The 57,671-nt window shown below is 69.5% G+C and carries 42 protein-coding genes and 1 pseudogene (2 of these 43 running past the window's edge); 20 read left to right on the top strand and 23 right to left on the bottom strand.

Annotation, left to right across the window (positions count from 1 at the left end; genetic code table 11):
- Both QSK05_RS28075 and QSK05_RS28070 read right to left on the bottom strand, forming a co-directional pair.
- Positions 1-4,464 carry the 5' portion of a non-ribosomal peptide synthetase gene (locus QSK05_RS28075; RefSeq protein ID WP_285600364.1) on the bottom strand. 2,100 nt of this gene lie to the left of the window's left edge, so 4,464 of the gene's 6,564 nt are visible here — the first part of the coding sequence; its start codon is at positions 4,462-4,464; its stop codon lies beyond the left edge, outside the window.
- A 17-nt stretch (positions 4,465-4,481) separates the two neighbouring features.
- A complete protein-coding gene (locus tag QSK05_RS28070; protein WP_352302895.1) occupies positions 4,482-6,161 on the bottom strand; it encodes a (2,3-dihydroxybenzoyl)adenylate synthase in 1,680 nt (559 codons plus the stop codon).
- A gap of 147 nt (positions 6,162-6,308) precedes the next feature.
- Between QSK05_RS28070 and QSK05_RS36690 the strand changes: the two are divergent.
- The 8 genes and pseudogenes from QSK05_RS36690 to QSK05_RS28035 all read left to right on the top strand — a co-directional run.
- Positions 6,309-6,410, top strand: a pseudogene (locus tag QSK05_RS36690) (TubC N-terminal docking domain-related protein); the annotation flags it as partial.
- Between the two features lie 18 nt (positions 6,411-6,428).
- Positions 6,429-11,816, top strand: a complete 5,388-nt coding sequence (locus QSK05_RS28065; protein WP_285600362.1) for a non-ribosomal peptide synthetase — start codon at positions 6,429-6,431, stop codon at positions 11,814-11,816.
- Positions 11,813-13,072: an NAD(P)H-binding protein gene (locus QSK05_RS28060; protein ID WP_285600361.1), complete on the top strand. Its 1,260-nt coding sequence runs from the start codon at positions 11,813-11,815 to the stop codon at positions 13,070-13,072. Before QSK05_RS28065 ends, QSK05_RS28060 begins: the two co-directional genes overlap by 4 nt.
- On the top strand, positions 13,069-15,021 hold the full coding sequence (locus QSK05_RS28055) for a Gfo/Idh/MocA family oxidoreductase (RefSeq protein ID WP_285600360.1): 1,953 nt from the start codon (positions 13,069-13,071) through the stop codon (positions 15,019-15,021). Before QSK05_RS28060 ends, QSK05_RS28055 begins: the two co-directional genes overlap by 4 nt.
- A 27-nt stretch (positions 15,022-15,048) precedes the next feature.
- Complete coding sequence (locus tag QSK05_RS28050) at positions 15,049-16,311, top strand: cytochrome P450 (protein ID WP_285600359.1); 1,263 nt, start codon at positions 15,049-15,051, stop codon at positions 16,309-16,311.
- Entirely contained in the window at positions 16,308-17,087 is a 780-nt protein-coding gene (locus QSK05_RS28045) for a thioesterase II family protein (RefSeq protein WP_285600358.1), read from the top strand. The genes QSK05_RS28050 and QSK05_RS28045 overlap by 4 nt, the downstream gene beginning before the upstream one ends.
- Positions 17,084-17,848 carry a class I SAM-dependent methyltransferase gene (locus QSK05_RS28040; protein WP_285600357.1) on the top strand — a complete coding sequence of 255 codons (765 nt, stop codon included), beginning with the start codon at positions 17,084-17,086 and terminating at the stop codon, positions 17,846-17,848. The genes QSK05_RS28045 and QSK05_RS28040 overlap by 4 nt, the downstream gene beginning before the upstream one ends.
- Positions 17,841-19,103, top strand: a complete 1,263-nt coding sequence (locus QSK05_RS28035; protein WP_285600356.1) for a salicylate synthase — start codon at positions 17,841-17,843, stop codon at positions 19,101-19,103. Before QSK05_RS28040 ends, QSK05_RS28035 begins: the two co-directional genes overlap by 8 nt.
- Here the strand turns inward: QSK05_RS28035 and QSK05_RS28030 are convergent.
- Complete coding sequence (locus QSK05_RS28030) at positions 19,069-19,704, bottom strand: TetR/AcrR family transcriptional regulator C-terminal domain-containing protein (protein ID WP_285600355.1); 636 nt, start codon at positions 19,702-19,704, stop codon at positions 19,069-19,071. The genes QSK05_RS28035 and QSK05_RS28030 overlap by 35 nt on opposite strands.
- A 109-nt stretch (positions 19,705-19,813) precedes the next feature.
- Between QSK05_RS28030 and QSK05_RS28025 the strand changes: the two genes are divergently transcribed.
- The 7 genes from QSK05_RS28025 (at position 19,814) to QSK05_RS27995 (ending at position 29,432) form a co-directional block, all read left to right on the top strand.
- Positions 19,814-21,343 (top strand): ABC transporter substrate-binding protein, encoded by a 1,530-nt coding sequence (locus QSK05_RS28025; RefSeq protein ID WP_502879828.1) that lies wholly within the window; start codon positions 19,814-19,816, stop codon positions 21,341-21,343.
- Complete coding sequence (locus tag QSK05_RS28020; RefSeq protein ID WP_285600353.1) at positions 21,340-22,287, top strand: ABC transporter permease; 948 nt, start codon at positions 21,340-21,342, stop codon at positions 22,285-22,287. The genes QSK05_RS28025 and QSK05_RS28020 overlap by 4 nt, the downstream gene beginning before the upstream one ends.
- Positions 22,284-23,105 carry an ABC transporter permease gene (locus QSK05_RS28015; RefSeq protein WP_285600352.1) on the top strand — a complete coding sequence of 274 codons (822 nt, stop codon included), beginning with the start codon at positions 22,284-22,286 and terminating at the stop codon, positions 23,103-23,105. The genes QSK05_RS28020 and QSK05_RS28015 overlap by 4 nt, the downstream gene beginning before the upstream one ends.
- Positions 23,102-24,517 carry an ABC transporter ATP-binding protein gene (locus QSK05_RS28010; RefSeq protein WP_285600351.1) on the top strand — a complete coding sequence of 472 codons (1,416 nt, stop codon included), beginning with the start codon at positions 23,102-23,104 and terminating at the stop codon, positions 24,515-24,517. Before QSK05_RS28015 ends, QSK05_RS28010 begins: the two co-directional genes overlap by 4 nt.
- The gene (locus tag QSK05_RS28005; protein ID WP_285600350.1) at positions 24,517-26,220 is read left to right on the top strand and encodes an ABC transporter ATP-binding protein; all 1,704 of its coding nucleotides are present in this window, start codon (positions 24,517-24,519) and stop codon (positions 26,218-26,220) included. The genes QSK05_RS28010 and QSK05_RS28005 overlap by 1 nt, the downstream gene beginning before the upstream one ends.
- Complete coding sequence (locus QSK05_RS28000; protein WP_285600349.1) at positions 26,220-27,932, top strand: ABC transporter ATP-binding protein; 1,713 nt, start codon at positions 26,220-26,222, stop codon at positions 27,930-27,932. The genes QSK05_RS28005 and QSK05_RS28000 overlap by 1 nt, the downstream gene beginning before the upstream one ends.
- An 84-nt stretch (positions 27,933-28,016) precedes the next feature.
- A complete protein-coding gene (locus QSK05_RS27995; protein ID WP_285600348.1) occupies positions 28,017-29,432 on the top strand; it encodes an ATP-binding protein in 1,416 nt (471 codons plus the stop codon).
- A 997-nt stretch (positions 29,433-30,429) separates the two neighbouring features.
- Here QSK05_RS27995 and QSK05_RS27990 read toward each other — a convergent pair.
- Positions 30,430-32,517 (bottom strand): MMPL family transporter, encoded by a 2,088-nt coding sequence (locus QSK05_RS27990; RefSeq protein ID WP_285600347.1) that lies wholly within the window; start codon positions 32,515-32,517, stop codon positions 30,430-30,432.
- A gap of 79 nt (positions 32,518-32,596) precedes the next feature.
- Between QSK05_RS27990 and QSK05_RS27985 the strand changes: the two genes are divergently transcribed.
- Positions 32,597-33,043 carry a MarR family winged helix-turn-helix transcriptional regulator gene (locus tag QSK05_RS27985; RefSeq protein ID WP_285600346.1) on the top strand — a complete coding sequence of 149 codons (447 nt, stop codon included), beginning with the start codon at positions 32,597-32,599 and terminating at the stop codon, positions 33,041-33,043.
- A 77-nt stretch (positions 33,044-33,120) separates the two neighbouring features.
- Positions 33,121-33,984 carry a DUF4253 domain-containing protein gene (locus tag QSK05_RS27980; protein ID WP_285600345.1) on the top strand — a complete coding sequence of 288 codons (864 nt, stop codon included), beginning with the start codon at positions 33,121-33,123 and terminating at the stop codon, positions 33,982-33,984.
- 207 nt (positions 33,985-34,191) lie between these two features.
- Here QSK05_RS27980 and QSK05_RS27975 read toward each other — a convergent pair whose 3' ends face one another.
- Positions 34,192-35,112, bottom strand: coding sequence for an NADP-dependent oxidoreductase (locus QSK05_RS27975; protein WP_352302858.1), 921 nt, complete (start codon positions 35,110-35,112; stop codon positions 34,192-34,194).
- Between the two features lie 143 nt (positions 35,113-35,255).
- Here QSK05_RS27975 and QSK05_RS27970 point away from each other — a divergent pair, with 143 nt between their 5' ends.
- The gene (locus QSK05_RS27970; RefSeq protein ID WP_285600343.1) at positions 35,256-36,125 is read left to right on the top strand and encodes a helix-turn-helix transcriptional regulator; all 870 of its coding nucleotides are present in this window, start codon (positions 35,256-35,258) and stop codon (positions 36,123-36,125) included.
- Positions 36,126-36,130: 5 nt separating this feature from the next.
- Here QSK05_RS27970 and QSK05_RS27965 read toward each other — a convergent pair whose 3' ends face one another.
- The 14 genes from QSK05_RS27965 to QSK05_RS27900 all read right to left on the bottom strand — a co-directional run bounded on the left by QSK05_RS27965 (position 36,131) and on the right by QSK05_RS27900 (position 50,980).
- On the bottom strand, positions 36,131-37,348 hold the full coding sequence (locus tag QSK05_RS27965; protein ID WP_502879827.1) for an IS701 family transposase: 1,218 nt from the start codon (positions 37,346-37,348) through the stop codon (positions 36,131-36,133).
- Between the two features lie 56 nt (positions 37,349-37,404).
- Positions 37,405-38,817 (bottom strand): aldehyde dehydrogenase family protein, encoded by a 1,413-nt coding sequence (locus QSK05_RS27960; RefSeq protein WP_285600341.1) that lies wholly within the window; start codon positions 38,815-38,817, stop codon positions 37,405-37,407.
- A complete protein-coding gene (locus QSK05_RS27955; RefSeq protein ID WP_285600340.1) occupies positions 38,817-39,914 on the bottom strand; it encodes an acyl-CoA synthetase family protein in 1,098 nt (365 codons plus the stop codon). Before QSK05_RS27955 ends, QSK05_RS27960 begins: the two co-directional genes overlap by 1 nt.
- Positions 39,911-40,327: a YybH family protein gene (locus QSK05_RS27950; RefSeq protein WP_285600339.1), complete on the bottom strand. Its 417-nt coding sequence runs from the start codon at positions 40,325-40,327 to the stop codon at positions 39,911-39,913. Before QSK05_RS27950 ends, QSK05_RS27955 begins: the two co-directional genes overlap by 4 nt.
- The gene (locus tag QSK05_RS27945; RefSeq protein WP_285600338.1) at positions 40,324-41,133 is read right to left on the bottom strand and encodes an arylamine N-acetyltransferase family protein; all 810 of its coding nucleotides are present in this window, start codon (positions 41,131-41,133) and stop codon (positions 40,324-40,326) included. The genes QSK05_RS27950 and QSK05_RS27945 overlap by 4 nt, the downstream gene beginning before the upstream one ends.
- Positions 41,134-41,164: 31 nt before the next feature.
- Positions 41,165-42,178: a 3-oxoacyl-ACP synthase III family protein gene (locus QSK05_RS27940; RefSeq protein WP_285600337.1), complete on the bottom strand. Its 1,014-nt coding sequence runs from the start codon at positions 42,176-42,178 to the stop codon at positions 41,165-41,167.
- Positions 42,175-44,043: an anthranilate synthase family protein gene (locus tag QSK05_RS27935; protein ID WP_285600336.1), complete on the bottom strand. Its 1,869-nt coding sequence runs from the start codon at positions 44,041-44,043 to the stop codon at positions 42,175-42,177. The genes QSK05_RS27940 and QSK05_RS27935 overlap by 4 nt, the downstream gene beginning before the upstream one ends.
- The gene (locus QSK05_RS27930) at positions 44,040-44,663 is read right to left on the bottom strand and encodes an isochorismatase family protein (RefSeq protein WP_285600335.1); all 624 of its coding nucleotides are present in this window, start codon (positions 44,661-44,663) and stop codon (positions 44,040-44,042) included. The genes QSK05_RS27935 and QSK05_RS27930 overlap by 4 nt, the downstream gene beginning before the upstream one ends.
- Positions 44,664-44,687: 24 nt before the next feature.
- Positions 44,688-45,482, bottom strand: a complete 795-nt coding sequence (locus QSK05_RS27925) for a 2,3-dihydro-2,3-dihydroxybenzoate dehydrogenase (RefSeq protein WP_285600334.1) — start codon at positions 45,480-45,482, stop codon at positions 44,688-44,690.
- On the bottom strand, positions 45,482-46,810 hold the full coding sequence (locus QSK05_RS27920) for a 3-deoxy-7-phosphoheptulonate synthase (RefSeq protein ID WP_285600333.1): 1,329 nt from the start codon (positions 46,808-46,810) through the stop codon (positions 45,482-45,484). Before QSK05_RS27920 ends, QSK05_RS27925 begins: the two co-directional genes overlap by 1 nt.
- A 99-nt stretch (positions 46,811-46,909) precedes the next feature.
- Entirely contained in the window at positions 46,910-47,536 is a 627-nt protein-coding gene (locus QSK05_RS27915; RefSeq protein WP_285600332.1) for a flavodoxin family protein, read from the bottom strand.
- A 98-nt stretch (positions 47,537-47,634) separates the two neighbouring features.
- Positions 47,635-48,876 (bottom strand): FAD-dependent monooxygenase, encoded by a 1,242-nt coding sequence (locus QSK05_RS27910; protein WP_352302889.1) that lies wholly within the window; start codon positions 48,874-48,876, stop codon positions 47,635-47,637.
- Positions 48,873-50,438, bottom strand: a complete 1,566-nt coding sequence (locus tag QSK05_RS27905; RefSeq protein WP_352302850.1) for a class I adenylate-forming enzyme family protein — start codon at positions 50,436-50,438, stop codon at positions 48,873-48,875. Before QSK05_RS27905 ends, QSK05_RS27910 begins: the two co-directional genes overlap by 4 nt.
- The gene (locus tag QSK05_RS27900) at positions 50,435-50,980 is read right to left on the bottom strand and encodes an SRPBCC family protein (RefSeq protein WP_285600329.1); all 546 of its coding nucleotides are present in this window, start codon (positions 50,978-50,980) and stop codon (positions 50,435-50,437) included. Before QSK05_RS27900 ends, QSK05_RS27905 begins: the two co-directional genes overlap by 4 nt.
- Positions 50,981-51,126: 146 nt before the next feature.
- Between QSK05_RS27900 and QSK05_RS27895 the strand changes: the two genes are divergently transcribed.
- Positions 51,127-52,140, top strand: coding sequence for an NADPH:quinone reductase (locus tag QSK05_RS27895; RefSeq protein ID WP_285600328.1), 1,014 nt, complete (start codon positions 51,127-51,129; stop codon positions 52,138-52,140).
- Here the strand turns inward: QSK05_RS27895 and QSK05_RS27890 are convergent.
- Positions 52,057-53,613 carry an MFS transporter gene (locus tag QSK05_RS27890; protein WP_285600327.1) on the bottom strand — a complete coding sequence of 519 codons (1,557 nt, stop codon included), beginning with the start codon at positions 53,611-53,613 and terminating at the stop codon, positions 52,057-52,059. The two genes, QSK05_RS27895 and QSK05_RS27890, sit on opposite strands and share 84 nt — an antisense overlap.
- A 31-nt stretch (positions 53,614-53,644) precedes the next feature.
- Positions 53,645-54,427 carry an alpha/beta fold hydrolase gene (locus QSK05_RS27885; protein ID WP_285600326.1) on the bottom strand — a complete coding sequence of 261 codons (783 nt, stop codon included), beginning with the start codon at positions 54,425-54,427 and terminating at the stop codon, positions 53,645-53,647.
- Positions 54,428-54,652: 225 nt separating this feature from the next.
- Here QSK05_RS27885 and QSK05_RS27880 point away from each other — a divergent pair, with 225 nt between their 5' ends.
- Entirely contained in the window at positions 54,653-55,606 is a 954-nt protein-coding gene (locus QSK05_RS27880; protein WP_285600325.1) for an isopenicillin N synthase family dioxygenase, read from the top strand.
- 79 nt (positions 55,607-55,685) lie between these two features.
- On the opposite strand, the gene QSK05_RS27875 is transcribed toward QSK05_RS27880, so the two are convergent.
- Both QSK05_RS27875 and QSK05_RS27870 read right to left on the bottom strand, forming a co-directional pair.
- Positions 55,686-56,552 carry an NAD(P)H-binding protein gene (locus QSK05_RS27875; protein ID WP_285600324.1) on the bottom strand — a complete coding sequence of 289 codons (867 nt, stop codon included), beginning with the start codon at positions 56,550-56,552 and terminating at the stop codon, positions 55,686-55,688.
- Positions 56,549-57,671: the 3' portion of an acyltransferase family protein gene (locus QSK05_RS27870; RefSeq protein WP_285600323.1), read on the bottom strand. The gene runs 101 nt beyond the window's last position; the window shows 1,123 of its 1,224 coding nt (coding positions 102-1,224); the start codon falls outside the window, past its right edge — the gene reads right to left on this strand; the stop codon is at positions 56,549-56,551. The genes QSK05_RS27875 and QSK05_RS27870 overlap by 4 nt, the downstream gene beginning before the upstream one ends.

Below are 57,671 nucleotides of genomic sequence, written 5' to 3'. Positions count from 1 at the left end.
GCCGCTGGCGGTGGCCAGCCGTCGCAGCAGCCAGGAGGCCGGCACGTCGCTGTGGTCGAGGTCTTCTCCGGTGCGGCGGTGAACCGCGCGCACCGCCTCGGTGAACGTGGTCATCGCCGCACGCTCGTAACCGGCCGGGGCCAGGGACGTGAAGTCTCCGACAGCGAGGTCGATCTGCGGATGAACCGGACGACGCTCGAAACGGGTCAGCGTGACGGTCACACCACTGCTCCCGCTCCAATGGGCCAGGACTTCACCGTAGGCGGCGAACAGGACCGAGGGCACCGTGACTCGTATGGTTCGGGCCCGCTCTTGCAGTGCCTGCCAGGTATCGGGCGCCAGCAGGTGCTGGCGGCGCTCGAACGTGGGCGCGGAGATTTCGGCCGGAGTGGCGATCAGCGGCAGAGCCGGTGCGGGCGGCAGGTGCGCCAGCCGGTTCTCCCAGTGCTGGACATGCTCCGGGTTGGGGTCATGACCGTGGTGCGCCAGGACGTAGTCCCGAAAGGAAGGCCCCACCGGGGGCAGTTCCGTCTCAGGGTTGGTATAGAGCAGGTCCAGTTCGGTCAGGACGCGCATGATCGACAGGGCGTCGAGCACGATGTAGTCGTAACCGATGCCCATCCGGGTGCGGACCCGACCATCCTGCCGGTACCGGACCACGCCGATCTCCACCAGAGGGCCCTCGGCGAGATCGACGACGCGGTGGGACATCGTGGCCCGCAGGTGCTCCAGTGCGGGGGTCGGGTCGGTCCCGGCCGGAACGTCATGAACGGCGATCTTCACCTCGGCCGGGTACTCGGGGATGACTTGGTGCCCGCCGCGGATCACGGCGCGCAGCATGTCGTGACGCGCCCAAACGGTGTCCCAGGCGCTCTGCAGCCGCTCCAGATCGACATCGACGCCGTCGAACTCGTTGTACTGCCAGGTGCCCACGCCTCCCAACGGGAGCTCGGGGTTGCGTCCAATGAGGTAGGCGCGTTGGACGTCGGTGAGCGGGAAGGGGGCGTGGCGCTGTGCGGGGGCGCTGGTGAGCAACTCCGGAGGCTGAGCGGTAGCGGCGCTGCCCAGGCTCAGACCGGCGCACAAACCGGCGAGCGTGGGATGGGCGAAGACGGCGCCGAGGGTGGCGCCGCGCACGCCGGCTTGGTTGAGCGCGACGAGCAGGCGGGTGGCCAGCAGGGAGTCGCCTCCCAGGGCGAAGAAGTCGTCTTCGCGGGAGACCTGCGCAACGCCCAAGAGCTTCTGCCAGGTAACGGCGACCGCCTGCTCAACCGCTGTGCGTGGTGGCTCGCCGTCGGAAGCATGAGAAGTGTTGCCGGGAGGGGCTTTCAGCAGGCGGTTCCGGACGGCGGTGCGGTCGATCTTTCCGTTGCCGGTCAGCGGGATGGACGCTGCGGCCACGAACCAGGAGCAGCGCATGTGGGCAGGCAACTGATCGGTGAGCCAAGCAGCCAGATCGGGAAGGTGCTCGTCCGGCTCGCGAAGCACCACCAACCCGGCTAGCTGGACCCCAGCCCCGGTACCGACTGTCTGGACGGCCTGAACGCAGGCGTCCTGCACCCGCGGATGGGCCGTAAGCGCGGCCTCGATCTCACCCAGCTCGATCCGGTGCCCACTGATCTTCACCTGGTGATCGGCCCGGCCCGCGAACTCCAGACCGCCGCCGGGCCGGACCACGGCCAAGTCGCCGGTCCGGTACCACCGGCGCAGCCCGTCCTGAACGAAGCGTTCGGCCGTGCGGCCGAGGTCGCCCCGGTACCCACGGGCCAGCCCCGCGCCGCCCATCCACAACTCGCCGACCACGTCATCGGGCCGGTCTCTCCCGTCCCCGTCCACCACCCGGCAGGCCATCCCGTCCAACGGCAGGCCCCAGGGGAGGCTGGGATCGGCAGGGTCGACGGCATCGCCGGCTCGCACCTCGAAGACGGTGGAGTGGATGGCCGCCTCCGTCATACCACCCAGAGCGGCGAAGCGCGCCTGTGGGGCCAGCGCGTGTAAGCGGCCGGGCAGGTCACCGCTCACGCGATCTCCACCGAGTAGGACACTGCGCAGCGGCAATCCCGGCTTCGCGGTGGCCTCGGCGGTGCGCAGCAACAGGTCGAAGATGGGGGGCACGGTGTTCCAGACCGTCACCCCGTGGCGCAGCACCGCTGCGTGCCAGGCGAGGGGGTCGGCCCGGTGCTCCTGCGGCACGACTACCAGGGTGCCACCGGCCGACAGAATTCCGAACACGTCGTACACCGACAGGTCGAACTCCAGGGCCGAAACCGTCAGCACACGGTCGTCCGGGCCGATGCCGAAGCGCTCGTTGAGGGCGTCGATCGTGTTGGCGGCCGCGGCGTGCGAGATCTCCACGCCCTTGGGTTCCCCGGTGGAGCCGGAGGTGAACAGGACGTACGCAATGTCCTCCGGGCGCGGGTCAGGCAGACCCACCGGCTGCCCGGCGTGCGCCTGCGCGAAGACCAGCAGCCCCTGTGCACCGGCCCCTTCGACGGCTGCCTGGTGCTCCAGGTCGGTCAGTGCCAGCTTGGCTCCGGAAGCCTGGTGGATCCGGTGACGCCGGGCGGCGGGCTGATCAATACCCACCGGCACGTAGGTGCACCCGGCCAGCAGCACACCGATGGCAGCGACCACCTGCTCAGGCCCCTTGGGGAGAGTGATGACGACGCTGTCGCCGGGAGCGGCCCCGGCCTGAAGGAGCACGTGAGCAGTGTTCCGGGCCAAGTCGAACAGCCCGGTATAACTGAGCACCTGCTGGCCGAACACGACTGCGGGCCAATGCGGATCGCGTCGGACCTGCTCCAGGAATCCGGCCTGCAGCAGGCGCGGCGGGTGACGGCGGTCGGTCGCGTCCAGTTCTCTCCGGGCCTGCACCTGTACCTGCGGCAGCGCGGGCCTGCCCGGCCGCTGCCAGGCGCCGGGATCTTCGGCCAGCGCCGTCACCAGATTCCGGTAGGCGTCGAAGGCCGCCCGTGCCGCAGGTTCACGCAGGACGTCAAGGCGCACGTCCCAGTTCAGCAGCAGCCCACCCTCATGCTCGGTGACCTGTGCGTCCAGCCACACCTGAGGACCCTGCGAGACCGTCCACACCGGAGAGCCGAAACACTCCCGCACGCCAGGGCCGTAAATCTCACCCATGCCCACCGCGCTGGTGTAGACCACCGGCGCCAATACCGTGCCACCGCGTATCCGGGCCAGGTCCCGCAAGACCTCCACACCGCCGTAACTGCCGTGGGCAATGGCGGCATGCAGATCGACCCGCACCCGCGAGGCCCGCTCGGCGAAATTGACCCGTCCCGAGACATCCACCGGTAGCAGCACGGAGGAGGAGAAGTCACCCAGCAGGCTCTCCACGTCGGGCACGATCGGCCGCCGGTTGAACAGCGGAAGGTTCAGCAGGAACTGTGGCTGCTCGCACCAGGCGCCGATGCTTTCGGCGAAAGCCGTGGCCAGAGTGGCGGCCACGGTGACGCCGTGGGCGGCGGCAGCCCGACCCAGTGCCGCGGTGGTGGACGGTGAGGCCCAGTGATGCAGACGAGCACTGCGGGCCGCTTTTCCAGGGGCGCCGGCATCAGGCAGCAATGGAAGCTGCGGAGCTGCGGGCAGATCGGCAGCTCGTTCGGACCACCAGAGGCGGTCCGTTCCCCGTCGCTCGTCCTCCGGCGCCAAAAGGTAAGATCGATAGCTTGATTCCGGTTCGGGTTCATTCCAGCCGGGGTCGGCGTAGGCGCGCGCCAGGTCGGCCACCAGCACCCGCAGGCTCAGGGCGTCGGCGGCGATCATGTCCAGATCGATGTGCAACCGGGTGGCGCCGTGAGGCAGCAGACTCAGCTGCAGGTCCAGAACCTGCCCGCTGTCCACATCCATCCGCCGATGGGTCAGGTGCTCACGGGCCTGCTCCAGTGTGAGCCGCAGCTGGTGCGGTTGCTGGGCCCGCAGATCGTGCACGGTGATGTCGGCCTGATCGGCGGTCGCGTCCGGGGCGGTCCACTGCCGGCCCTCCGGGGTGATGCGCAGCCGCAACATGGCGTGGCGGGAGACGATACGCCGTAGTGCACCACGCAGCCGGTCCGGATCCACTCCATGGCCGTCCAGCTCGACGTAGAAGTGTGCGGCCACTCCACCGAATGGCTGTCCGTCCTGGCGGCCGACCCAGTAGGCGTGTTGCAACGTGGCCAGTTCTACCGGTGTTTCGTCGCTCGGTGCGGGCGCGGACAGGGCCTGCGTCAACGTGGAGGCAGCATCCAGGGCTCGACGCCAGCCGGCCGGGGTCGGGTCCTCGACCAGTTCGGCGAAACCGACGTCCAGGCCGGCCTTGCGCCATTGCCCGGTGAGCCGGATCACGGTGAGCGAGTCCAGTCCGAGCTCGAACAGGTCACTCTCCTCGTCCAGTCCGGCCAGTTCGGCCAAGCCGAGGCCGAGCGCACGGGCCAGGTCGAGGAGCGGGTCGGGCAGGGGGGTCACGGGTTTCCCTTCGGTTCTCATCGGCTCAGCAGTGCCCGCAGCGCCTGTTTGTCGACCTTGCCGACAGGCGTCAGAGGAAGGTGCTCAAGGCTGTGGACCTGTTGCGGCGCCTTGAAGGCGGCCAGTCCGCGCTGTCGTAGGTGGATGGCCACCGCCCGGGCGGTGGGGGCCGGCCCGTCATGCACCAGCACCGCCACCGCGGCTTCTCCCCAGTCCGGATCGGATATCGCAACGATTGCCGCGGCTCTCACCCCGGGCAGGTCCAGCAGATGCTCCTCGACCTCGGCCGCGGCGTACTTCTCACCACCCCGGTTGATCTGGTCCTTCACCCGCCCGACGACGACGAGATGGCCGGAGGGCAAGCGGCGCACCTCATCACCGGTGCGGTAGAAACCGTCGCTGGTGAAAGAGAAATCAGTGCCGGGCGCGTTGTAGTAGGCGCGCAGGGTGTAGGGACCACGCACCAAGAGTTCTCCGACGGCAGCCGGTTCGATGGTTCCGGGCCGCACGATCAGAAGTTCGTCGTCCTCACAGCCCGGTCGGCCTTGGGTGGTGGCGATCAGCTTCGGATCGTCGTCCAGTCCCGTGTAACAGATCAGCCCCTCGGCCATGCCGTACACCTGCTGCACGATGACCCCCAAGGCCGGCCCCAACGTCCGGGCCAGTTCGTCCGGCAGTCGCGCCCCACCCACCTGAACCACTCGCAGGCTTTCCAGCGCTTGCGGCCGGCCGGCGGCTTCGTCCAGCCAATGGGGGACGAGGGCGGGCGTCAGTGCTGTGTGAGTTACCTTCTCGCTGGCGATCAGGTCAAAAGCGGTGGCCGGGCTGGGGTCCGGGGCCAGCACGACAGTGCCGCCGACCGACAAGGTTCCCAGCACTCCCGGGCAGGCCAGGGTGAAGTTGAAGCCCACCGGGAGAACGGCCAGATAGACCGAACGGGAGTCCAGCCCGGCGGCGCGAACGCCGAGGCGGGCATTGAGGTCGTAGTCGGTGTGGCTGCGGGGGATGAGCTTGGGGCGCCCCGTTGTGCCGCCGGAGATGAGTAGGAGAGCAAGGTCACCCGGTGCGGGGCCGTCCGGATCGTCGGGGTCGGCGTCGGTCACGGGAAGCAGACGCGCGCTTGCCGGTTTTCCAAGGTGCCCTTCAGCAGAAGAATTGGCGCTGCCGGGCGCTGACCCGGTCAGCTCTGCGAACCCGAACCGGTGCTCTTGCCCGGGGTCGCCCACCACCACGACCTGCGGCATCGGCAATCCCTTGGCCTCCACTTCGGTGCATACCTCGTCGGCCATCGTGCGTAGGTCGAACCGCCCTTGGCGGTCGGCCACCACCAGGGCAACTGCCTGCGAAGTGACTGCCAAATGGGTCATCTCGTCACGCCGATGAGCTGGCATGGCGTGCACCGGCACGGCGCCCAATCGCTGCAGCCCGAACCAGACCTCGAGGAACTCGACCCGGTTGGGCAACTGCACCACGACCCGGTCGCCCCTCTTCGTGCCGAGCCGGGCAAAGCCCGCAGCGACCCGGTCGGCGGCCTGGTCGAGGTCCCGGTAGGTCAGCCTTCGATCCGGGTCCACCACGGCCACGGCGTCGGGCCGAAGCCGGGCCCAGCGTCTCAGGAGACCACCGAAAGTAACTCTTTGCCAATGTTTTACATAGGGCGACTCGGATGTCAAGGCGACATCTGCGACCGCGTTCACTTTCGGTCCCCTCTGGCGCGATCGTGCTCGTCTGTGCTTGCATGAGGTTGCCTGAATGTGAAAATCATTCTCAATTAGTAGACAGTCCGAGGCGCCCGGCGCAACCCCCGGCCGAGGCGGACGCGGTGCGAAAGGACGAACATCTCCGTGGAGCTTGACGATCTTCTGCGAAGCCTTGAGAAGGCCGGGGTGCGACTGTGGACAGACAGCGGTGAACTGCGCTTTCGCGCCCCCCGAGGGGTCTTTGGGCAGGACCTTCGTGACCAGGTGAAGGCGCAGCGAGAAGCTCTTGTCCAGCACCTGGGCCAGGGCGCCGCCTCCGACGGGTTGCCCCAGGCGCTGCCGGACCCGCAGGCGGCACACCAGCCGTTCCCTCTCACCGAGGTGCAGACCGCCTATCTCACCGGGCGTAGCAGCGCCTACGAGTACGGCGGTGTCGCCTGCCACGCATATGTCGAGGTCACGTACCCCGACCTGGAGCCGGAGACGGTGCGGCAGGCTTGGACGACATTGGTCCACCGTCACGGCGCGTTGCGAACACTGGTGCATCCGGACGGAACTCAGCACGTGCTGGAGCACGTCCCCGATCTGCCGGTGGGCTACGAGGATGTTCGGGGCCAGGCCGTGGTGGCCTTCGAGCAGGCGCTGATCCGCACCCGGGAGCGCCTGGAGAACCGCGATGCCCCGCCCGACCGCTGGCCCCTGATCGATCTGCACGTCACTCGCTCCGACCAGGGCGCGGTGCTGCACCTGGGCATCGAGTTGCTGGCCGCCGACTACGCCGGTGTCCAGCAGTTGCTGGCCGAGTCGGACGCACTGCTGAGCGATCCGCAGGCGCCTTCGGCGCAGGCCGTGGACATCACCTTCCGCGATTACCTCACCGCCCGCCGGGCCATCAGCGAGACCGCCGCCTACCAGCGCGATCGGGCCTACTGGCGCAAGCGCGCCGAGACCCTGCCCGGGCCACCTGAACTGCCCTTGAACACGGCGAAATCGGCATCGACGGGCAAGGTCGTCAGTTTCGTCCGCCACGAGCGGGCACTGTCAGCCGAAACCGTCGGCAGGCTGGAGCGACAGGCCCGCCAGCGTGACCTCAGTGTTTCCTCGGTGCTGCTGGCGGCGTATGCGCAGACCATTGCCCGATGGAGCCGTAACCGTGCCTTCACGCTCACCGTGCCCACCTTCGGGCGCTTGCCCCTGCACCCGGACGTGGAGCGTCTGGTGGGCGACTTCACCACCATCGAGCTCCTCGAGGTCGACCTCACCCGGCCGCGCACGTTCACCGAACAGGCTCGTCGTCTGGCCGCCCGTCTGATGGAGGACCTCGACCACGCCCTCTTCCCCGGAACCGAGGTCGCGGCTGAGGTGGCTCGGCTGAGCGGTCAGAGGCCCTTGCTTCCGGTGGTGTTCACCAGCACTCTGGATCTTCCGGCCAGTTCGGTTCCGGTCCCCGGGCAGGCCGGTGCCGTGTCCTACGTCTCCACCCGCACCCCCCAGGTCTGGATCGACTGCCAAAGTGTGCGGCGCGAAGATGCTCTCGTCCTGTCCTGGGACGTGCGTGAGGGAGTCCTGGCCGACGGCGTGGCCCACGACGCCTTCGGGGCCTTCGCCGATCTGGTGACCAGCCTGGCGCAGGAGGATTCGGCCTGGGAGCAGCATCTCCCGGGCCTACCGGCGTCGCAGACGGCTCGCCGGACCCAGGCCAACGCCACCAAGGCGCCGCTGCCGCAGGGCCTCCTGCAGGACGGGTTCCTCGCTCAGGCTGATCGTACCCCCGACGCCACCGCGATCGACGGTCCCGGCGGCGCCCTCACGTATACCCAATTGAGGACGCGGGCCCGCGCGGTCGCTGCCGTCCTCACCGAAGTGGCGGCCGGCGAACCGGTCGCGGTCTACCTGGACAAGAGTCCCGACCAGGTCGTCGGGGTCCTGGGCGTCCTGCTGGCCGGTGCCGCCTACCTGCCGATTGAGACCAGCCAGCCGGCGGCCCGGCGGGCCGTCGTTCTGGACAGCGCCGCGGTTTCCATCATCGTGACCTCTTCGGCGCTGGCCGCTCACGCCGATCCCGGCGGCACCCGCCGTATCGTGGTGGTGGACGAAGTGGACGCCGGTGAACCGGCTCCGCTCAAGGTGGGTCCGCTTGACCTGGCGTACGTCATCTACACCTCCGGTTCCACCGGCGTGCCCAAGGGTGTGATGATCAGCCATCAGGCCGCGCTGAACACGCTGCATGACGTGGCTGACCGCATCCACCTGGGCCCGCAGGACGCCGTTCTGGGCCTGGCCGGACTGGGATTCGACCTGTCGGTGTTCGACGTCTTCGCCACCCTTGCCCGGGGCGCCACCCTGGTCCTGCCCGAACCGCAGCGCCGGGGTGACCCCTCGCACTGGGCCGAACTAGCTGATACGTATGGTGTTTCGGTTTGGAACTCGGTGCCCGGCCAGTTGCAGATGCTGACCGACTACCTGCGCACCGATCCGCAGTGTGCCCCGGCCGGGCTGCGGGTGGCGCTGCTGAGCGGTGACTGGATCCCCGTCACCCTGCCCGACGCGACCCGCGCGCTCATGCCCGGCCTGCAGGTGATCAGCATGGGCGGCGCGACCGAGGCTGCCGTCTGGTCGATCTGGCACGCCATCGATCAGGTCGATCCCGAGCGGCCGAGCATCCCGTACGGAAAGCCGCTGGCCAACCAGACCTTCCATGTGCTGAATACCGACCTGGAGCCGGTGCCGGACTGGTGCCCGGGCGAATTGTTCATCGGTGGCGTCGGGGTGGCCCTGGGATACCTGGGCGATGCCGAGAAGACGGCTGAGCGATTCATCACTCACCCGGTCACCGGTGAACGGCTCTATCGCACCGGCGATCTGGGCCGCTACCGCCCTGACGGCGAGATCGAGTTCCTGGGTCGCGAGGACAACCAGGTCAAGATCCGCGGTTACCGCATCGAACTGGCCGAGGTCGAGGCCGCGATGCTGGCCAACCCCGCGGTCGGGGCCGCTGCCGCAGTCGTGGACACCGAGCCCTCGGGAGCCCGCACCATCGTGGGCGTCGTCGAGCCCGCGATCCTGGAGACCACGGCGGCGGACCCGTGGCTGGAGGAGTCGCAGAACACCCTCGAGAACGCCCGTTTCGCCTCGCAGGTTGCCCAAAAGGGTTTTGATGAGCAGGCCTTCGCCGCTTTCCGCGCCGCCCTGGCCGATGCTGCCATCACCGCCATGACGGCGTTGCTGGCCGAACGGACGGCGGTCGCCGCCGCAGGAAGCACGGCCGAGGAGATCTGCTCGGCACTGGGAGCCTCGGTGGCGTCGGCGCCGGTAGTGCGCCGCTGGCTGCCTGCGTTGCACCACGCAGGCATCCTCGGGCGCGACCCGAACGGCACCTGGCACCAGTCGGCCGGCATCGCGCCGGCTAGCTCCTCCGTACCAGAGGCGCTTTCACGCCTTCAGCAGGCCGCTTCCGAGCAGGGCGCCGACCTGGCCCGGATCGTCACCCTATGCATCGAGAACCTGGGTGGTCTGGTCGACGGTTCCACCGACGTCCGTGAGCTGCTCTTCCCCGGGGCCAACCCCGACCTGATGCTGGGCGCCTACCGCGACAATCTGGCGGTGGCCCACCTGCACGAGGCCCTGGGCGCTGCGGTGAACGAGGTGGCCCTTCGCCGCTCCGGCACCCTGCGGGTGCTGGAGGTCGGCGGGGGTGTCGCCGGCACCACGACCAAGCTGGTTCCCGCGCTGGCGGCCAGTCGCCCCGACTACTTGTTCACCGACCCGGCCGCCTTCTTCGTCGCCGAGAGCGCCGACCGCTTCCCCGAGCACCCCTGGCTCCGCACCGCCCGCCTGGACCTGCGCGAAAACCCGGCAGCCCAGGGTGTTGCGGCCAACAGCGTGGACGTCGTGGTGGCCGGTAACCACCTGCACGCCCTGCCCGACGTGGACGCCGCACTGCGTAACATCCACACGATCCTGGCCCCGGGCGGCTGGATCGCCGTGATTGAGCAGACCCACGACGAGGATCCGGCGCTGCTTGTTTCCACCGAGTTCCTGGAGGCCGCGGCCGGACCGGTGCACGACGTACGGGCCATCGACGGACGCGCGTTCCTGAGCGCAGAGCAGTGGCACCAGGCTCTGCGGGGCGCCGGGTTCTTCGTGCGGGGCGACCTGCCGGGCCAGGACGAACCGTTGTCCGCCACCGGGCAGCGGCTCATCCTGGCTCAGGCCAAGACCAATCGGGCCGTGGCCGAACCGCAGGAACTCAGCCGCCGGGTGTCGGAACTGCTGCCCGCCTACATGGTGCCCGGCCGCTGGGTCGTGATCGATCAGATGCCGCTGACCCGCAACGGCAAGGTCGACCGCACGTCGCTGGCAGCGACGGTCGCATTGACCTCGGGCGCGGCCGTTCAGGCCAGCGCCGGAGGCAGTCCTCAGGGAGCGCTGGAAGAGCAACTGGCCCAGCTGTGGGCCGAACTGCTGGGAGTGGAGAAGGTCGGGCGCGAAGACGACTTCTTCGCCCTGGGTGGAGATTCGCTGCTGGTCGCCCGCTTGGTGGCCCTGCTGCGCGAGCGGGTGCCAGGAGTCGTCACCGCCGAATGGGAAGTAGTGCTGCGCGAAATGCTGCGCCGCCCGACGGTGGCCGCGCTGGCCGCCTACCTGCGCGGGCTCTCGGGAGGCACCACCGCTGTCGAGGAGACGCAGGCCAAGCGGACCAACGCGGTGGTCCCGCTGCACGGCGACCCGGGTGGAGACGGCCCGCTGACGGTGCTGGTGCACGCCGGCACCGGAACGGTCATGCCCTACCGGGCGCTGATCACCGAGATCCGCCGACGCTCGGCCGGGACCGGACACGTGGTCGGTGTCGAGGTCCCGCACCTGCCGGACTTCCTGCAGGCCGATCCGGAAGGGCTGATCGAGCAGGTCTCGGCCCGCTATGTCAGGGAACTGCTACCTCTGGCGCAGACGCCGAAGCGCCCGGTGCACGTGGTCGGCTACTGCCTGGGTGGTCTGATCGCCACCGAGATCGCCCGCGGACTGTCCGAGGCTGGGGTGGACGTGGCTACGTTCACCGCGATCAGCAGTCACAGCCCTCGTTTCCGCCTGGACGACGAACTGCTGAGTGAGTACTCCTTCGCGATCATGATGGGCATCGACCCGCAGGCTCTGGGCTTTCCGGCCGACGAACTACGGGTGGCCGCCGCGGCGGACGCCGCCCTGCAGGCGGGTGGCGGCGTGATCGAGAGCGGGGCGTTCACCCGCCTGGGGGAGGACTTCGCCGACGTCCGTGAGCGGTTCACGCAACTGGCCGCCCTGCCCCGGGCCCGCCGGGTGGAGCGGCTGTGCGAGCTAGTCCCGGCCACCGCCGGGATGTACGAGCCCGAGCACATGGACCGGCTGCGGGAAACATTCCGGCAGAGCGTTTTTGCGATTACCCGCTACCAACCCGAGCCCTACGCCGGGGACATCACGTTCCTGCGGCACAGCGGCGCCTACCCCTTCCCGGGGAGCCGCGACGCGGTGACTCAGCACTGGTCGCAGTTGTGTCTGGGCGACCTTGACATCGTGGATGTGCCGGGGGACCACTTCACCTGCATCGACGTGGAACATGCCGCCGGACTGCTGGACACCCTGGTGGACATCACCGATGGGGCGGTGCTGCGATGAGCCCGATCGGAGTGCTGGGCGCCTCGGGTGCGGTGGGCGCGGCCGCAATCTCCGCGCTGCAGCAGCTCGGCCTGGGGCCGCTACGGCTGGGAGCGCGCCACCTCGAGCGTCTGCGTGCTGTGAAGGCCAACTCGGCTGAGCTGGTAGCCGTCGATGTGACGGACGCGGCCGCGGTGCGGGCGTTCGTGCGCGGCTGTGCCGTGGTCCTGGACTGCACCGGACCCAGCTACGAGCTGGGCGAGGCGGTACCGGTGGCCGCGCTGGCCGAGAAGGTGCCGTGTGTGCTGGTGACCGGGGAGCAGCCGGTCTACGAAGCCCTCACCGCCCTGGGCGATGCCGCGAGCCCGGTCGTGTTGTCGGCGGGCACGATGCCCGGGCTCTCCGGGCTCCTGCCACGGCTTCTGGTTCAGCGAGAGCACGACAGCCATGGACGTGCGGCGGCGCCGGCGCGCGTTGTTGTGGCCCCGAACGGGACCGCTGCGGCTCACGCCCTCGGGCCGGGCGAGAGCCCTTGGGGGTTTGGGCCGGATGGGAGGCCTGCGGCCGTTGGGCCCGCCGGGAGCCACGCAGGAGGGGGAGCGAGCCTGGTCGTCCATACCGGCGGCCTGGAGCGGGCCACCCGCACCGTCGCCGCCGATCTGGTGTTGTCCCTGGGAGTCTCCGCCGGTGCCGCCAACCTCTTCGGTGAGGCTGGGGCAGCCTGGCACGAGGGGGCCAAACGATCGCGAGCTCTGGCCCCGGCCGACGACGTGGAGGTCGCCGGCTTCCCCGGCGCCGTCAGCGCGCAGCCCTTCTTGAGCCTGGAGTCCGAACGGGTCGCCCGCGACCTGGGTCTGCACAGCCTGCGGGCGTGGCACGTGCACCCGGGTCCGGCCGTGCGTTCGGTACTGGCCACCCTGCCCGCCGCCCGACATGGGAACACCCCCATGGACGAACTCATCGCCCGCATCCTGCGAGCCGCAGACGTGGACCTGACCGGCCGGGCGCCCTACTACCGGATGGTCTTCACCCTTACTCAGCCCGACGGTGAGCAGACTTCAGCGCTGGTGACCAGCCCGGACAGTTACCGGCTCACCGCAGCGGTGGGGGCGTGCGCGGTGCAACAGATCCTGGATGGGCAGGTGCCATCCGGCGTGCAGTTCGCCGACCGCGCTCTCGATCCGGCCAAGGTCCTCAACGACCTGGGTACGGCCGATCCGCAGACCCGCATCGACCTGGTCGTGGGCGGCGCCGAGGATGAGGAAGGCGCACTGTGACGGCGCGGGTGGTCGTGGTCGGAGGGGGCTTCGGGCGAATTCACGCCCAGGCCGTCACCGCCAATCCCGATCGCTTCGAACTCGCCGGGGTGGCCGGGCAGGGCGGGGTCGCCTCCCGTGAGCTGGCCCTGGCCCACGGCGTCCGGTACTTCGATCTTTCCAAGGACCTGGACGACGTGGCGTCGGCGGCCGACATTGCCTGCGTGGCGGTGGGTTCGGCGATCTCCGGCGGTTCCGGAACCGAGCTGGCGCAGCAGCTCCTCGCCCTCGGAATGCACGTCCTGCAAGAGCATCCGCTGCATCCGGACGAGATTCTGGCCTGCGCGCGGACCGCCCGCAAGCATGGTGTGCAGCACCGGGTGAACCTGCACTACCGGCAGGTGCGGCCGGTGCAGGCCTTTATCGAGGCGGCCCAGCGACTCACCGCCCAGAGCCAACCGCTGTTCGTGGACGCAGCCGCTCCTGTTCACGTGCTACATCCGCTGATCGACGTGCTGGCCGCTGCCCTGGGCGGGGTGCGGCCCTGGAGATGGGACGAGGTGACAGGGGAGGGACCGCTGCACTCGATCACCGGCACCATCGCCGGGGTGCCGATCACCTTGAGGGTGCAGAACCAGCTCGACCCTCTGGACCGTGACAATCACGCACTGCTCTGGCACCGCATCGCGCTGGGAACCTCTGCGGGCGTGCTTACCCTCGCCGACACCCACGGCCCCGTGCTGTGGAGCCCGCGCTGGCACGCCGACCGGGACCAGCATGACCGGCTCGTCCTGCAGGGCAGAGGTGCCGAAGGGCTGGAGCAGCCCAGCACCACCGTGCTGCCCGGCACCGAGCCGATGTCGATGACCGGGGCCATGGCGCAATGGTGGCCCGAAGCGGTGGCGTCGGCGCTCGATGCTGTGGTGCAGGCGGTCGCGACAGGCGCTGACCCGCTCAAGCAGGCGCAGCTGGATCTGAGCACCGCGCGGATCTGGAACGACCTGACCGGCCGGCTGGGCCCGGCGGAGAGGATCACCGCTTCGGCCCCGAGCGTCATTTCCGTTCGCGAGCTCACCGGCCAGAACGCCGGCCAAAGCGCCGATCGAACCAGCGACCGAAGCGTCGACGGAACCACCGACCGAGCCATTGACCGAGCCACCCACCGCGCTGCTGACCGAGCTGGTGACCGAGGCGCCGACCGAGCTAAGGGCGAAGCGGCCGACGAGTGGCCGCCTTCGGCCACGCCAGGCCCGTACTCGCTGGAGGCGGAGTTCTACGACCTGATCGCCGCTCAGCGCACCAACGCGGTCGAGGAGGTGGTGAAGGCTCTGGCCGGGTGCAGGGCCGGGGACGGACCGGTCGTGGAGATCGGCGCCGGGACCGGACTGCTCACCGTCGCCGTGGCCAAGGCGCTGCCCGAGCTGAAGATTGTTGCAGCGGAGCCCGATCCAATCATGCGTGCCGTGCTGACTTCCAAGGTGGTCCGCGATCCGGAGCTTCGTGACCGGGTGACGGTAACCGACGGGGCGGCCCCGGATCTGCAGCTGCCTGAGCGGATCGGTGCGGCTCTGGTCTGCGGTGTGGCCGGCCATCTCACCCCCGAGGCCCGGCGCGTGCTCTGGCAGCGGCTGTCCGAGCGGCTGACGCCCGGCGCCCCCCTGATCGTCGAACTCCTGGCCCTGACTCCCGACGCGCGTTTCGGGCCGCTGCAGCTGGGCCAGGCGCGCATCGGTGAGGACGACATCCAGTGGCGGCTCTCTGTCCTGCCGCACCCCGAGGGCAGCCAGATGACCAGCACCTGGGATGTTTCGAGGGCCGGGAAGGTCCACCGCTCAGCCGTCGCCCAGCACCTCTGGCGCTCGGTGACCCTGCAGGACGTGGCCTCGGAGTCGGGCCTTGGCCTCGAGGTCCGGATCGCTGGCGGAGCCGACGGCGCCGTCCCTCTGGGCGTCCTGCGCCTCAAGAACTGATCACTCCCACACCAGTACCGAGGAGCCATGACCACCACGCCCGAACCCACCACCGCCCCCGCTGCCGAAGAGAACGCTGCCCGCTGCCCGTTCTCCGGGGCGGACCTGAAAGATTTCCCGTTCGCCCGGGAGCAGCCCTTCGCGCCGCCGGCGCACTACCGCCAGATGCGCGAGGACGACCCGCTGCCGCAGGTACGCATTCCCACCGGCAAGACTCCGCACCTGGTGACTCGTTACGCCGATGTTCGGGCGGCCCTGGCCAACCCGGCGGTCAGCTCGGACATACGTATCCCTGCCTTCCCCGCGATGGGCGCCGGGGAGCAGGAGGCAGCCGCGAGGGCCCGCCCGTTCATCAGGACCGACCCGCCCGAGCACACCAAGATCCGCCGGATGCTGGTGGCCGAGTTCACCATGCGCCGCACCGAGGCTCTGCGCCCGAGGATCCGGGCCACGGCCGAACGCCAGCTGGACCGGATGCTGCAGACCGGCGCCCCCGCCGACCTGGTGCGCGACTACGCCAACGTGCTGTCCACCACCACCGTCCTGGAACTGTTCGGCGCCCCCGCCGAGGATGTGGAGTTCTTCCGCGACGTCACCCGCGTCTCGGGCGGTCGCGACAGCACCGCCGAGGAAGTGAACGCCGCGCTGGGACGGTTGTTCGGCGTCCTCAACGCCATGGTGAACGAGCGGATCGAAAAGCCCGGTGAGGATCTGCTCTCGGCGCTGGTGCAGCGGTACCTGATGCCCGAGCTCATCACCCGCCAGGAACTGCTGTCCACCGTCGGCATCACCATCGTCGCCGGCCGCGAGACCACCACCAGCATGATCACGCTGGGCGCCCTGTATCTGACCCGCAACCCCGAGCTGCGCGACCGGGTCCTAGCCGACCCCCGGCTGTGGGCAACGGTGATCGAGGAGCTGCTGCGGGTGCTCTCGGTGGCCGACACCATCCCCCTGCGGGTGGCCAAGTCGGCCGTCGACCTGCCCAGCGGAACCATCCCCGAGGGCGAGGGAATCATCGCCCTGCTGGCTGCCGCCAACCACGACCCGAACGAGTTCCCCGACCCCGAGCGGGTGGACCCCGAGCGCCCCCAGAAGCACCACCTGGCCTTCGGGCACGGCATCCACCAGTGCCTGGGCCAAAACCTGGCCCGAGTCGAGCTGCACGAGGCCCTCGCGGCCTTGTTCGGCCGCATGCCCGCACTGCGCGAGGCCCACCCGCAGGCACCGCTGGACGTCAAGCCCGACTCCGCCACCTACGGCCTGGACTCGCTGCGGGTGACCTGGTGAGCCCTTGGCTGCGCTCCTTCAACCCCAGACCGGGCACGTCGGTGCGGCTGGTCTGCTTCCCCCACGCCGGTGGCGGGCCGTCGTCGTTCCGGCCCTGGGACGCGCTGCTGCCGGACTCGGTGGAGCTGCTGGCGGCCTGCTACCCGGGCCGCGAGGACAGGTTCGCCGAACCGGCGGCCCCCGGCCTCGCGGAGATGGGCCAAGACCTGGCCGAGGCGCTGCTTCCGCTGCTGGACCGGCCGTGGATCGCCTTCGGCCACAGCATGGGAACCATCGTGGCCTACGAAACCGTGCGTCAGTTGCAGCATCTGGGCGCCCCAGTGCCGCTGTCTCTGCACGTGTCGGGACGTCGCTCGCCTGATCGTGGACTGGGGGGCACGGTACACAGCGCCGGCGAGGAGGGCCTGAAGGCCGAACTGGAACGCCTCGGTGGCACCCCGAAGGAGGTCCTGGAGGACGAGATGCTGCGCTCGGCCATCCTGGGCACGGTGCGCGAGGACTACCGGCTGGTGGAGACGTACCGTCCGGTGGCCGATGCGCGGGTCGGCTGCCCGGTGCGGGTTCTGGGCGGTCGCCAGGACCCGGAGCTGAACGGCCCCAGCGAGGACGGCGCCTTTGGCTGGTCCCGCTTCACCACGGCAGCTGTGACCACCCGGATGCTGCCGGGCGATCACTTCTACCTCGTCCCGCACCGCCGTGAGGTCGTGGCGGATGTGCTCTCCGTGCTGGACCCTGCCCTGGTCGGAGCCAGCCGTACCTGGCCGGACACGCCATGACCTCTCTGAACGAAGACGTCTCGGCCTACGGGGACATGGCCGAGTTCTACGAGCTCGTGGCCGAGCAGCAGGCCCAGCGCAGTGGCCCCCTGCTGCGAGAAGCCCTGGCCGGCCTCACCGCAGAAGGCGGAACGGCGGTGGAGATCGGTTCCGGCACCGGCCGGATCACCGAGATCATCGCCGAAACTGTGACTGACGCAGACATCCTGGCGGTCGAACCGGCACCGGGGATGAGGGCCGTACTCACCTCCCGCCTGGCCGGGCCCCTGGGTTCACGCGTCACAGTCTCCACCGATGCCGCACCCGATCTGGCCCTGCCCGAGCAGATCCGGGCAGCCGTGGTTTTCGGCGTGGCCGGGCACCTGGACGCTTCGGGGCGAACCCGCCTGTGGAGCCGGTTGCGTGAGCGGCTGATGCCCGGTGGGGTCGTCGTGGTGGAGCTGATGGGCGTGCGCAGTACCCGGCCGCTATCTGAAGCCTGCCAACTGCGTTCGCGCGTGGGCGATCTGGCCTACGAGTGGTGGGTCGGCGGCACACCGATGGACGAAGGAACGATGCGGTTCAGTTCCCGCTGGATTGTCCGGGACGACAGAGGCCGGGTCACCCGCGAGGTGCGCGGCGGCTACGTCTGGCACGCCGTAGGGGTTGAGGAACTGGTCCGCGAGTCCGGCATGCATGTGGAAACGCTCGGCGCTCGCACCGGCTCGGGAATGCCCGAGGTGGCGGTGCTGCATCATCCCAGGAAGGACGTTCATGTCTAACACTCTGACCGCGCCGTCGCTCGGCCACACCCCGGCGGACGAGGTGCTCGACGCTGCGGTGGAATTAGCCGACGGGGGGCCGCTGGTGGTCTACCAGCACGGCCAGGTCACCCGACACGCCGTCGGTATTCGTGCCGAGCTGAGCTTTTCGGCCGAGCTTCTCACCTCGTCGTGGTCGGCCCCGGTCATCCGGCCGCAAATGTCCGATCTGGCCAGGGTGCTGCGGGCGTGCCCTTACCCGGGGTGGCGAGTGTTCGGCTGGGCCCGGTTCGAGCTGGCGTTGCACCGGGCCGGGGTTGCGACCGGAGTGAGTGGCGAGGAACCGCTGCTGTATCTCGTGGTTCCGCAGACCGAACTCGTAGCCGAGGGAGCGGGCGGGGGCGGTCAGGCGGACACGGCCGCAGATTCGCCGGATCTGCTCGCGGGCGCAGCCGCATATCGTGCGGCGGTGGCGCGGGCCGTCCAAGACATCCAGGACACGGATCTGGACAAAGTGATCCTCTCGCGAGAGGTCGTGCTGCGGGAGAACCCCGACCTGGTGGCTACCTTCCGCCACGGTCGTGCCGCCGTCCCCGCGGCCCGCTCGTTCCATCTGAACCTGGGAGGTTGGCAGGCCACCGGTTTCAGCCCCGAGACGGTGGTCGAGGTCGCGGCCGAGGGCAGCGTCAGCACCCAGCCTCTGGCCGGCACCCGGGCCCTGGGGCTGGGGCAGGCGAGGGACGCGGCCAACCGGGCTGAACTGCTCTCGGACCTGAAGGAGATCGCCGAGCACGCCACCAGCGTCCGCCTGGCCGTGCAGGAGGCCGAGACGATCTGCCAGGAAGGCAGCGTCCACGTCAGCGAGTTCATGCAGGTGCTGCCCCGCGGCGCGGTGCAGCACCTGGCTTCGCGCGTGAAGGGCAGACTCCGGCCGGGGCTGGGCGCCTGGGACGCGTTCGGGGCCTTCTTCCCCGCGGTCACCGCCTCGGGCATACCCAAGGCTCAGGCCTTCGAGGCCATCAACCGCCTGGAGAGGACACCTCGCGGCCTGTACTCAGGTGCCGTGGTCGTGGCCGACCACACCGGAGCGCTGGATGCGGCACTGGTCCTGCGCAGCGTGTTCACGCACGGAGGCAGGTCGTGGTTGCGGGCGGGGGCGGGCGTGGTGGCTGCTTCCCGGCCCGAACGGGAACTGGAGGAGACGTGCGAGAAGCTGGGCGCCGTCGTCCCCCATCTGGTTCTCAGCCGGACGCCTCGGCCGCGAGGCCGGCGATGATCCAGTCCAGCCCGGTCTCGAAGACCACCTCGCCGGAGAGGGCGAAGAACTCCGGGCCGATCCTGGTAGCGATCGGGTGGGTGGAGGCGTCCACCGCATGCAGCCCTTCGACGAATGCCTGTGAGCGGCGGGGGCGCCGGGCCGCCAGCTCGGCGCCGTCCTCGATGCTGATCCGGCTGAACGTCCAGCTCATCACCAGGGCCGTGCCCCGGGCGATCCGCGCGTCGCTCAGGCCCGCGTCGGCCAAGGCGCAGGCCAGGTATTCCAGCAGCCGGTAGGCGTGCGGGCCGGAAGGGCCGTTCTCGATCAGCCAGGCGGCGGTGCCGGGGTGTGCACGCAGGACCGAGCGCTGGGCCAGGGCCCAGGCGCGCACCCGTGCCTCCCAGGCAGCCGTAGCGGGGGCGTCCGGCTGCACGAGGGTGCCGATGCTGTCGGCCACCAGGCGGGCCAGGGTGGGGCGGTCGGTGATGTGCCGGTAGAGCGCCATGGGGGTGACCCCGAAGTGGGCGCCGACCGCTCGCATGGTCACGGCAGGCAGGCCCTGGGTACGGCTGATGTCCAGCGCTGCCTGCACGATCGCGTCCTGGGTGAGGGTTGCCACCCGCCTGATCGTAACGCCTGGAACACTTGATAATCGTTCTCATTACCGTGGTATACATAGTAAACGCCCGGCGGTCGCTGGGCTGGAAGTGATGAACCGAAAGGGTCGGATGATGGCCACGAGAAGCCGCAGACTAGGCGCCGGCGTTGCTGCGGCACTGACCGTTGCGCTGGTTGCGGGGTGCGGAGGTGGGTCCGAGGCGGACAGCGCGGACAACGCCGGCAGCGGTGAGAAGGCGGCTGCTACTGGTGGCACGCTGCGAGCGGCGTTCGCCGGTGGGGCGTCCGAGACGCTGAACTACCTGCAGGGGCCCACGGCGCTGGACTACGTGCGCGCCAAGCTGGTGCACGCGCCCTTGTGCGAGCTGGACCCGCAGGCCGAGGACGGCGTCTCCTACCGCGTTCTGGAGTCGATCGACGTCTCCGACGATCTCGGCGAGTACACGCTGAAGGTGCGCAGCGGCGTGAAGTTCAGCGACGGCTCCGACCTCACCAGCAAGGACGTGCTGTACTCCCTGCAGGCGCCGACCCTGTTACAGGGACTGCCGTTCACTCAGCTGGTCTCGCGCGGATTCGACCTGAAAAAGGCGAGCGCACCAGACGCGTCCACCGTGGTGCTGCCGACCCTCGCGCCGATCGCCGACGGGCGTGATCTGATCTGCCAGAGCATGCTGGCGATCAAGGACGGCACGAAGGAGTTCACGCCCGAGACCCCGTCTTCCGGCCCGTTCCGGATCACCGGCTTCGAGGCCGGGCGGTCCACCACCCTGGCCCGCAGCGACTCCTACTACGGTCAGGCCCCCACCCTGGACGCGATCGAGCTGGTCTCTATCGCCGACCCCACGGCCCGGGTGAATGCCCTGCAACAGGGCCAGGTCGACTACATCAGCGGCATCGCTCCCGCCCAGGCGCAGACCCTCGAGGGTGCCGACGGGGTGAGTGTCACCAGCAGTGAGCTGCCTTACGCCTCCTACCTGCAGTTCGGCATGAACCCCCAGACCAAGCCGTTCGACGACGAGCGGGTCCGGGAAGCGTTCAAGCTGGCGGTCGACCGCGACCGGATCGTCAAGAACGTCTACTTCGGGCGGGCCTTCGTGGGCAACGACGTCCCCGGGATGGGCTTTCCCACCTACGATACCGAGCTGGAGCAGCGCGCCCACGACCCGCGGAAGGCCCAGCAGCTGCTGGCCGAAGCCGGGGCTGAGGGCATGGAAGTCGAACTGACCGCCGGGCCGGAGATGCCCGGCATGCTGGAGACCGCCACCCTGATCGTGGAGGATCTCAAGGCCATCGGCGTCAAGGCCACGCTGAACGAACTGCCGGCCGGCCAGCTCTTCACCGACTACCCCGCCTACCAGAAACTGCCCTTCAAGGCCGGTTACAACCCGCCGGCCACGTTCGAGCCCAACTACACCCCCGGCACTTTCCCGGAGGTGGACGCCCTGGTCGCCACCGCGCGCAGCGCACCCTCCAAAGAGGACCGGCTGACGGCCTCTCACGAGGCTCAGAAGCTGCTGTGGAAGGAAGGCAGCCAGATCGGCGCGGTTTTCGTGCCCAGCATCAGTGCCGCCCGTGAAGGCGTCAGCGGTGTGCGTGAACTGCAGTTCCCCGACCTGGCCCAGGCAACCGTCTCCGAATGAGGCTGCTGCCCTGGATCGCGGTGAGGGTCGCCATGCTCGCGGTGAGCCTCACCGTGCTTTCCGTCCTGGTCTTCTGGGCCACCGAGGTGTTGCCCGGTGACGCGGTGGGCGCGGTTTCGGGCCCAGAAGCCACCGACGCGGAACGGGCGGCGGTGCGGGTGTCCCTGGGACTCGACCGCCCTGCTCCGGAACGGTTCCTGAAGTGGGCCGGAGCCGTCCTGCGGGGCGACCTCGGCACGTCGATGGTCTCCAACCGGGACGTCGGTGAAATCCTGACCGAGCGGGCGGGTGCGAGCCTGGCCGTGGTGATTCCCGCCGCCGTGCTGATCCTGCTGTTCGCCGGTGGGCTGGGCATCTGGGCTGGTCTTCGCGCCGGAAGCCGCTTGGACCGGTGGCTCACAGGCTCCACGCTCGCGCTCGTCGGCACACCGGACTTCCTCATCGCCACGGCTCTACTGCTGGTGTTCACCCTGTGGTGGCCGGTGCTGCCGGCGGTGGCGATCGTCCCCCTGGGGCAGTCGCTGTGGCAGCACCCGGACCTGATCGCCCTGCCCGCCCTGGCCCTGGCCCTCGGGGGCTTCGGCTCGACCATGCGCCTGCTGCGTGCATCGGTCACCCAGACCACCAGTACGCCCTACGCCGAGTTCGCCCGCCTCAACGGCGTTCGCGGTGCGCGCTACGTGCGGACCATCGTCACCAATGCCGCAGGCCCGGCCGTGCACGCCTTCACCATCATGACCGCCGGGCTGCTGGGCGGCGGCATCGTCGTGGAAACCCTGTTCAACGTGCCCGGCCTGGGTTACGAACTCGCCCGGGCCGTCGCGACCCGGGACGTCCCGGCGGTGCAGGGACTGAGCCTGACCCTGGGCGCCGCCACCCTGCTCATCCTGCTGGCCGGTGACCTCGCCGTCCGGCTCCTCAACCGTGGGAAAGAGGCCTCGTGAGCGGGCGGCGCCGGATCGTGGCCGGTACCTCGACCCTGGCTGTCCTGCTCCTGGCCCTGATCGGCCCCTGGCTGGTGAGAGGCAGCATCTCCACCCCGGTCGCTGTCCCGTACCTGAGTGCCGGCGGCGAAAACCTACTGGGTACCGATGTTCTGGGCCGCGACGTCCTGGCCCGGGTCCTGACCGGGGGCCGCTCCCTCGTGCTGCAGGCAATCACCGCGACCCTGCTGGGCAGCGTCTTCGGCCTGATGCTCGGCATCGCCACCGCCGTGACCCGGCACCGCCGCACCGGGCAGGCCCTGCTGCGCGTGGTGGATGCCTTCGCCGCCATCCCCGCCCTGCTGCTGTTGCTCCTGCTGGCCTCCGGCGTCACCGGCAGCGACGCCGCCGTGGCCCTGGCTATCGCCCTGGTCAGCATCCCGTTCTCGGTGCGCGTCATCCATGAGCGCACCGCAGCACTGGCGGCCACCGATTACGTGCGCGACGCCCTGGCCCGGGGCGAAAGCCTGCCCGCACGCATCCACTACGACATCCTGCCCGGCCTGGCGCCCGTCGCCCTAGCCGAGACCGGCATCCGCTTCGTCGCCGCGACGCAACTGGCAGCCACCGCGGGCTTCCTCGGGTTGGGCGCCGGTGCTCCGGCGGCCAACTGGGGGCGCATGGTCCGCGAGAACAGCACCGGCCTGACGATGAACCCGCTACCCGTCATCGTTCCCGCCGCTCTCCTGATCGTGCTCGCCGTCGGAGTGACCCTCGTGCTGGACCGGGCGGCGGGACGCCGTGCCGGAGGGATGGAAGAGGCCGGAGCACTCACATGACCCTGACCACCGCCCGAATCAGCACCGCGACCATCACCGGCCTGACGGTGACCGCCCCCGATGGCACCCGCGTTCTGGACGGCATCGACCTAGACCTGCGCCCGGGATCCGTCACTGCCCTGGTCGGGGGATCCGGCGTCGGCAAGTCCACCCTGGCCCTCGCCCTGCTCGGGCACCTCGGCTCCGGACTGATGCGTTCGGGCGGGACCATCGACGTGCGTGGGTACGATCCGTTCACCGACGCCGGACGTAAAGCCCTACGCGGCAGATTGATCGGCTACCTGCCGCAGGATCCCTCCAGTGCCCTGGACCCTCGTCGGCGGATCGGGGCACAGCTGCACACCGCCGCGCGCATCGCCCGCCCGGCGCAGGGCCGCCGTGAGCGCGAGGAGCACCTACGCGCCGCGACCCACGCGGCCACCCTCGAGCCGCACCTGCTCAGGCGTCACCCCGCCGCACTGTCCGGAGGTCAGGCTCAAAGGGCTCTTCTGGCCTGGACCTTCGTCACCCGGCCGGACCTACTGATTCTGGACGAGCCGACCAGCGGCCTGGACCCCGCCACCGCGGCCCGGGTCCACCAGGCGTTCACCGCCCTGCCCTGGGCACCGGCCGTCCTGGTGATCACCCACGACCAGGACCTGGTCGCCGACGCCGCCGATCGCGTCCTGCACCTGCGGTCCGGTCGCTGGCAAGCTGCGGCACCGCAACGTCCCACCCTTCCAGTCGCCAAACCGACGGACGCCAGCACTGTCCCGATGCTGAAGGCCCGCAAGGTCAGCATCGAGCGCGGTGGCCGGCGGGTGCTGCATGAGATCGATCTCGACGTCGAGAGCGGCCAGATTCTGGCCATCCGAGGGATCTCCGGCAGCGGCAAGACCTCGCTGGCCCGCGCCCTCAGCGGTCTGGCCCCACCCACCTCCGGCACCCTGACCGTCAACGAAGGCCCGCTCGACTGGGACGCCGCCACCCGCGTCCGCAAACGACAGCCCTTCATCGCCTACGTCGGCCAGGACGCCCGCGCGGCGCTCAACCCGCACGAGACGGTTCGCCGCACCCTGCACCGAGCCCTCACCTCCGCCCAGCGGGCCGGGCGCCCGGCAAGCACCGACATCGGGCAACTCATGAACGGCTTCGGTCTGAGCGCCGACCTTCTGGATCGCGCCCCGGACCGGCTGAGTGGTGGCCAGCGCCACCGCCTGGCCCTGGCCCGCGCCGTTGCAGCCGCCCCGCACGTCCTCATCTGCGACGAAACCACCTCTGCGCTCGATGAGGCCACCACCGAACAGGTCCTGGACGCCCTGGCCGAACAGTGCCGCCAACAGGGCACCCCGATCGTCCTCATCACCCATACCGACCGCGTCGCCGTCCGCGCCGGGCGGGTACTCACCATCAACGAAGGCCGACTGGAATGATGACTTCCCTCAATCTGCTGCGGCCGGTGCGTGCTGCGCTCGTGGTTGCGGTACTCCTGCAGGCCCTGGCCGCCGTCCTGGTGCTGGTGCCACTCCTGGTCCTGATTCGGTTCACCGAGTCATCCCTCAGCGAAGACCCATTGCCGGGAACGGTTCTGGTGGTCGCCGCGGTCGCCGGTACCCTCGGAGCGGCGCTACTGTCCTCGGCGGCCACCTGGATCACCCACCGCGCCGACGCCGACCTGACGTGGCAACTGCAGACGCGCCTGGCCGAAACCGTCCGCAGAGTGCCTCTGCCTCTGGTGACCGGCAGCGGAGCAGCGCGGATCAAGAAGGCGGTCCAGGACGACACCGGAGCCCTTCATTATCTGGTCGGGCACACCCTTCTTGATGTCACCGGTCTGATCATCACCCCCCTGGCCGGACTCGTGGCCCTGGCGGTGATCGAGTGGAAACTGGCGCTGGCCGCGTTGATCCCGCTGGCACTCGGACTGACCTGGTATCTGCGGGCGCTGAACGCCTCTGGCGGAGGTTTCGCCGAGATGGGCCGTACACAGCAGGTGCTGGGCACGGCCGTGGTCGATTACGTGCACGGACTGCCCACGGCCAAGGTCTACGGCGGCGTCGGGGGAGCGCACACCCGCTACCTGTCGGCCGTCCACGGGTTCCACGACTTCTTCTACGGGTGGGTGCGAAAAACGTCCACGAACACCACGGCGTCTGGACTGGTGGTTGCCTCAGGCCTGACTGCCGCCGCTTTCGCGCTACTGGGCTGGGGCGGCCTGGAACTGGGTTGGGTGGACAGCGGCGGCCTGGTGGCCGGGGTCCTGCTCGGCCCGACGATTGGTGCGCCCGTGGCCGTCGTGGGCCCCCGGCTGCAGGCCGTGCGGTCCGGGCTGGCGGCGGTCGCATCCATCAACGCGTTCCTTGGCCAGGAGCACCTGGCGTGGGGTGATCGCCCGGCAACTGGAAGCGTTCGCCTGGAGCATGTCACCCACCACTACGACAATTCGTCGACCGCCCTCGACGACGTCAGTTTGGAGCTTCCCGGCCGGGGCCTAGTGGCGCTGGTCGGAGCCTCGGGCAGCGGAAAGAGCACCATTGCATCGCTTCTGGCCCGATTCACCGATCCGAGCGAAGGACGCGTGACGCTGGGCGGGATCCCGCTACGCGAGGTGCCGGAGGACCATCTGTACGAGCAGGTCGGCTTCGTCTTCCAGGACACCTCCCTGCGCCGCGCCTCCCTCCTGGAGAACCTGACCGGTGGCCGGGACATCCCCTTCGAGGACGTGGTCGCGGCCGCGCGCGAGGCCCTGATTCACGAGGAGATCTCGGCGGCCCCCCGAGGCTACGAGACGGTCGTGGGGCAGGACACGGACTTCTCTGGTGGTCAGCGTCAGCGCATCTGCCTGGCCCGGGCGTTCCTGCGCAGGCCCGGACTGCTGGTGCTGGACGAGTCATTGTCCGCCGTCGATGCCCACAGCCGTAGGCGGCTCATCCAGACCCTGCAGGTGCAGGCCCGCGAGCGCACGGTGCTGCTAATCACCCACCAGTTACCTCTGGTCCGTGAGGCCGATCTGATCTTGGTGCTGGAGAACGGGCGCCTGGCCGGACAGGGCACGCACGAGCACCTGGTGTCCACCAGTTCCGCCTACCGGGCCCTGCTGCAGGACCAGACCACGATCACGGAGAGCCGAATCTGATGCTGCGTCAACTTCTTCGCGTCCTGCCTCCGGCCGAGCGCCGTGATCTCACCACGCTGACCGCCTGGTTGTCCGCCGGGGCCGCCCTGCACGGCGTGGTTCTGGGACTGACCGGCCTGCTGGTTGCGGCGCTGCTGGATCCCGGCCGTGCCGCCCTCGTTCCTGCCGTTGCCCTGAGCGTGGCCTTGCTGGCGTTCCTGGTGGTCCAGTGGATCGCCCAGATGACGGCGTTCCGGGTCGGCAGCCAGAGCGCGCGTGCCCTGCATGTGCAGCTGGGCGATCAGTTAGGGCACCTTCCGCTGGGTTGGTTCACCCCCACCCGCCAGGCCGAGGCGGTCACAACAGCCACCTCGGGCGTCACCGGGTTGATGTCCTACCCGGCGCTGCTGCTACGCCCGGCCCTTACCGCCGTTGTGACCCCAGTCGCGGCAGCCCTGACGCTGATCGTGCTGGACTGGCGCTACACCCTGGCCGTGCTGATCGCCGGCGTGATCAGCTGGCTGGTCAGTGGCTACAGCAGCCGACTGGCCGTTCAGGTGGACGCACGTCGGCACGAGGCCAGCACCGAGGCCACGAGCCGCCTGCAGGAGTACGCCACCCGTCAGCACCTGATCCGCACCGACGGCAGCTCCGGCGACTCCCGCGACCTACGCCTGGCCCTGAAGGAGGTGCACGACAGATCTCGGCGTTCGGCCGGCACCGTGATCCCCGGGCTGCTGCTCTTCAGCGTCACCCTCAACGCCCTGTTGGCTGCCCTCATCGGGCTCGGGGTGGCCTGGATGTCCGGGGGGTCCATGATCGTGACGACCTTCGTAGGTGTTGTGGTGGTCCTGGTCCGCGTCAGCACCATCGCGGCCACCGGCGCCGAACTCGTCTCCGGGCTTCGGATGCAACAGGGCGCGTTGAACCGCCTGAGCCAGATCATGACCACGGCGCCCCTGCCCGTCCGGGAGGCTGCGCCTACTGATCACCGTGGTCTAGTCGCGGTGGATCGGGTGTCCTTCTCCTATGACGACACTCGGGTGCTCGACGGGATCTCCTTCGAACTGCCCACGGTCGGGCTGACCGCGCTGGTCGGGCCCTCCGGCGCCGGCAAGACCACCCTGATCCGGATGCTGGCGCGGTTCTGGGACCCCACCGCGGGCTCAGTGACTCTGAACGGCACAGACCTACGTTCAATGTCGCCGGAGGAGTTGTACGCCCAGATCGCCACGGTCCTGCAGGACGACTATCTGCTCGATACCAGCATCGGTGAGAACATCCGTGCCGGGCGGCCCGAGGCGAGCCCTCAGGAGGTTGCCGAAGCCGTCTCGGCGGCCGGGCTGACCCAGATGATCGATGAACTACCTGAGGGCCTGGACACCTCGGCCGGTCCTGGTGGGAGCCGACTGTCCGGCGGCCAGCGGCAACGGATCTGCATAGCCCGGGCGCTGTTGAAGATCGCCCCGCTCACGCTGATGGACGAGGCAACGTCGGCGCTGGATCCCGAGAACCGTCGGCTCGTGACCGAAGCCGCCTTCCGGTTGGCTCGTACCGGTAGCGTGGTGTTGGTTGCCCACGACTTGGACAGCGTTGCGCGGGCCGACCAGATCTTGGTTGTGGACGACTGCCGGGTGGTGCAGAGCGGGGTACACGAGGTGTTGTCGTCGCAAGAAGGTCTCTACCAGCGGTTGCTGCGCGATCACTTGACGACCGGTGTGGCTGGTCCCTAGTCGGACTGTTCAGGTCACGGTGAACTCTTGCGACAGTCCCGACCTGTACTTGAGCCCCAACTCACCCCTCGGACACCGTGAATCATGGCTCTGGTCGCCCGGCTGCGCGCCGCGGGCGAGGACACTACCGATGTTGAGGTCAAGGCGGCCGCTGGCGGGCTGCCGGACTCGCTGACCCCGTCGTTGAGTGCACTGGCAAACCTGCCCGGTGGTGGCACCATCATCCTGGGACTGGACGAGCGAGCTGATTTTGCTCCTGTTGGCCTCAGCTCCGTTCAGCAGCTCAAGCAAGGGCTGGTGAGCAAGTCGCGGTCCTTGGTGCCGCCGGTCCAGCTCGCCATCGGTGACGGCACCGTCCATGGTCAACCGGTGGTGATAGCTCGTGTTCACGAATGCGATCCGTCGTCCAAACCGTGTCGTGTAGCCGCAACAGGCAAGGCCTACCTGCGCAGCTATGACGGCGATTTTGAGCTGTCCCAGGTGGAGGAACAGGGGTTCCTCGCGGCTCGCACTTTGCCTCACTTCGATCGCCGACCCGTTGAGGGGGCCACTCGTGAGGATCTGGACGAGGAGTTGCTCTCCTCGTTCATTCGGGCCGTGCGGGATCGAGACCCGTCTGGCTTAGGGCGCTTTCGATCAAATGAGGAACTGCTGCGGCGAGCGGGAGTCGCTCTGGACGGAGGACAGCCCAGTGTGGCGGGCCTCCTGGCTCTCGGTGTGTATCCTCAGCAGTTCTTTCCCCGCTATGTGATCCAGGCTGCAGCTGAATCCAGGCCCGATGATCCCATCGGGGTACGGGCGCGCAACCAGATGACGATCACGGGCCCGATCCCGCGCATGCTTGACGAGGCGATGGCATGGGCACGAAGAGCTTTTGACAGCGTGATCACTACTGAGGCCGGCGGGATGGTGGTGGACCAACCTGAGTACCCACTCGTGGCCTTCCGGGAGCTCATTGCCAATGCGCTGGTGCATCGTGACCTGGACAACTGGTCCGAAGGTCTGTCCGTCGAGGTCCGGCTACGCCGTGACCGACTCGTGGTGAGCAATCCCGGTGGCCTGTATGGCATTACCGCAGATCGCTTGGGCCGTGAAGGCGTCACGTCAGCACGAAATGCAAGGCTCGTTGCCATTTGTCAACACGTCAGGACACCCGACACCGGCGCTCGCGTGATCGAGGCGCTTGCCAGCGGCCTCCCCATCGTTGGTTCTTCGCTGTCCGAGGCCGGCTTGCCGCCGGCCAAGTTCTTCGATGCGGCGATCCGGTTCACGGCTCTTCTCACACGGTCAGACGTCCGTAAAAAGAGCGGAACATCCTTGACACCCACGCAACAGCGGATCTACGAAGCGCTGGAGCGCATGTCCACGGTCAAGGAATTGGAAGATGCCCTCGGACTGGCGGGAGCAACTCTTCGAAAAGCGCTGCGGGCCATGGCCAACCTGGGGCTGGTCAGTCAGCAGGGTGGTCGAGGACGTTCGACTACCTATCATCGTATGTGATGCACCCTCCTCCAAGTCTCGCAGCGTCAGCATCTCTGTGTCCTTTGGCGGTTCCACATGGCTTCTTGCCTGCAGCTGAGCACTTCGCCGCCCTGGCGGTGGCCGCGGCCGGAGCCGGCGACCGGGTGCTGACCGCCGGTGCGCTGGCGCGTCTGGGTGCCCCGGAAGAATTGCCTGACAACAGCACCCGGCTTCTCACCCTGCACCACGCGATCCGTGCCGGGCAGTGGGTGGACGACTGCGACCTGGTGGCCCGCTGTGCCACCGAGCTGACCCCGCACGCCCGGCTGCCGGTGATGGCCTCCCTCGCGGTGGCGTGTTTCGGCTCGGCCTCCGATGTGCTCGGTGCCGCTGCACTGCATGCCCAGGACGCCGACCGGGCCATCGACCACCTGCACGACGCGGTCTGCGACAACCTGGCCCTCGGCCACCGCCCGGCCCTGGCTCTGACCCGGTGGCGGCTCGCGGCGGCGCTGGAGACCCGAGGGCGGCCCTACGACCTGTACGAGACCGGGGTACATCGCGAGTGGGCCACAGCCCTGGCCGGGGAGCTCGGGATGCCGCTGCCCGCCGACAATCTCGTTGGTGCACCGCCTTTTTTGCCCGCGAACACGGTGAAATGCGCGAGGAGGGGCCGGTTCTGGCGGCTGAGGCTGGGAGAAGCGTTGGTTGAGGTGGAGAACTCGGTCGGCATGGCGCACCTCGCGGTGCTGTTCGACAATCCGGGACGCCCGGTCCCGGCGAGCGGGCCCGCACCGCGGTGGCGAAGGCCATCCGCCGGGCCCTCGACCGGATCGAGGGCCAGCACGCCGAACTGGGGAGCCAGCTGCGCCGGGAGGTCCGGACCGGGACGTCGTGCTGCTGTCAACCGGGTCGTCGAGTTCGGCCCGGCTGATGGTGTTCGCGCTCATGACGGGGGACTTGGCTTCAAGACCGGGCGGGACATCCCCGGTGGGTCCTGGCGCGTAGGCCCCAGGACCCCCGGTGAGTGCTCTGATCAGCCCTGCTGCACCGGGCGGCGCGGCCACCAGAAGCGGTCTCCGAGCAGGATAGCGATGGCGGGTACGAGCACGGTGCGGATGACGAAGGTGTCCAGCAGCACTCCGACGCAGATGACCACACCGATCTCGGCCAGGCCCACCGACGGGAGCAGCCCCAGGACGGTAAAGACCGCGGCCAGCAGAATGCCTGCGCTGGTGATGACTCCGCCGGTTACCGACAGAGCGTGCAGCATCCCCTGGCGCGACCCTCTCGCGGCGGTCTCTTCACGGGCCCGGGTGACCAGGAAAATGTTGTAGTCGATGCCCAGGGCCACCAGGAAGACGAAAGCAATGAGTGGAACGTTGGTTTCGAGTCCTTCGTAGCCAAGGATGCCGGTGAAGATCCACCACGAGGCCCCCAACGCGGCCGCATAGGTGGCGACCACGGTTCCGACCAGGATGACCGGTGCCAGGAGGGAACGCAGCAACCCGGCCAGGACCAGGATCACCAGTGTCACCAGCGTGGGGACGATGAGGAGCAGGTCTCGCTGAGTAGCGTCCGACCGATCGATCGCCAGGGCTTCTGTTCCGCCCACGAAAGTTTCCGAGTACGGGTCCAGATCGGATCGCAGGGCGTTGACCGCGTTCTTCGCCTCGTCCGAGCCGGGTGCGGCTTGTAGCACGACCTCGATCAGACCGACGCCGCCGGCCTGCTGAGTGATCGCGACGGACTCGACCCCATCGATCTGCTGCGCCCTCTGCGCGATCGTCTCCGCATTGTCCTTGGTCAGGATCTGGACCGGATCGGAGGTTCCGGCCGGGAACGACTCACCGAGACGCTCGGCGGTGACGACCGCCTCGGGTGCCTCCTTGAACGCCTCGGCGCCGTCAAGGCCGAGGCTGATGCCGGAAAGCCCGGTCGAGGCAACCACAACCAGTAGCAGACAACCGACCACGATGCTCTTGGGCCGGAGCGACACCAGTCGGCTGACCCGGGCCCACACCGAGCGGTCCGGCACGTCAGCGCTATTCGGGTCGACCGGAGTGAACCGGGGAACCCGCGGCCAGAACACCCAGCGCCCGCAACACACCAGCGCTGCGGGCAGCACGACGAGGACGAAGGCCGAGGCGACCGCGATCCCGATGGCCGAGGCAACTCCCAGGGCCCGGGTGCTGGGGGTCAACGAGAGCACGAGGGTGAGGACTCCGAGTACGACGGTGGCCGCGCTGGTCAGCACTGCCTCGGCAGTACGCCTCAGCGCGATCGCCATGGCTTCATAGCGGGATGCGTAGTTCCCGAGTTCGGTGCGGTAGCGCGAGATCAGTAGCAGCGCGTAGTCCGTCCCGGCACCGAACACCAGGATGGACAGGATGGAGGTGGTCGCATCGTCGAAAGCAACGTCGACGGCGGCCATGATCTGGGTCGCGATGACCGCCGCCAGACGGTCGGCCACGCCGATGACCACGAGCGGGATGGTCCACAGTACGGGGCTGCGGTAGGTGACGACCAGCAGCAGAGCCACCACGAGAGCCGTCGCGCCGAGAAGGCGGGTGTTGGCGCCGTCGAAAACGGCGTCCAGGTCGGTGGCCACCGCGGCCGGTCCGGTCACTCCGGCCTCGACGCCGTCAGGGGTCTGTTGCGCAAGATCGGCGCGCAACGCCTTGACCTCGACGATCTGCTCGGCCTCGGTCGTCGTGCGCAGCGGAACCAGCGCGAGTGCGGCAGTGCCGTCCTCCGCGAGCGTGACACCCGCCGCGTCGGGGACGCCCCAACGCACGGACAGGTCCCTCAGCTCCTGCAGCGTCGCTTTCGACAACTGCCCGGAGGACGCCTGGAACAGCACGACCGCGGAGTTGTCCCGGTCGGGGAGGCCGTCCAGCAGCTGTGTTGCCTTCGCGCTGGCCGAACCGGAAGGAAGGGCGTCGGTCGACCGCGCCGAGCGCTCGCCGTCGCCGACTCCCACGATGGCCAGCACCGCCAGCACGATCGGGATGAGGGCGACGAGTGGGGCGAGTCGCCGCGTCAGGAACCGGTTGACCCAGTGCTGATCGCGCCCACCCCGCAGCCCTGGGGGACCTACCGTAAGGTCAATGCCTGAAGACACGAGAAATCCCATCGAGCGAGATGCCAACCAGCAACGTAGCTCAGTCGGCTAGTTGCTAAGAACGTGAGAGACTTTGCCAGTGAACGATCCCTTGGTCAATCCGGCGACCACCGATGCCGTCCAGGACCTGGTCGTCGCCGCTCTCGAGGTGCGGCGCAAAGTGATCCAGCAACTCGGCCTGACCGAGACTGAGCTCGGTGCACTGGAGCACCTGTCGCTCACCCCGTCGTCTCCCGGTGAACTGGCCCGGCTCCTGCATGTCAGTACGGCTGCCTCGACCGGCGTCGTCGACCGACTGGAAGGTCGCGGACACGTCGAACGCCGCCCCCACCCCACCGATCGCCGGCGCACGGAGGTGCATCTCACCTCGAGCGGGCGCGGTGCGATCGAGCGTCAGTTGATGCCGATGCTGGCTGGGCTGTCCGCCCTGGACGAAGGGCTCAGCGAGAGCGAGCGCGCCACCGTCCTGAAATACCTGCGGGGTGTCGTTCAGGCCTTCAGCCAGGTGAACAGCCCGACGTCGTAGTCGGCCGGAAGTCCACCCCGGGGTGCCCTTCCGGCGGGCGGCCCGGGGGAATGGCCAACTGACATGATCATCAGGTGATGAACGATCCTGGCGAGATCATGGCCGCGTTCCGGGGAACGGCGTTGGAAGGAATGCCGGTCATGCAGGACCCGGACTCCGATGACGTGCTGTTGGTCGAATGGCCCGATCCCAGCGATGTGCTCACCGGCTGGAGGGCGGCACGAGGGGTCATGTCGCTGACCGGCCGGCGCGCGGTCGCGGTTGACGGTGAGGAAGATGTGAACTGGTTCGGGGAGGTGGATTCGGCGGAGCTGGCCGAACTGGAGACTGCCTCACGGGAACTGGACCCGTGGCGTGAGAGGAACCGGTGGAGGGGTGCCGAGCCTGAGGAGCCGGTCGATCTGGATCAGGTGAAGTCCTTCCTCGATTTCTGGCCCATGGGCCCGGAGTGGGACGTCGAGGCTGCAGCGCGTGAGGTCCTGCCGGGCCTGCCGTCTGTGGCGACCTCGGAGGCGCTGCAGCGTCACCTGCTCGATCGGATCACCGGTGATGCACCTCTGGCCACCCGGTTTCGCAGTGCCAGCTCGCCGCAGAAGCCCGAGGCCCTGGGATGGTACGTACCCCAACGCGCGCAATTCGCGCTGCTACCGACCACCAGTGCCTGGCTGTCGATGGCCTGGCTGGACTACTTCGGGGAAGAGAACAAGGCGGTGCTGGCCGCAGCTCTGCGGCAATGGCACGAGAAGTGGGGCGCCGAGATCGTCGCGTCGTGGGGAACGATGATGCAGTTCGTGGCCACACGGCGTCCGGAGTTCGGGCCGGATGCCTTGAATCTGGCCTACCAGCAACTGTCTCTGGCCGGGAACATCGATATATCTGAGATCGACCTGGCCTGGATCTTGTCTCACGTCAATACCTGGTTCCTTCATGAGCGGCCCTGAACGGGGGGTCTTACTGCCGCAGCCCGCCGTTTCGAGCCATCGATGACGGGTGGCGCCGACGCGGGGCCGGTTGCAGCATCCTGCGCCGGAGCCGAGTGAGTATCCACAGCCCAAACCCAGAGCCCGAATCCATCGTCGATGGACTCGGGCCGGATCCCTGCTGCAGGAATAGGTTATGTCGCTGGACGATGTGGCCGCGAAGGCGGATCAGGGCTGCAGCACGATTTTGCCCAGGGTGTGTCGCTTCTCGACCTCCTGGAAGGCGCGGGCCACCTCGGACAGCGGATAGACCGCCGAGATGGGGACTTCAATAACACCTTTGGTGGCCAGGTCACCCAGTTCGGCGAGGATCTCGGGGCTGGTGGCCGATTCGTTGCCCTTCGCGTTGACCCTGTGTCGGCCGGCCGCCGCGAAGTCGATCACGGTGTTGATCCGCTCGGCGGCGACGCCCAGGTCCAGTGCCAGGTCGACGTACCCGTGGCCGTAGGTGTCGATGAACGCGGTGATCGGCCCGTCGGCGGCGGCCTGAATGCGGGCCGCTTCACCCTCGCCGTAGGCGACCGGCACGATGCCGTGGTCGGTGAGCCAGCCGTGGTTGCGTTCGCTGGCCAGGCCGATCACGGTGGCCCCGCGATGCCTGGCCAGCTGCCCGGCGATGGAACCCACGCCGCCGGTGGCACCCGAGACCACCACCACGTCGCCGGGACCGGGCCCGACCGCCTCCACCGAGGCGTACGCCGCGGTGCCCGCCACGTACAGCGACCCCGCCACGTTCCAGGACAGGGCCTGCGGCTTGGCGACGACCGCGTCGATCGGAGCCAGGACGAACTCGGCGTGGCCGGCCCGGTCGTGGGTGTAGCCGAACACCTCGTCGCCCGGCTCGAACGATCCCGCGTCCGGGCCCGTCGCGACGACGACGCCGGCGAAGTCGCTGCCCTGTCCGGAGGGGAAGGTGGAGGGGAACTTGTCGGCCAGAAGCCCTAGCCGGATCACCCCCTCGCCCGGGTTGACGGCGGTCGCCCGGACCTCCACGAGCACCTGTCCCGGGCCGGGAACCGGCCGCTCCAGTTCGGCCAGATACAGCACATCGACGTCACCGAAGTGGTCGTAGCGCACCGCCTTCATCACGGACTCCCCTCGTCGTGGATGCCGGGCCGTCCGGCCCGCGGCTTTCCATGCTGGTGGCCGGCAAGACGCTTGCACAGCGGAGCGTTCTGCCTAGGATTCGTGATCCGTGGTTCGGTGGGGGCCGGTCGGGGGAGAATGCACCGGTGCATATCAACCGGAAGGATCTGGCTGACTTTCTGCGTCGCAGTCGCGACCGCCTCCAGCCCGGCGACGTAGGTCTGGGCCCCGGGTCGAACCGCCGTACTCCGGGTCTGCGCCGGGAGGAGGTAGCCCTGCTGGCCGGGATGTCGCCCGACTACTACATGCGTCTGGAACAGGCCCGTGGCCCGCAGCCCTCGGCGCAGCTGCTCACCTCGCTGGCCGGTGCGCTGAGGCTGAACCGCGACGAGCGGGACCACCTGTTCCTGCTGGCGGGGCAGTCGCCGATGGTGGGCCCGCCGAGCGGGCGCCACGTCGAGCCGGGCCTGCTCTACCTGCTCGACCACCTGACCGGAACCCCTGCTCAGGTGCTGAACGACCTGGGTGACCTGCTGGCGCAGAATCCGGTGGCGGAAGCGCTTTTCGGGTGCGTCTGCACGGTGTCCGACGAAGACCGCAACATCATCTGGCGGTGGTTCACCGATCCACGGGTGCGCCAGGCCTATCCGCCTCAGGAGTGGGAGGAGATGAGCCGCATCCACGTGGCCGATCTGCGGGCCGCGTTGGCCCGGCGGGCGGCCTCCGGACCCGACCCGGTGGCCCGAGGGCTGATCGAGCGCCTGAGTGCAGCGAGCACCGAGTTCGCCGCGTTCTGGGAGCGGCACGAGGTCGGCGTGCGGATGCGCAGCCGGATGCGGGTGCAGCACGACCTGCTGGGGCCGATCGACCTGGAGTGCCAGACCTTGCTGACCCCCTCGGACGACCGGCGCCTGCTGATCTTCACTCCGGTGCCCGGTTCGGACGCCCTCTCCCGCCTGGAACTGCTCAGCGTGATCGGGCACGAGAAGTTCGGGCCGTACCACGACCCGGTCTGAGCGGGTCACACCCGGGCGCGGATCCGGGCCTGGGGTGAGGACGGGCGCCGGGCCATGATCACGGCGTGCGCCACGGACGCCAGGGTCATGTGCCGGTGCCAGCCGCCGAACGAGCGACCGGTGTAGTCGCGGATGCCGACCCTCTCGGTGATGGTGCTCGCGTCCTGGGCCACCTGGGCCAGCAGGCCGGTGAGGTGCAGGAGCCGCGACAGGTCTCCCGGGACGTGGCTGGGCAGGTTGGTCAGCCAGTGCTCGGCCGGTCCGGGGGCGAGGGTCGAGCCCGTCGAGACCAGGTGCAGGGGGCCGTTGCCGGGCTCGTCCCGGGGATCGGCACGCACCGGCACAGTGCTGACGATGCTGGTGCGCATCTGTCTAGGGCCGGCCGGATCGTGCCAGACAACCGGTCGTCTCAGCGATCGCACGGTGGCGCTGATCAGTTCCACCGGTCTGATGGCAGCCGGCCGGAGAGAGGGGGCTCCGACCGGCTGCCCGCTCAGGAAGGGCGCCGGGGCGAGGACCGGGGTGCAGTCGGGCACCCTTACCAGGAACGGCCGCCCCGCCGATTCCAGCAGCCGGACCAGGGCCACCACGTCCATGGCGCGGGCGTCGGCCACCAGGGGTCGGGCCGGGTGCCCCTGGTGTGCGGCCAGTTCCAGGCAGGCCCGGACCGCGCACTCCTCGAGACCCTCCGTGGCCGCCTCGGGCGGGACAGCCGCCTGCCGCCGCCGCTCCTGGTTGCCCGTCCATTCCTCCGGCAGCTGCAGGCGCCAGCTGACCGGGATGTTGCCCCGCGGTGAGGCTGCCCAGACCCCGTACGAGCTCTGCAGATTCATGGTGCGCCCAGACGCTGCGTCGAAACGCCGGGTCACCCCGACCGTGTGGGTGCCGGCCTTCTCCACCACCATCGGCTGGAGCACCCAGGCCGATGTCAGACCGTGCTCGGTACTGCGCCGGGCCAGGGCGTGCCGCACCGGCCACCAGTCCCAGGTGGACTCGCTGACGAAGTGGTGCAGGCTCTGCTCGCTGGCGTCGGGGCCCAGGACCTGGGCGATGTTGCGCACCGACTTGCGCCCTCGGGCGCGCAGCAGCCCGCGCACGTAGTTCGTTGCCTTGACCCGCTGGTCGCGGCGGGGAAGTGAACTGAACAAGGGCGCACAGATGTCCTCTACCTCCCCCTGCTCCTCAGCTTGCGTCCCAGGCTCCGCCAACGAGGCGTGGCGCATCGGTCTCCCCCCTACATCGCAACCGAACCGGGAGAGCGGACGGCTCTCCCGGACTCTCACTCCCTGATGACGGTCTTGGTGCGCATCAGGAACTCACCCAGGTACGAATCGTGCGGCACCCCCGGCCGCATCCAGTGCGTCGGATGGTCACCGACGTGCACGTTGGCGATCGTCGGATCGTCGACCAGATCGCCGATCAGGTCCTCGTCGGTCGTGATCGCGGTCAGGACCAGCGAGTGCTGCAGGGGCACGAGCGGATCGGCCCGGCTCCACGGAGCCACCCAGACGCAGGGAAACGGTAATTCGATACCCAGCCGGGGGTCCCGGGAGTTTCCCACCAGATGGACGGCCGGCCGGAGCACGGCGCTGCCGTCGCCCAGCTCGTGCACAATGCCCTCGCCCCCGAGGACCGGCTCGGCATCCCGGGCGGCCCGCTGCAGGTACTGCTCCAGGGCCCGGGCCTGGGCCAGCGGCTGCACCGGCAGGGCGGCCGACGGATGCTGTGGCGGCAGCGACGGCAGGTGCGCCAGTCGCTCGGCGATCGCCCCGGCCAGCGGCCGGGGGTCGCCCTCGACCAGCAGGGCGGTCGCGTTGATGCAGGCCACACCGGCCTCGCCGGCCACCGAGGTGACGATGGTGTCGAGGTGTTCGCGCCAGTCCTGCTCGGCTGTGATCAGGATCTTGGCCCGGCCCGGACCCTGCGGCAGCACCCGTGTGTCCCAGGCGTACTTCCTCACCACCTCGTCACCGCCGTAAACCATTCCCAGGTCGGCCCGCTCCAGGATCTGCCCGGCCCCGGCGTGGTCGGTGGGCAGGAAGATCACCTGGTCGGAGTCGAAACCACTGCTCCGCAGGGCCGTGATCAGCCGGTGCCCGGTGAACGGCTCGCGCTGGGAGGGGCGCACCGCCACCCGGTAACCCAGCGCCAGGGCCTCCGGCCACAGCCCGTGCGGACCTGGATGGTTGCCGGCCGCGTGCACGGCGAGCACCTCGCCCCGGCGGGTCCAGACCGCCCGTCCGGACTCGGCCGCCCGGGTGCGCGGGTCGCGCCAGTGCCCGACCGCGCCCTGGGGCCGCGCCTCGAACCCGTTCTCGGCGATGCCGCGCAGCACCTCGGCGATCGAGTTCACGGCGTTGTCGACGACCGTGACCGGAACCCCCGAGACCCGGGAGACGATCTCGCGGTACCGCACCGGGTCCAGTCCCGCCACCGTGGCCTGCTCGAACACATCCGCCGCCCGGGCCATCGCGGCGATCCGTTCGTCCTGCGGCAGCGGGCGTGTCCGTCGCAGCGCCTCCAGCGCGCGCCCCACGTACAGCGGCGGGACCAGGCTCAGCTGGGCCAGGGGGGCGCCTGCGACATCGTTCACCGTCAGCCGCTGCCGGGTGCGGTAATAATCCCGGCCGGGGCCCATGGCGTCGATCATCGCCAGGTCTCCGGTGGTGGCCGGCGTGAGGGTCGGGGCCATCAGTACACCCCCTCCACCACGTCCTGACCGCCGTCCTCCTGGGTCAGCGGCGCCACGTCGGCCACCGAGTCGCCCAGTTGCCCCGGCAGAGCGGGTATCCGGATGGCGCTGTCGCGTTCGCGGTTGTTGGGCAGGAGCGCGCAGGCGCTCAGATGATGCATGATCACTTGCCCGCGTTCGCCATGAGCGACGGGTCGGCCCGTGTGCGGGTCCACCACCGACAGCGTGAAGTAGGGCGAGAAAGGGTCGTACACGCACGGGTCGTCGTCGCCCAGGCCGGGGCGCTCACCGGCGTTGCCGAGAATCATCGTGCTTCCGTACCCGCTGTAGAGGACCACCTCGGGAAAGATCTCCTGGCGGTAGAGGTCACGGGTGTCGGCATCCATGTGGGTGCCCACCCAGTTGATCGCCCGGACCTTTTCGCGGACCAGCTTGACCAGGTCGTCCCGGCGGGTCAGGCGTTCCAGCACCGGCGGGGTGATCATCAGCACGCCGACGTCCTGGCTCTCCAAGACGTACCCCAGCTGATCGACCAGGTGCTCGGCATACCGGCCGGCGCCCTCGCGATCGCCCGAGCTGATCAGGTGTTTCACCCAGCGGGGGTCCAGGTCGACGGAGAAGGAGAGTCCGCCGCGGCGGGCGGCCTGCCGGGCGATCACCTCGCCCACCATGTGGGGCCCGGTGGGTACGGCGTTGAGCCAGTTCACGCCCTGGGGAATGCCGTGGCGGTCGAGCTGGTCGCTGCTCCAGGCCAGCAGCTGGTCCAGCCAAAGCTGCATCAGAACAACGCGTTTGGGGCCACCAGTGGTGCCGCCGCTCTCGTAGATCCCGATGATCTCGGGGGACCGGCCCAGGCCCCGGGGGATCAGGTCCTCCACCCGGGCGGTGCGCAGGTCGCCGGTGAGGTCGGGAAAGCGCTGGAGGTCGGCGTACTCGCGGATGTCGCGCAGCGGGTCGAAATCCAGCGACGGGGCTCGTTCCAGCCAGAACGGTGAACCGGTCTCGGGGGAGAAGTGCCACCGCATCGTCGCCCGGACGAACTCACCGGGGTCGGGTTGCTGGTCGTGCGGGGTCAGGAGGATCGGGGGAATGTTCATGCTTGAACCTGCCGGATGTCGAGGGCGGGATGACCGGGGCGTTCCGGGTCTTCCTGGGGCCAGCTGATGACGTATCGCCAGGTGCCGTCGGGCGCGCGCCGGGCGACGTCGGTGGCGACCCCGCGGGCGTGGTTCGCCTGCCCGTTCGGCCCGGTGCCGTCGAACCGGAAATCGCTGATCAGCAGCGCAATATCGGGACCGGCCAGCACGTGCCGCAGGGTGGTGGTGATCGGCAGGCCGCGGCCCAGGACGGCGGCGGTGCCAGCCCGGCGCTGCTCACCGCTCAGGACCAGACCCGGCTGGGGCACGAGGATCGCTGTCGGCTCGTACAGCGGCTCCAGCCGCGCCTGGTCGCCGCTGTTGAACGCCGCCGCGAACACGGCGGGCAGATCGTGGGGCCGGTGGGCGCTCATGCCTGGATCCCGACCGGGCCGGTGACGTCGGCCGCGACCAGGGGGGCCACCGGGGCCCGGTCCAGGTGGATGCCGAAGTGCTGCTTGTAGGCGGCCAGTACGGCGGTCTCGTCGGGCAGTTCCTCCACCACGCGCCGACCTTCCTCCAGCCGGACCAGGGTGCTGCCCTTCAGCGTGACCCGGCCCTGCGGGGTGGCCAGGGTGCAGAACAGGTCCTGCAGGAACGGCGACTGCGGGCTGGTGCGCCACCACCAGAGCGTAGGGCCGAAGTCCGCGGGCCGGGCCGGGTGCAAATCGAGCTGGTACAGCGGCTCGCCGTTTCGCCGCACCTCCAGGCCGCCGCCGTCCTGGGTGGGGCTGAGCAGGTACTCCCCGTGCGGGTCCGACTGCGGGGCCGGTTCGACGATGCGCAGCGGCCGGCGGCTGTTGCGGCCGAAACCGGCGTCCACCAGCCAGTCCTCGTCCTCCAAGTGCACCCGCAGGGCCAGGTGGCAGAACGGTGGGCCGAGCGCGCCTCCGCGGTAGACCCGCCCGGGCAGCAGATCGACCTGGTAGCCCAGGGCCTGCAGCAACAACCCGAGCGCGGGGTTGACCTCGTAGCAGCCACCGCCGCGATGCTCTGTGACGATCTTGGTGAGCACCTTCTCGTCCAGGTGGATGGGCTCGTCCAGGTGGTACCCCAGGTTCTCGAACGGCACCGACAGCACGTGCCGTTCCTGAAGGTGGCGCAGGCTCTCCAGATCGGGCCGGGCCGGTCGCCGGGCGCCGATGCGGGCCAGGTAGGCGTCGATCGTTCTCTGGTCCACGGTTCTCCTCCGTCGCAGGGGCTGCCGGTCCTCACCAGCGCAGCAGGGTCAGGCCGAGGCTCATCCCGCCGCCGAACCCGGCCAGCAGCACCAGGTCGCCGGGGGCCGGGCGCCCGGACCGGGCCAGCCGGTCCAGGGCGACAGGCAGGGACGCGGCGCCGGTGTTACCGGTGTCGGCCAGGTACGAACGGATCTGGTCGGGTCGGAAACCCGCCAGGCCGCCCAATTTCTCGATCATCGGGCCATTGGCCTGGTGCGGCACGAAGTGGGCCACCGCAGCGGCCTTCAGGCCCAGTTCCCCGAGGAACGCGGTGATCGCAGGGGCCACCGATTCCTCGACGAACGTGCGCACATCCCGCCCGCGCATGGTGAAGTAGTGCTCCCCACGTTCCAGGGTCTGCACCGAGGCCGGTCGCCGGCTACCTCCGGCCGGCACGGTGATCAGGTCGTGCGCGGAGCTGAAACCGGCCAGCCGGCTGGCCACCTGACGGCGGTGCCGGGAGGCACCCAGCACCACCGCCCCGGCGCCGTCTCCGAACAGCGCCACGGTGCGCCGGTCGGTGGGATCGAGGATGCGGGAGTAGACGTCAGCCCCGATGACCAGGGCCGGCCCCGGCCGCCGGGCCCCGGCCAGCAGGCCCTGGGCCGCCGACAGGGCCAGCACCCAACTGCTGCACACCGCGTTCAGGTCGAACGCGGCCGTGCCCGGCCGGGTCCCCAGGGCGTTGGCGACCAGCGCGGCCGTGGCCGGCTGCGGCACGTCCGGTGTGGAGGTGGCCACCACGACCAGGGAAACGTCGGGCGCCTCGAGCCCGGCGTCCTCCAGGGCGGCCCGGGCGGCCGCCACCGCAAGGTCGGAGGTGGCCTCGTGCGGATCCACCCAGTGCCGGGACTGAATCCCTGTCTTGAGGGTGATCCAGGCGTCGTCCACCCCCGCCGCGGGGGCGATCTCGTCATTCTTGACCACCCGCGCGGGCAGGTGACTGCCGGTTCCCAGGATCCCCAGGGAAAGAGCGACGCCCGACTCCAGGTGGGTGGTGATCACCGCACACCCCCCTGGCTGGGCATCCGGTCCAGCAGGCGTCCCACCACGCTGCCCAGGATGCGTACCCCGTCCCGGGTGAGTACCGATTCGGGGTGGAACTGCATGGACGCGAACAACTCGCCCTGCATCGCGTGGACCTCCCCGGTCACCGTGTCGCGGTCCACGCGCACCGGCCCGGCCTGCCGGTGGGTGAAGGCCGCGTGATCGGAGAAGACCGCGAACGCGTTGTAGAAACCCACCTTCTCGGCCCGGCCGAACACCTCGACGTGGCGCTGGAGTCCCTGGCTGGGTGTGTCCCGCCGACGCACCGGCAGGCCCAGGCCGAGCCCGAGTACCTGATGGCTCAGGCAGACGGCCAGGAACGGTCGCCGCGCGGTCAGGAGGTGCTCGGTTGCCTCGTGCAGACGCCCGATCCGGGCGTCCGTGCGATCGCGGGGGTCGCCCGGCCCCGGCCCTAGAATGACCAGGTCATGCGCGTCCAACGGAGCGGCCCGGTGATGCGGCACCAGGTCCACCTCCAGACCCAGGAAGCGCAACTGCTGGGCCAGCATCGCGGTGAAGGTGTCCTCCGCGTCGATCACCAGGACTCGGGCCCCGGACAGGCTGCCGATGTGCTCCTCGGGCGCCGCCCCGGACAGCCAGAAGGCCGCGATGTCGCTGTTGCGTCCGGCCAAGGCGCTGGTGACGCTGGGATGGGCCGAGAACCGCTGCGCCGGGCGCCCGTCCAGGGCGGCCAGCGGCCCGGCCGCCTTGGCCACCGTCTCGGCCACCTCGGCGTCCGGGTCGGAATGGCGCACCAGCGTGGCGCCCACGTCCAGGCGTAGGTGCCCGGACGCGTCGATGTCGCTGGTGCGGATCAGGATGGTGGAGTCCAGGGCCGCCGCGCCGTCGGGCTCGCGCTCGATCAGGCCCAGCACACCGCTGTAGTAGCCGCGACCGCGGGTCTCGTAACGGGCGATCACCTCGCACGCGTTCTGCAGCGGGCTGCCGGTGACGGTGGGCGCCAGTAGCGTCTCGCGCAGGATGTCGCGCGGATCGCCGTTGCTGTGCCCGTGGATCAGGTACTCGGTATGGGCCAGCTGCGCCATCTCGCGCAGGAACGGCCCGGCCACCCGTCCGCCGCCCGGACAGATGCGGGCCATCATCTTGAGTTCCTCGTCCAGCACCATGTACAGCTCCTCGGTCTCCTTGCGGTCGCCGAGGAAATGCAGCAGCCCTTCCAGGCTGGGCCCGCTGCGTGGATAGCGGTACGTGCCGCTGATCGGGTTCATCGAGACCGTGCCGTGCCGCAGCGCCACGTGCTGTTCGGGACTGGCTCCCACCAGGGTCCGGTCGCCGGTGTGCACCAGAAACGTCCAGTAGGAGCCCTTCTCGTTCTCCAGCAGCCGCCGGAAGAACGACAGCGCCTGGGCGGGGGAGTACCCCTCCAGATCGGCCTCGAAGGAGCGCTTGATGACGAAGTTTGCGCCCTCACCAGCGCCGATCTCGTTCTTCAGTACCGAGGCCACCAGATGCCGGTAGCTTTCGTCATCGGTGTCGAAACCGGCCCGGCGCAGCTTGACCGGCTGGTCCGGCAGCCGGCGCAGAGCCATGTCCAGATCCACCTCGGCGTACCCCTGCACCGGCATGGCCAGCAACTGCGCGTCGTCCTCCAGCGCTGTGAACCCGCGCTCGGTGACCTGCCGGAAGGGCACCAGGACCAGCACTCGCGGCGCCTGCGGCACCTCGGCCAGCCGTTCGTGCCCGCTGAAGGACCCGGTCAGGACCTCCAGCACCCCGGCACCCGCAGGATGCCCGCCAGGCCGGTGCAAGAGGGCGAAGGGTGAACCGGTGTCCGCCAGCACGGTGTCCAGAAGATCACTCATGGCGCGACCCGTTTCGTGGTGGTGACTACCGCACAGGCACTGGCCGCGTAGTCCAGGGCCAGACGGTGATCCCGGAGGGAGAAGTCACCGGTGGCGTCGGCGACCAGGAACGTCTGCACGTCGTGCTGGAAGGCATCGGCCAACGTCATCAGCACCCCCACGTGGGCGTACACCCCGCACACCACCAGCTGGTCGCGGCCGGACGCCTGGATCTGCTCGCGCAGACCGGAACGGACGAACGCGCTGTAGCGCCATTTCGTGAGCTGCCAGTCGTCCTCGCGTGGTGCGATCGGAGCGGGCACGCCCCGATCGTCGGGCCGCGCGCTCATGCCCGGCCCCCACACGTCGGCGAGCAGGCCGCGTTGCTGCGGCGTCATCGCGCCCGGCTGCAGGCTGTAGGCCACCTGCACCCCGTGACCGCGCGCCCAGGCCAGCAGCTCACCGGCCCGGGCCAGGAGCTGGTCGCGCAGCGGCCTGGGGAACGGCCGCAGGAAGAAGTGCTGCAGGTCGTGTACCAGCAATACCGCCCGCGCCGGATCGACTTGCCAGGTAGCCACATTGGTCGGAAGGTCGCCCTCCGAGGGGAGGGGATAGGGCTGGATCGGGGCAATGCTTCGCACAGTTTTCTCCTCGTGGCCGGACGTTCAGACGCCCAGGGTGGCGCCGCCGTCGACGGTCAGGGTCTGGAGTGTGATGTGGCCGGCCCGGTCGGAGAGCAGGAAGACCACGGCCTCCGCGATGTCTTGCGGGAGAGCCAGTTTCCCCAGCGGGATGCCGAGTCGATAGGTGTCCAGCCGCCCGCCCAGTGTCTCCTGGCGACCGGATTCGTCGTGCCACATGCCGGTCAGCATCGGGGTGTGGGTGGAGCCCGGGGCAACCACGTTGCAGCGGATCCCGTGCCCGGCGACCTCCAGCCCCAGGCACTTGGTGTACATGGCCGCCGCTGCCTTCGAGGCCGCGTAGGCGGCCATGCCGGTACGCGGGGTCTGCGCGGCATTGGAGGCGATGGTGACCACGGCACCGCGCCGTCGGGTGAGCATCCGGTTCACCACCGCCCGGCAGACGTGGAAGGTGCCGGTGACGTTCACGTCGAACGTGTGGGCCCACTCATCGTCGGTCAGACCGTGGGCCTGCCCCAGGTGCAGCACCCCGGCCCCGTTGACCAGGTAGTCGGTCGGTCCCAGCCGACGCTCGGCCTCTGACACCACGTGCTCGACCTGCTTGGCGTCGGTCAGGTCGGCCTGCAGGGCCTCCACCCACAAGCCTTGCGAGGTCAGGCCGCCGACGAATTCCTCGAGCCGATCGGCGTCGTGGTCCACCGCCGCCACCCGGGTGCCGAGGGCGGCCAGGGTTTGCGCGACCACGGATCCGATGCCACCGGCCGCCCCGGTGACGAACGCGGACCGGGCCCGGAACGGGCTGTCGGTCATGGTTGTCATCAGTTCTCCCAGGCCGAGATGACGGAAAGCGCTTGGGACATGCTCAGTCGGGGGTCGCAGGCGGTCAGGTAGGCGGCGTCCGGCGCGTCGACCGCGGCCAGATGTGCCGCGTCGGCCACGCATTCGGTGACGGCGTCGGGAGTGGCTTCCAGATGCAGCCCGCCCGCCGCGCCGCCGTTCTCCTCCACCGCGCGGCGGAACTGGCGCACCTCCTCGATCAGCGACGTAATCAGACGCGTCTTGCGTCCGCGGGGTGAGGAGATGGTGTTGCCGTGCATCGGGTCGCACATCCAGATCACCGGATAGCCCTCTTCCCGAACCACTTTCACCAGGTCGGGCAGTCGGCTGCCGGCCAGGTCGGCCCCGATCCGCGCGATCAGGGTGAGTCGGCCGGGACGGCGCCTCGGGTCCAGACGTTCGCACAGGGTCAGTAGCTCGGCGGCCGACATCTGTGGGCCCACCTTGCAGGCCACGGGATTGGCCACCCGGGAGAGCAATTCCACGTGTGCCCCGTCGGGGTGCCGGGTGCGCTCGCCGATCCACGGCCAATGGGTGGAGGTCAGCAGCAGCCGGCCGTCGTCGAGCCGGCGCAGGGCGGGCACCTCGTAGTCCAGCAGCAGGGCCTCATGGCTGGTCCACACCGGGGAGTCGACCCCGGCGCCGTGCGGTAGCTGTGAGCGCAGGGCCTGCATCACCCCCGCCGCGGCGTCGTGGCACAGCAGTATCCGCCGGGGGTCGGGCAGGCGGTGCAGCAGGCCCGGCAGGGGGGAGTTGACCATGTGCCCGCGGAACACCGGAAGTTCTGTGCCCTGGACGTTCTCGCTGGTCTGGGAACGGGGTTTGACATACTGGCCGGCGATCCGCCCGACCCGCACCACGGGCTTACCGGTGCTCATCCGCAGCGCCCCGGCCAGGGTGTCCAGCAGGCCTGCCTTGCGGATGACGTGGGTGGGGGAGGACTGCTCGGGATCTTCGGCACAGTCCCCGGCCTGCAGTACGTGCACCCGCCCGGCGGCCACCCGGCTCAGGTGCGAGCTGAGCAGGTCCACCTCGGCCGGGCGCACCAGAGGGGCGCGCTCCAGCAGTTCCCGGTGCACCGAGTGCAGGACGTCCGGGTCGGGCCACAGCGGCTGTTGCCGGGTGGGCAGGGCGCCGAGCTCGTCCATCAACTGGCGGAACGTGGCCGGGTCGGTGGTCCCGTTCCAGGGGGACTGCCCGCCGCGGCGGGATCGGCCGTCGGTGCGCGGATCGGGATGGTGCGGGTTTCTGGAGCGGTGGCCGGCCCGGTGCACGGGCACGGCCGGGTTCAGGGTGCTGACGTCGGACACAGATGACTCCTGGCAGGCAGAAGGGCGCGCTCCCGGCCGTAAGGGCCGTCGGGAGGCGTGGTGTCGGTGTTCTCGGACCAGGTCTGCGAGTGCGACCGCTCAGGTCTGGGCGGGCCGATCGCCCTGCACCAGGGCGCGCGCGATGCCCACCGTGCGGCGGGCCAGAAACTCCGCGGCCCCCAGGTTGTCCGGATCGACGTTGCCCGGCTCGTTGCGGGAGACATTGCTCGCGCCGTACGGGTTGCCGTTGGCCGGGCGGAACAGCAGCGGCTCGGTCGACCCGCTGGAGACGATCAGCGCCCCCCAGTGGCAGAAGGCGTTGTGCAGCGCCAGGATCGCGCTGACCTGCCCACCGTGCGGTGCCGAGCCCGAGGTGAACACCGAGACCACCTTACGGTCGAGCTGCCCGGCGATGGACGGTTTGGCCGTGGTGTCGACGAAGTGCAGCACCGGTGCTGCCGGCAGCCCGAACCGCACCGGTGTGCCGACCATGATGGCGTCGGCCCAGACGAGATCGTCCACACTGGCGTGCGGCACGTGGGCGATGCGCTCGCGGTGCGACGTCGAGGCCTCCTCGTCGGTGGTCGGCGGATGCTCGACCAGATCGGGGATCACCCGCAGACGCACCTGGGCCCCGGCCTTCTGGCCGGCCTCGGCGGCGGCCGCCCCGAGCAGATGGGTGTTTCCGGTCGCCGAGTAAACCACCACGGCAAGCCTGACGTTCATCGAACTTCCCCCCGGAGTCATCGATTGATCAGGCATCAGCCTGGTCGAAAATTGTCACTTCCGCCACCCTTTCGAAACAATTAGTGCGATTTGTTCGATTAGGCGCCTGTCCCGACCAGGAACTCCGGGACAGCCGGTACCTCCTGGTCGAACTCGGTGGTTCCGTGCATCCAGGCCACACCGTCGTGAAGTTCCTGTACGGACATCCTTGCCAGCAGGTCGTTGCGGGCCGTGGCCGCCTCGCCGGCCGCATGCCACAGCTCGGTACTGCGACGGGCGGCCCGAGTGATGGCTGCGGTGCGGCGCTTTCTGCCCTCGGCATACCGTCGCAGCGCGGTCCGTAAGGGTTCCGGGCCGGGGTCTGGCCCCAGGCGTGCCAGATGATCGCTGAGCACCACCACGTCCTCCAGTGCCTGGCATGCGCCCTGGGCGGCGTAGTGCAGCATCGGATGGGCCGCATCACCCAGCAAAGCCACCTGGCCGTCGCACCAGGTCGCCTGCGGGTCCCGGTCGACCAGCACCCAGGAGCGCCAGTCCCGGCCCAGTTCCAGCAGTTCCCGGGCCTGCGGGGCGAACTCCGCGAAGATCGAGGTGACTCGGGAAGCCTCCACGGGGACCCCGGAGACGGCGGTGCTGGCGCCGTCTTGATGGCTGGGCGCCAGGTTCAGGTAGTCGCCGCCGGCGATCGGGTAGTGAACGAAATGCCGCCCGGGACCGGCCCACCAGGTCACGGCGCTGTTCCACAACCGGTCGGGGACCTCGTCGCGCGGTACGATCGAGCGGTACACGGTGATGCCCGAGACCAAGGGCTCTCCGTCGTCGAGCAGCTGGCGGCGTACCGTCGAGCGCACGCCGTCGGCGCCGATCACCACATCGCCCTCCACGTCACCGCCGTCGGCCAGCTGGACCCGCACCTGGGCCCGCCGGTCCTGCTCGTGCCGGTAGCCGGTGACCGGGCACCCCGCGCGCAGGGTGATCAGCCGGTTCTGCCGGCAGCGCTGCAGCAGGGCGGTGTGCAGCTCACCGCGGTGCACCACGAGATAGGGCTGCCCGAAACGTTCTTGGTATTGCCCGGTGAGGGGCATCCGGGCCACGGCTGCTCCGCTCAGGCCGTCCATGAAACGCAGTTCCTCGATCCGCACCGCACGCCGGCGCACCAGGTCGCCGACCCCCAGACGATCCAGGGCGTGCAGACCGTTGGGCGCGATCTGGATCCCGGCGCCCAGTTCGCTGAACTCCGGGCTGCGTTCCAGGACGGTGATCCGGTGGCCGAGGGCGGCGACGCCGATCGCCGTGGCCAGCCCGCCGATGCCGCCGCCGACCACGACGACGTGCATCAGGAGTGCTCCTGGCCGAGGCTGCGCGCCAGTTCCAGGCGCTTGATCTTGGTGGTGGCGGTCTGCGGCAGCTGTTCGAGGCGCAGGTGCACCGGCTCGGCCATCGGGGGTAGGTTCGCCGTCACTGCCCGCCAGGCCTCCGGGTCCAGCCGGCGGTCGTCCACCGTGCAGACCACCGGCACCGCCCGCCCGTCCCGGCCGGGCACGATCACCACTTCCTCGAGGTCGTCCAGGCCGGCGAAGAGCACGTCCTCGGCGGCCAGGGTGCTGCCGAAGCCGGGGATCACGTCGACCTCGCGGTCCAGCAGGTAGATACGGCCCGAGCGGGTGCGGTAGCCCAGATCGCCCATCCGCCACCAGCCGCCGTCCAGCTGCCCGGCGTACCGTTCGTCCTCTCCCAAGTACGTGAGAACCCGCCCGTCGGTGCGAACCTCGATGTACCCGGGGTTGTCCGCCGAAACTGCCTGCCCGTCCCGCGAGACCACCCGCGCGCTGGTCATGCCCGGGAAGGTGCGCCCCACGCACCGCCCGCCCTTGGCCGAGAGCCGGCGCCGACGGGTGAAGGCGCGGGCCACCACGGGACCCACCTCGCTCTGGCCGTAGAGCTGGCCGAACACCGGGAACCGGTGCCCGGACGCGTGGAGCAGGCGGTGCACGGTGCGGGGATGGATGGCATCGAACGTGCTGCTGAAATATTTCACCGACGCCAGCGGGCGGCGCGGGTCCGCGGCGAGCCGTTCCCACTTCACGAACGTGTTGGGGTGCGCCTCCAGCACCCCAGGCCGGATCCGGGCGAAGATCTCTGCCACGTGCTCCGGTTCGTCCTCACGCAGGACCACGATCGGGAATCCGCGCAGGGCGGCGATGGCCACCGCTGTGACCAGACGGGAGTGCACGAAGGACACGTGCATGGCGACGGGTCGGCGCTTGCGCACCAGGGAGGCGACCGCGGCCTGCGGCCGGTACCGTGCCTCGAACGTACGGCTGGTGTGGACCGCCAGTTTCGGCAGGCCGGTCGTCCCGGAGGTGTGCGTCACCAGGGCCGGGTGGTCGGGGGAGGTGGCCACCGGCTCCACCCGCGGTGCATGACGTAGTGAGCGCAGGTCCACCGCACCCGGGTGCCGGCCTGAGGTCAGCAGGATCTGGCGGGTCAGCCGGCCCACCGTCTCCGGCAGTTCCTGCTCCAGCTTGACCTGGTCGGTGCACAGGTAGGCGTTCTCGATCCGGGCCAGTAGTTGAGATACCACGTCACCGGGCAGCTTCGGGGACAGCAGCACCGGCACCGCGCCGATCCGGTTGGCCGCGAAGGCGATCAGCGGGATGTCGAAGCAGTCGTTCTTGTAGACCACGATCCGCTCGCCCGGGCGTACGCCGGCGGCCCACAGGCGGGAGGCGATGTCGGCCACCAGGTCGGCGACCTCGGTGATGGTGAGCCGACGGCCCAGTTCCGGGGCGACATCGAGATCATGGTCCAGCACCAGGATGTTGGCCGGGTGCCGCCGCGCGGCCCGGTCGAACAAGGTGCCCAGGCCGATGCCTGCGTTGCCCACGCGCTGGAGGATCATCTGCCCGCCGCCTCGACCACGGCCTTGATCCGACGCACCGTCGCGGCCATGTCCTGCTCGATCTTGACCCCCCACTCGCGGAAGAACCGGTCACGGCCGTCCTGGTCGAGGTCGGCCACGATGCCACGGATGCCCTCGGTCGCCTCACCCATCCGGAACTGGTGCCGCAGAATCGTTTTCGGGCCGTTCTCCAGCAGCTCGTAGGTCCAGATGCTGTCCTGGGCCTGACCGGACCGGGTGCGCATGGCCCAGGAGAACAAGGACGGTGCGTCGGCGGCCACCACCTCAGCCTCGGTAGACCATTCGCCACGCACGACCGGTGCCCACGCGACCACGTCGGGACTGCGCTCGTTGTGACCCCGGAATACCGATCCGGTGGTGGCCGGTGCGCCCTCGATCCACTCGCCGCCGCGGCATTCGGTACTCCATTCCCCCGAGCGCGGCAGGTCGGTGACGACGGCGTAGACGATCTCGCGGAGCGCGGCGATCTCGATCTCGGCGGAAGCCTCGAACAAATGCTTGTCGGTCGTTGTTTTCGCCATACCAGGATCATTGACGCTGATTTTTCACGTTGCTAACTTCGGGCATCTAGTCTGTCAGGTTCGTTCCGGTAGGCCCCCTTCCGCGGGTATCCGGGCTCCTTCTCCGTAGTTCCCGAAGTCAACATGGGGGATCCATGCGCGCGGCCATGATCGACACGACCGGTTCGGCGGACGGCATCATTTATCGCGAAACAGTTAACCCGGTGGTCATTCCCGGAACAGTTCGGGTCCAGGTCCTGGCCAGCGCGGTGAACAACGTGGACACGTTCGTCCGGTCGGGCCGGTTCCGTACGAAGCTTCCCATGCCCTTCGTCGTGGGCCGGGACCTGGTGGGGACGGTGGTGGAAATCGGCGACGGGGTATCTCGTTTCAGGCACGGTCAGATGGTGTGGAGCAACAGCCTGGGGCATGACGGGCGACAGGGGGCGGCCGCGGAAGAGGCTCTGGTGCCCGCCGACCGGCTCTACCCGGCTCCTCCCGGCGTGGCCCCGCAGGACCTGGTGGCGTCGGTGCATCCGGGTGTCACGTCGTGGCTGGCGCTCCACCGATGGGCGCGAATTCGTTCTGGGGAAACTGTTCTCGTGCACGGAGGCGGTGGCAACGTGGGTGCGGCGGCGATCGTGATCGCTCGTGATGCCGGGGCCACGGTCATCTCGACGTCCTCGGCTGCCGATCTCGGATACTGCCGCTCGCTGGGCGCTTCGGTGGCTCTGGACTACCGCGATCCGGACGGGGCGGGCTACCTGATGGGTACCTGGGCCGGCCGGGTGGACGTGGTGATCGACACCTCCGGGCAGAACGACCTACCCACATCCGTGGCGCTTCTCGCGCGCCGCGGCCGGATCGTGCTGCTGGCCGGGGCGGGCGCCCTGCCCGTTCTGCCGGTCGGTCAGCTCTACATGAACGACGCCAGCGTGATCGGTTTCGTCATCTCCCACGCTACCGTCGACGAATTATCCGACGGGGCGAGGGAGATCAGTCGTCTTCTGGCCGCCGGAACGCTGCGGCCGCGGAGCGTGGAACTGCGTCCACTGAGCTCCGCGGCGCAGGTGCACCGGAGTCTGGAGGCCGGTGAACTAGGTGGCCGCCGTGTCGTTCTGGTTCCGCAGACGAGCCCTCTGATCGAGCGCCTCGACGGTGGTCGGCCGCTCACCACCTGAGACGCTGTCGTGCTCGTGCGGCTGCGCCGGGGTATCGTCCGGCGCAGCAGTGGTGTCGCCGGCGGGGAGGTCGGTACGGAAGTTCAGGGCGATCGCCGCCGTCAGGAGGACTCCGGCCACGATGATCAGGATGCTGGTCCTCATTCCCTCGGTGAGGTCCTGCGCCGACACCGCGTCGGTGGCCTCGGTGACGCCACTGATCCGGTTGGCGATGCCCACCAGCACGGCCAGACCCACGGCCGAGCCGATCTGCTGGCCCGTCGACACGATCCCCGATCCGATTCCCTGATCCTGCCAGGGCAGTCCCACGGCGGCGGCAGCGAACATGGTGGCGAAGACCACGCCCTGGCAGATGCTGAGAACCAGCAGGCCGGGAAGGATCTCGAGGTAAGACGCCTCGGGCGACATGAAGACGACCATACCGACGATGCCGGCCGCGCCGACCAGCAGCGCGGTCGTGATGGTCGGCCGGATCCCGAACCGGCTGGCCAGCCGTCCGCCGGCGATCGACCCGCAGAACCCGGCGATCATCGGCGGTACCAGGGCCAGTCCGGTGCGCAGGGCGCTGTAGCCGTGCACGCTCTGGAAGTACTCGGTGAGGAAATACAGAAGGGTGCCGAAAGTCGCCATGAACAGGAAGGTCACGCTCACGCCGGTGCCCAGGTTGCGGTTGTGGAACAGCCGGAAGGGCAGCAGCGGCTCGGGGCTGCGCTGCTCGATCACGGTGAACGCCACCAGCAGCAGCACCCCGGCCACGAGCGAGCCGAGCACCACCGGTGATGTCCAGCCGGACACCGGTCCCTGCACCAGGGTGACGATCACCAGCGTCACCCCGGCGGTCGCGGTGAGGGCGCCGGGGGCGTCGAAGGTGCGCCGCCGCTCCTGAGGGGTGTCGGGGTCGATCAGCCCGAAGGCCGCGATCAGGGCCCCGGCGGCCAACGGTACGTTCACGGAGAACACCGCCGACCAGCCGAACCACTCCACCAGCAGGCCACCCAGCAGGGAACCCACGACCATGCCGCTGGCCCCGGTGGCGGCCCAGACCGACAGGGCCAGGTTGCGTTCGCGCCCTTCGGCGAAGGTACCGAAGATCAGCGCCAGCGTGGCCGGGAACAGTAGTGCCCCGCCCACCCCCTGCAGTGCCCGGCCCGCGAGCAGCAGCCACGGCTCGAAGGCCACGGCGCCGATCAGGGAGGAGACCGCATAGGTGGCCAGGCCGGCGACGAACATCCGGCGCTTGCCCAGCAGGTCGCTGGCCCGCCCGCCGAGCAGCAGGAAGCCGCCGAAGGCGACCGCGTAGGCGCTGATCACCCATTGCAGGGTGGCCGGGGAGAAGTCCAGGTCCGAGCCGATGCGCGGAAGCGCCACGTACACGATGTTGTAGTCGATCGAGATGATCAGCTGCGCGAACGCCAGCAGCCCGAGCACCGGGCCGATCCGTCGCGTGGTCGAGCCGGCCGAAGTGTCGGTCATCGTCGCCCCCTTCGAGTGCGTGCGGTTGAGGTCAGGCGGCCTGGATGAAATCCCGGATCGCCGCGACGAACGCGTCGGGCTGCTCCAGCGGCACCACGTGCCCGCTCGCGACCTCCTGGTACTGGCTGCCCGGGATGGCCGCGTGCAACCGTCCGGAGGCCGCGACCGGCACCGTGGCGTCGTCGGCCAGGCCCACCACCAGCGTCTGCGCCCGGACCTGGGGCAGGAGTTCGCGGACGTCGAGCGTCTGGCACAGGTCGATCTGGCGGATCAGGTTGGGGGTGGGCTTGAGGTTGGGCACGATCGCCTCGACCTGCTCGCGCCCGATGGTGTTGAGGAACCCGTGGCTGAACCCGGTGAAGGTGGAGTATCGGCCGAAGGCATCGTCATCCAGGTCGGCCAGGCGGCGCCATACCCGGAACATGTTGCGCTGGTACTCGTCGGCCGAGGCCAGGTCCCATCCGGCCACCAGCACCAGACGGCGCACCACCTCGGGGCGGCGTGCGGCCACGGCCACGGCCACCGGCGAACCGAGCGAGAACCCGGCCAGGTCGACCTGATCGGCGCCGAGGTCGTCGATCACGGCCAGCACCTGCTCGGCCAGCCGTTCGACGGTCAGCGGGGCGCCGTCGTCGATGACCGGCTCAGTTCCCGAGAGGTCGGGCACCACCACGGTGTTGCCGGCGAATCGCTCCAGCAGGTGGCCGAACTGGATCTCGGCGTTGGGTCCGGTGCCGTGCACCAGCACCAGTACCGGGCCCTCACCGGTGACCCGGTACGGAATCTTGGCGCTGCCGACGGAGATGGTGGGCATGGAAGTCCCCCTGAAGGGTTGGGTTGCCTCGCGGACCGGGTGCGACCGGACGCGGACGAAGGTGCCGGATGGTCATTGGCGACCCTGTCACGGCCCGCCCTCACCCGGAATGGGACCGTCGTGACTAGGACTGACGATCCTGCCCTAGGCCCTCACGGACGGCGAGCATGCCGCGTAAGACTGGGGCCGTCCGAAGCTGCGCCGTCACGAGGAGGACGCACGGCGATGAGCATTCCCCAGGTAGATCTGCAGCCCTGGTTCCACGGTTCCGCCCGCGACCGGAGCGCCGTCGCGAGCCAGGTCGACCGGGCCCTGCAGGAGTCAGGCTTCCTGCTGGTCTCCGGGCACGGTGTGGACCCGGAGCTGCCGCGTGCCACGCGTGCCGCGGCCCGGCGGTTCTTCGCGCTTCCGAAGGCCCTCAAACAGTCCTACGAGACCACGGTCGGGGGCCGGGGCTGGCAACCGCCGGGAGTGGAGGCCAACGGCGCCTCCGAGGGCCTGAAGACGCCACCGGACCTGAAGGAGTCGTACTCCTCGGGTTCGGAAGGCTCCGGCCCGCACGATGCCGACCCGTTCTGGCACCCGCAGAACGTCTGGCCCGGTGAGGTCCCCGAGATACGAACCACGTTCAGTGCTTACACGGATGCCATGCGCCGACTGTCGGACGAGCTGCTGATGCTGTTCGCCGCCGCATTGGAGCTGGAGCCGGACCACTTCACCCGGCACACCCGCCGGCCCAAGTTCACCCTGAACGTCAACCGTTACCCTTCGCTGAACGAGACGGGGGCGCCGCAGGAGGGGCAGTTCCGGATCGGGCCGCACACCGATTTCGGAACCCTCACGGTGCTCGACCGCGAACCTGGCGTCGGCGGGCTGCAGGTCAGCGGCGATGACGGTGGCTGGGTGGACGCGCCCTACGAGGAAGGCGCCCTGACGGTCAATATCGGCGACATGATGGCGCGCTGGACCGGCGACCGGTGGCGTTCGGCCCGGCACCGGGTGCTGCCGCCGCACGCCAGCGCCCCTGACGAGGACCTGGTCTCGCTGGTGTACTTCTACGTCACCGACATGGAGGCGCGTATCGCCTCTCTGCCGGAACCGGTCGGGGTGCGTGGTTATCCCGAGGTCGGGGCGGTGGACTACCTGCGCGAGAAGCTGGCCTCCATCACGGTTTCCTGATTCGTGACCGTGATGCGCGAACGGGTGGACGCCCCGGTCCCGGACCGGGGCGTCCACCCGTCAGGGATCGGGTAACCGTTCAGGAAGGAGTGAAGTCGTCCCGGTGGTCGATCGCCCACCGCCCGAACGTCAGCGCCGGACGGCCGGTGATCGAGGCCACCAGATCGTTCACCGCGTAGGGAATCCCGTCCGTGGCAGCCCAGTAGGCCAGGGTGGCGTCGAGCACCCAGTCCGGCACGTGCTCACCCAGGGCCCGACGGGCATCCTGCGGCGTCACCTCCTCGAACCGCACCGGTCGGCCGATCGCCCGGCCGATCAGGTCGGCCTGCTCGCGCTGACTGACCGATTCAGGTCCGGTGATCGAGTAACTCGCGCCCCGGTGGGCCCGGTCCGCAGAGGTGAGCACGGTGGCGGCCACCGCGGCGATGTCCCGCTCGTGAATGGCGTCCGAATGTGAATCCGGGTAGGGGAATCGCACCACGCCGTCGGCCCGGATCATCGAGTCCCAGCCCCACAGAAGGACGTTCGAGGCGAAGTTGGCCGGCCGCAGGAACGTGTACTCCAGTCCGGCCGCGGTGACGGCGTCCTCGACCGTCTCGTGCATCGCGGCCAGCGGCGCCCGCTCCGGGATGCTCTGCACCTCCAGCGAGGTATGGGACGAGAGCAGCACCACATGTTCCACCCCGGCCGCGGCGGCGGCCTCGGCGACCGCCCCGGCACCGTCCGGAACCGCGTACAGAAAAATCGAACTGACGTCCTTGAGGGCGTCCGGCAGCGTCTCGGGGCGGGTCAGGTCGGCGGCCACCACCTCCACCCCCTCGGGGACCGACAGCCGCTGCGGGGTGCGGGCGCCGGCACGTACCTCCGCGCCGGCACCCACCAGTTCCCTGACCACGAGGGCCCCGACGCGGCCTCCGGCTCCGGTGACGAGAATCTTCCCGGTCATTGACGGGTCCTTTCCGTTGGACGGGATTCGTGCGGGCGGAGCACCTCACGGGCGTCGGCGGAGGCCTGCTGGGGGATCTTGCGACGGGAGGCCCATCGCCGGGTCGCCGGGCGCTCGAGGACGGCGTAGAGCACCGCGGACAGGGCCACCGTGGTGGCGGCCAGTCCGATGAGGACGAGAATGGCCTGGGGAACGGTGAACTCGCTGATCCGCGTGACGTCGCGGATGATCTCCAGGCCCTGGGTGATGACAATGAAGTGCAGCAGGTAGAACGCGAACGATCGATCTCCGAGCCAGACCGCGACCGGTGCGGAGAACCCGGTCCGGGTGCCGCGCACGTCCGCCGCGGCGGCCGCCGCGACCAGCAGCACGGCCGGCAGGGCACCCATCGAGCGCTGCGCGTACAGGTACGGCACGAACTGCGCCAGCCCGATGGCCGCGGCCATCACCAGCAGCGAGGGCAGCACCCCGATGTTGCGCCAGCGCCCGGCAAGCACCGCCCGGGCCACCAGGATGCCCAGCGCGAAGTCGGCCAGCCGCGAGATCGGGAGCACGTAGACCAGCCAGTACTGCAGTGACGAACTGTCCAGGCCCCCGGGCACGTTCGGGGTCTCGGACAAGAACGTGTAGGCCAGGAAAGGACTGGCGGCGATGAACGTCAGCACCCCGGCGATCCAGAACTTCAGGGCCGGCGCCGGGATCCGCCGGATCAGGCCCAGCAGCAGGGGGAAGGAGGCGTAGAAGAAGGCCTCGGCGCCCAGGGACCAGCCGGGTGGGTTGACGGCGAAGTAGGTGTCGAAGTCGGGCACCCACACCTGCAGCATGAACAGGTTCAGGGTGGCGCTCCAGGCCGGTGTGGTGGCTGCCGCGAACAGCAGCATGGCCAGGCCCCAGGCCACCGCGTAGTTGGGGTAGATCTTGACGAACCGGCGGCGCCAGAACGCGCCGGGGGTGTCCTGCCAGCGGGCTGACCAGGTCAGGACGAACCCGCTCAGCACGAAGAAGAACTCGACGCCGAAGGCGCCCAGATCTCGGGCTATCTCAGCGTACCGCGTCCCGGCCGGGCCGTAGCCCAGGACAGCGATGGTGGGGATGAGTAGCGAGGCGTGGTAGAGGAAA

Source organism: Kineosporia sp. NBRC 101731, assembly GCF_030269305.1.
Taxonomy (GTDB): domain Bacteria; phylum Actinomycetota; class Actinomycetes; order Actinomycetales; family Kineosporiaceae; genus Kineosporia.
This window is presented reverse-complemented; position numbering and strand designations above follow the sequence as displayed.

Bases quoted from the DNA above. Each gene is read 5' to 3' on its own strand.
- QSK05_RS28060 (WP_285600361.1), top strand. From the start codon at position 11,813: ATGAGCCCGATCGGAGTGCTGGGCGCCTCGGGTGCGGTGGGCGCGGCC.
- QSK05_RS28050 (WP_285600359.1), top strand. From the start codon at position 15,049: ATGACCACCACGCCCGAACCCACCACCGCCCCCGCTGCCGAAGAGAAC.
- QSK05_RS28040 (WP_285600357.1), top strand. From the start codon at position 17,084: ATGACCTCTCTGAACGAAGACGTCTCGGCCTACGGGGACATGGCCGAG.
- QSK05_RS28035 (WP_285600356.1), top strand. From the start codon at position 17,841: ATGTCTAACACTCTGACCGCGCCGTCGCTCGGCCACACCCCGGCGGAC.
- QSK05_RS28025 (WP_502879828.1), top strand. From the start codon at position 19,814: ATGATGGCCACGAGAAGCCGCAGACTAGGCGCCGGCGTTGCTGCGGCA.
- QSK05_RS28020 (WP_285600353.1), top strand. From the start codon at position 21,340: ATGAGGCTGCTGCCCTGGATCGCGGTGAGGGTCGCCATGCTCGCGGTG.
- QSK05_RS28010 (WP_285600351.1), top strand. From the start codon at position 23,102: ATGACCCTGACCACCGCCCGAATCAGCACCGCGACCATCACCGGCCTG.
- QSK05_RS28005 (WP_285600350.1), top strand. From the start codon at position 24,517: ATGACTTCCCTCAATCTGCTGCGGCCGGTGCGTGCTGCGCTCGTGGTT.
- QSK05_RS28000 (WP_285600349.1), top strand. From the start codon at position 26,220: ATGCTGCGTCAACTTCTTCGCGTCCTGCCTCCGGCCGAGCGCCGTGAT.
- QSK05_RS27995 (WP_285600348.1), top strand. From the start codon at position 28,017: ATGGCTCTGGTCGCCCGGCTGCGCGCCGCGGGCGAGGACACTACCGAT.
- QSK05_RS27980 (WP_285600345.1), top strand. From the start codon at position 33,121: ATGAACGATCCTGGCGAGATCATGGCCGCGTTCCGGGGAACGGCGTTG.
- QSK05_RS27965 (WP_502879827.1), bottom strand. From the start codon at position 37,348: ATGCGCCACGCCTCGTTGGCGGAGCCTGGGACGCAAGCTGAGGAGCAG.
- QSK05_RS27960 (WP_285600341.1), bottom strand. From the start codon at position 38,817: ATGGCCCCGACCCTCACGCCGGCCACCACCGGAGACCTGGCGATGATC.
- QSK05_RS27955 (WP_285600340.1), bottom strand. From the start codon at position 39,914: ATGAACATTCCCCCGATCCTCCTGACCCCGCACGACCAGCAACCCGAC.
- QSK05_RS27950 (WP_285600339.1), bottom strand. From the start codon at position 40,327: ATGAGCGCCCACCGGCCCCACGATCTGCCCGCCGTGTTCGCGGCGGCG.
- QSK05_RS27935 (WP_285600336.1), bottom strand. From the start codon at position 44,043: ATGAGTGATCTTCTGGACACCGTGCTGGCGGACACCGGTTCACCCTTC.
- QSK05_RS27925 (WP_285600334.1), bottom strand. From the start codon at position 45,482: ATGACAACCATGACCGACAGCCCGTTCCGGGCCCGGTCCGCGTTCGTC.
- QSK05_RS27915 (WP_285600332.1), bottom strand. From the start codon at position 47,536: ATGAACGTCAGGCTTGCCGTGGTGGTTTACTCGGCGACCGGAAACACC.
- QSK05_RS27905 (WP_352302850.1), bottom strand. From the start codon at position 50,438: ATGATCCTCCAGCGCGTGGGCAACGCAGGCATCGGCCTGGGCACCTTG.
- QSK05_RS27900 (WP_285600329.1), bottom strand. From the start codon at position 50,980: ATGGCGAAAACAACGACCGACAAGCATTTGTTCGAGGCTTCCGCCGAG.
- QSK05_RS27895 (WP_285600328.1), top strand. From the start codon at position 51,127: ATGATCGACACGACCGGTTCGGCGGACGGCATCATTTATCGCGAAACA.
- QSK05_RS27890 (WP_285600327.1), bottom strand. From the start codon at position 53,613: ATGACCGACACTTCGGCCGGCTCGACCACGCGACGGATCGGCCCGGTG.
- QSK05_RS27885 (WP_285600326.1), bottom strand. From the start codon at position 54,427: ATGCCCACCATCTCCGTCGGCAGCGCCAAGATTCCGTACCGGGTCACC.
- QSK05_RS27880 (WP_285600325.1), top strand. From the start codon at position 54,653: ATGAGCATTCCCCAGGTAGATCTGCAGCCCTGGTTCCACGGTTCCGCC.
- QSK05_RS27875 (WP_285600324.1), bottom strand. From the start codon at position 56,552: ATGACCGGGAAGATTCTCGTCACCGGAGCCGGAGGCCGCGTCGGGGCC.